Origin of the sequence: Dissulfuribacter thermophilus, from assembly GCF_001687335.1 — a bacterium.
GTDB lineage: Bacteria > Desulfobacterota > Dissulfuribacteria > Dissulfuribacterales > Dissulfuribacteraceae > Dissulfuribacter > Dissulfuribacter thermophilus.
On record NZ_MAGO01000005.1, the window covers coordinates 1 to 57671 of the forward strand.

Here is a 57671-nt window from a genome sequence, read left to right on the forward strand (position 1 = left end):
CCCGTTTGTTATAAAAAAGAAAAAATAAGGATGGAGCTGGGTTCCTCACAGTTCCCACCGTCATTCCTTTAACTAGATTTTGTGAGAAAAATAGATTTTCAGATAAGAATTAGGCTGAAAATTGTATTTTTTATACAGATAGGCCCAATAACTAGAATTTATATTTTGGTGTAAATGAATGACTAAATCTTTAAGCACTGTCTCAGAAAAGTCTGGTTTGCCTCCTGGCGCACTTATTCATGTAGGTGATGTTCTGGAAACTGTGACCAGAATATCAGTGATTGACTATAGCACAGAACACTTTGAAGAACAGACGATTCAATCTATAGATGAGATTCTAAAATACAAGGACAGTAATACCGTAACTTGGGTTATTATCGAGGGGTTAACAAATGTTGATGTTGTTGAACGAATTGGAACAATGTTCGACATACATCAGCTTGTACTCGAAGATATTATGAATACTCACCAGAGACCTAAATTCGAGGAATATGATGACTACCTTTACATTGTACTCAAATGTTTATCGACTGAAAATGATCAATTCGCGGTTACCTATGAACAAATAAGTCTCTTAGTTCTCAAGAATTTTGTTTTTGTGTTCAAAGAAAAAAAGGATGATCTTTTCCATCCTATTCAGAAACGAATTAGATCGAAAAGAGATCGATTAAGAAAATTTGGAACAGATTATCTAACATATACAATACTGGATATCATCGTTGATCAAAATTTTATTGTAATAGATTCTTTGGATGACGCCATCAATTCAGTTGAAGATACTTTATTAGCTTCTGAACCAACTAAAGATACGCTTAATACAATCCAAAGACTTAAAAGAGAAGTAGCTAACATCAGAAAACATGTCTCTCCGGTTAGAGAATTGATCGCTGGAATGCTTTGTAGCGAATCTGAGTTGATCGACGAAAAGATACATATATATCTAAAAGATGTATCTGATCATGCAATACGTATTATAGAATCAATCGAATCATACAGAGATATATTGATAGGTCTATTAGATATCTACATATCTATCGTAGGTAACAAAATGAATGAAATCATGAAGGTGTTGACTATTTTCGCTTCAATTTTTATTCCTTTGACTTTTCTTGCTGGGATATACGGAATGAACTTTGAATATATGCCTGAGTTAAAATGGAAATGGGCTTATCCAGCCCTTTGGAGTGTATTTATTACGATTTCCGTTGTGCTGCTAATCTATTTCAAAAGGAAAAAATGGCTATAAAAAAGGGAAGTACTCACAGGACTTAATTTACTGGTAGGGTCAGCAATGGGGACATTCCCTTTCCTTTAGACGCTTCCAAGGCAAAAAGTTGTTGTAATAGAATAAAAGTGGATTTAGTGGACGTGTCTTGATCAGATATATAATACCATCTTCCTCTGTATTTTACAGCTATGTTTGCCTCTGATGGTAGCTGCTCGTTCTGATGAATATTAAAGAGGTCTCCAAGAAGCCTTTGCCAGGAAAAATATCGACCATCTTGATCTCGAGTAATAATTGCTTTACCATTTTCCAGATCTTTTACTGGAATTTCAATACCATGTGACAAATAAAAGAGGACTCCAATAAGGGATCTGGTCTCGAGTTGTATAACCGATGGGCCCTTGGGAGCCTCTAGACCTACCAGGGGATAATAGGGTGCGTCTATTAGGCCCAACATTTCTCTGACCTCTTTCTCTAATGATCCTTGACCTGAAAGGATCAGGGCGGGAATGGCCTGGTTCTCTTTTTTAACGTAGGCAAAACGTAGTTTGCCGTTCTTACGCAGTGCCTCAAGCTTATAGACCAATTCCAAAAATTCCTCAAACTGAGGGGCTTCCTCTGGTGTGGGGCCAGAGGCCGTAGGGGCATTGGGAATGCCATTCAGGGATTGGACGCAGAGCCTCAGGACTCGATCCACTCTCCATCCTGAATTGAGAAGCAATATAAGATGGTCTATTGGGATTGGCGAAAGCAATCTTCGGGCAAACTTCTCTCCTTGTAGTGGTATAAGGGTGAATGTTGGTTTTTCAGCAAAAGTAAAACCCAAATTTACGCCATAAGAGTCCGGACTAACCTCCTTGATGTCAGCCTTCCCTGAAATAGTGCCTGAGTATGAATATTGACTGGAGATACTGGTGACTTCTAAAAAGACCGGGCTTTCTCCATAGCGCAAACGGACCAAATTGAGGAGCATCTGTTCCCCTAATGTATGTTGTAGGGCCTTGTTGAATCCAAGTGAGGTCTGCCTTAAGACGTGCTGACTACGAAAAGCGCATCCAGAAAGTAACACGACAAGCATTAGGCTAACTAATCTAAATTTCCATGCAAATCCCATTTTAAAACCCCGCTTTGATTCGCCTCTATCCCGCTTATTAGGTGCGCAAGTGGATTTAAAAACATAATCGTTCTTGTGAGATTTTCAATGTAATTTCAAAAGGCTGTTGATTCACTCATAAATAATATGGACTTGACATCTCATTTTTACCATTTAAGCTAAAATGTAACAAAATTTTAAATCGTGCCACCTCAGGTGCCCTGAATATATTCAGGGATAATCGGGAAGTCCGGTGAGAGTCCGGCGCTGACCCGCAACCGTGAGCGGGGACGAAAGCTGCACGATGCCACTGTTGGGCACAGCCCAATGGGAAGGCGCAGTGAGTAGGATGATCCGCAAGCCGGGAGACCGGCCTGGGGGAGGAGAACTCGAGGGGCTTCGTGGATTGAGCTCCGAGGTCTATGGGTGAAAAACGACCCGGTAGCCACCGCCATGCTGGGTAGTGTTTTGCCTGGTATAAGTCACGCTATGCCTATCTCCTTCTCTATGGCCGGCACCATATCTGAGGAGGGCGGACTAAACGAGGAGGAGATAGTCTATGAGAAACACAACAGGGCTCCATTCAACTGTTATCTACCTTTCCTTGATTTGGATTCTAATCTATCCATCCACGGTCAAGGGCCAACAACCCCAGCTGCATGAACTAGGGGAAGTGGTGGTCACTGCCACAAGAACTCCTGTAGCTGCCTCAGATGTTCCATCCGCCATTCAAGTAATATCCACAGTGGATATTGAGGATACAGTTGCCCAGGATCTCACCCAGATTTTAAAAAAGGATGCTTCCTCTATTGATGTCATTGAATATCCAGGAGCCCTTTCTGGAATAAGCATAAGGGGGTTCAGACCTGAGTTTTCAGGTATAACCAAGCATTCTTTGGTCCTTATTGATGGGCGCCCAGCTGGTGCCACAAATCTTTCAACCCTCCTTTTGGATAATGTTGAAAGGATAGAGGTACTCAAAGGTCCTGCCTCTTCTCTCTTTGGAGCAGAGGCTGTGGGAGGAGTTGTAAACATCATAACCAGGAGATCATCAGGGGAAATTTCAGGTGATCTTAGCGTAGAGGGAGGAAGCTTTGATACCATAAATGGCATGGCACGCGCAGGTGGCAATATTGTCGATTGGTTGGATTTTGATTTGACTTTCAAAACTAGAAATCAAAACGACAACATCGACCTAGGAAATGACCACGGCGAACGTCCTGGTACAACTTTTAACATTAACTATGAATCCTTACGCCTTGGAAGCGATCTTAACAAAGACTGGCGCCTAGACGTTAAAGGCGACTGGTATAAAGGAAACGACATAGAGACTCCTGGCGCACTATTTTATGGCGACATACAGCAGAGCGAAAAGGATCTGGAACGTTATGGAGGAGATGTCAGACTTTGTGGTAAGTGGGGGAAGAACCAGTCAAAATTTGTGTTCTTTGCCTCAAAAGAGACCAGTGATTATTTCAAAAAGTATGAATATAACTACTCAATCAGAGGCTATATACCCACAGACAAATACCACAGCTATTACAAAGAAACCAAGTGGTGGGGTACCCAGTTACAGAATCTGTATCGACTCTGGGGCAGGCATGATATCACATTGGGTTTTGATTACCAGTCTATTGATGAGGAGAGCAAAAGCTATAACAAAGATGGATCTAGAAAAGCCCCATGGACTCCAGATTCTAACCGGGAGAATTGGGCCTTTTTTTCAGACACACTATGGCGTTTTATAGATAGTAGATTCATCATCTCCGCTGGTATCAGATATGACTATTTTGATGTTGAGACAAAACGCACTCCATATAAGACAGACTTTCACCCAGGAAACGAGACCTTTGATACCGTCAGTCCCAGGCTAGGCCTGAGGCTGAAGTTCACCCCTCTATTCAGCCTACATTCAACCTTTGGAAAGGCCTTTGTGCCACCTACAGCCTATGAGATGGCTGGCTATTCAGAACGTCTGGTCAGCGGTACAACTATGATCACAATGGGCAATCCCGATCTTTCTCCGGAGACTAGTTGGACGTGGGATGCTGGAATCACCTTTAAGGATTCATCAAAGGGACTCAATATAGACCTCACCTACTTTACCACCAGTGTTAACCACAAGATCACCCGGGTCACAGTGGGAAATATAACTACATACGAAAATACCTCTGAGGCAGAGATGGCAGGGCTCGAAATGGAGGCCAAGTGCGATTTCGGCAGAATTTTCAATCTTCACAAAAAGATCGAAGTCTTCTTTAACGGCACAAGGCTATTTCACTCAAGAGAAAAGATAGAGGGCTCAGGATGGACAGACATTCACAACGTATCCCACTGGAAGTTGAACTACGGTCTTAACTATGACGACGGCGTGTTCCACGGCCGTATTCTAGCAAGATATATGGGAAAGAGAAAGGACAATGACTGGTACACCCCAGGCTATCCTGTAATCACCTATGATAGCTTTACAGTAGTAGATCTCACCTTTGGGGCGACCTTCATGGAACATCACAATCTCACCCTCAAGGTAAACAACCTCTTTGATGAATACTATTACGAAAAACCTGAATTCCCCTTAGCTGGTAGGGCCTTGTATCTCGAATATCGCTATGAGTTCTAAAAGAGGGTGTGATTATGGAGGCAAAGGGACTAATCATAGGTCTCGTATTTACCCTAGGGGTCTTTGCTATAAAGGGAGGTGCCGGATTTGGATATCTCCTTTCTGACAAAAGCTCCCTCAGACTGGGCATAGTTTCCTTAACTCTATACCTCCTATTCATCGGCCTTATATTTTGGGGGACACAAAAGGTAGCCAATAATGGACTTCTCGCCTCTTCACAAGAGAGCTTTTCCTTCCTTGCAGAGCAAGGCATGCGTATTCACTTCTTAATGTGGGCGGGACTCATGGCATGGGGGACATATCTACTGACCAGGCCTCCTGCCCGCTCCACCAGGGCCTGGCTTATATTGTCTGCTCCGTGTCCTGTGTGCCTCATGGTTATTGTGATTGACGTTTATCTGTTCACATCCCTATGGCCCAAGGACCCTATTAGGTCCCTCTGCCTCCCCTTTCTCTTCTTCAGTGGCATGGTGATTGTGACTTCCATCCTCACTGCACTTTTCTTCAAAAGAGCGGACACTACTCCTAAAAGGCGGCTAGGTTGGATCATGGTCTTCCTGTCGGCCTATTTTGCTACAAACGTTCTCACTGCCCCCCACTTTAAAGAGGCAAAGATGGTATACGAGATGGCAATACGGCAAAAGGCCCTCTATTCGACCCAGGATTTCAATATCCTTTTTCTATTCTTCTTCCTGTTTATTGCAGGGATACTCAGACAGAGGGCCGTCTCAAGGAGGGATTAATGGAGCTGGACTTTATCTCACTTTTAAAATCATTTATTTTTCTGGCCTCTTCATCACTTCTATACCCAGTACTCTTTGCCCTATCGTTTCTCATGTGCTGGGTAATCATTCACGCAGGTGGTGTCTTTTACGACTGGATCCACCGTAAGAGGAGCCGTCTTTCCTCTGGCCCTGAACTAGTTGAGAGCCTAAGAAAAGAAGAGGAAGTGACCAGCCTACCCGGTGTGGTACTCGATTTCTTAACTGCCATAAAGAAAGTGGCAGATGATGAACCTGATCCCAAGACCAGGGAACTAAAGGCCGCATCTCTTTTGGAGGAAGCCGTTTATGAAATGGACCGTCAACTCTCGTTACTCAAGGTCGTAATAAGGATTGGTCCCGGACTCGGATTGATCGGCACCCTCATACCCATGGGAACAGGGCTTGCGGCATTAGGACAGGGAGACATGAGCCGTCTGTCATCTGACCTGGTGGTTGCCTTTACCACCACGGTGGTAGGGCTCTTTGAGGGAATGATGGCCTATTTCTTTTTTGTCGTAAGAAAGAGGTGGACAGATCAACACATAACGCAAATGGAGGTCATCACCGATTTTTTCATTAATGGACACCATAAAAAGGAGGAAGCGGATGGCCCTTAGTTTTGTGGGACGCCATAGAAGGTATCGAAGCAGAGAACTCGCGGAAAACGATCCCCTCTCTGGGGTCGCAAACCTCTTCGATCTGGGACTTGTATTTATGGTGGGGCTCATGGTCATGCTCCTTTCCGCCTTCAGGCTAAAGGATCTACTTGACCCCAACGCCAAGGTCACCATCACAAAGGAGGGAGAAAAGGGAGAGGTGGAGCTCATAACCAAAGAAGGGAAAAAGATTAGGGCAATGAAGCTTACAGGCAAAAAGGGAAAGGGCCGTGGCACAAAGCTTGGTACGGCCTACAGGCTTGAAGATGGGACAATGGTCTATGTCCCAGAGGTGAATGACGATGAAGATAATTAAGGCATCTGTCTGTCTACTCATCTGTATCTTTGCATCCCTGGCGCTCCCTATAGTGGGAGAGTGTACTTACTATCCAATCAGCTTTAAAGACTCTTCTGGAAATACCATTGTCATTACTCGCCCTCCCAAAAGGGTGGTGAGTCTCGTACCATACGTAACTGAAATTCTTCTAATGATAGGTGCTGAAAAGAGTCTCATAGGTACTACATACCATACCCCGTCTGCATGGCTACCAAAGAAGACTGTGATATTAGGTGGATTCATTCTCCCTGACTTACCCCTCATAAAAAAGCTAGGGCCTGACGTTATCTTCTGTGCTAAAAGACAACTCCGCCCCTTGACCTCTATTAGCTGGGCATCCCAGGGAAAAACCTCTCCTATTCTAATAAATCTAGAACCTCGTACCATAGAAGATGCCTTCCAAATCATTGAACTCATAGGCAGGATCTTTAATCTCGAAAAACAGGCTATTTCCATAATAGAACTCCAGAAAAAAGACCTTGAGCTCATTGAAAGAAAGGTCTCTCGGATCTCAAAAGCCAGACGAAAGAGAGTTATGAGGATAATGGGGCGAAAGGACATCATGGCCCCAGGTGACGACTCATTCCAGAATCAGTTCATCAGGGCTGCTGGTGGAATCCCCCCGAGATTTGGGAAGAAAGGCTCTATAGTCCCTGTAACCCTTAATGACTGGAGGAGATTTAACCCAGAGGTAGTCTATGGTTGCGGCGGAGATAGGGAGGTTCTCGACACACTGTTAAAGAGGCCTGAATGGGCCCAGGTGGATGCAGTTAAAAATAACAGAATATATTTTTTCCCATGTGAGCTCACATGCAGGGCCTCCACTCACATGGGCTATTTTGTGAAGTGGCTCGCTGCCTCCATCTATATAGACGAATTTTCAGCACCTGAAAACATTGTCTTACCCCAAGGGCGTCTATCTGAAAGAGCAATAAAAATCGGTCTTTCCTACATTGAGGATGCCTCCATTGTGGAGACCAGGATCAAGGACTTCGTCAACAAGACCCTCTTGATAAGACTAAAACACCCAATGAAGGTTGTCTCCACACTTGAAGGAGAACGAGACGGCATAGAGGTTGTAGGGAATCACTATTATCCACCTCCCTTGTGGGGAATCAGTCACAAATCAGGGTTAAAACGACTGAGGGACGATACGCTTGAAGCCCTGGGACTCAGCCCTACTACTACTTCCGTACTCTTTACAGGTGCAGACATGGATAATCTTGCAATAGCAGAAGAGACATACAAAGAAATCCAAGTCTATGCACTGGTAACAGCAGGGATTAGGTCAAACGCACAGCGCATGTCAAAGGATTATGGCCCTTTTTACGAACCTGATGCCCGAAAACACAAGGGCCCAGGTACCATCAACATCCTCATCCTGACAAACCACAGACTTTCAAAAAGGGCCATGACAAGGGCCATAATCACTGCTACCGAGGCAAAGAGCGCAGCTCTCGCAGACCTTGACATCCGTTCTAGCTATACACCGCTTCGTCACGTGGCTACTGGCACAGGCACTGACAATATCATTGTAGTGGAGGGTGATGGAGAGGTCCTTGACAGTTCCGGGGGACACACAAGGTTAGGAGAACTCATGGCAAAGGCAGTTTATAAAGGGGTGATACAGGCCATAGCCAGACAAAACGGCATTGATGAAAGGCGCTCTATATTTCAGAGATTGAGAGAAAGACACATCGAAATCCTTCCCCTTGCAATGAAATGCGCCCCAAGGGACCAAGAAGAAGGGTTCTGGGAAAGGGTCCAAGTCCTACTACTCGATCCCTATCATGAATCATTTGTGGATGCCATGCTGGCTATAAGCGACAGGACTTTTGCCTTAAAAAACAAGTCAATAATCAAGAAAGTGACTGAGGATATAGCAGAGGCCGAGGCAACCAGGACAATCGGAAGGCATACGCGCTTATCTAAATGTGATGCCCTAAACCAATTGCCCTCTCCAATCAGGGAGGCACTGTCCGCCATCTTCACTGCGGCTTACGCCTCTCTAGAGGCAAAAAAACAGTAAGGAGGGCATATGAAAAGCGCATTTTCAAGTATCCTGGCTATCTGGCTCTTTTTTTTGAATGCCCCTTTGGCGGCACAAGATACGGTAGGGCCTCAAAAGAGGATCACCATCATGGTTATAGACTCAGATGCATATATTTTGTTAAAGGCCCTTAGTAGATTTTCTCCGTCCCCCAGGGTGATCATAGATTTTTTCTCAATTAGCGATTTAAAAGATAAACATGAGGAGGTAAGGCGCACTCTCCTAGACTCAAAAGTGATAATCGTAGATGTCATGGCTAGGGAGCTAGAGAAGTTCATCCTCAAAAACATACCAACCAAGAGGCGTATTATTTATGCACTAAGGGGGTCAAGTGACGATGATAGATTGAAAAAGGCAGGTTTTTTATTCGACCAAAAGGTTAGGAACTATTTTGACAACCTCTCCTTAGAAAATATACAAAACCTCGTAAAACTTATAATACACCGCCACTTTGATCCATCTGTATCTTATGAAAAAGTCCGTAAGAGCCCTAAAATTGGCATATACCATCCAGATGCCCCAGATCTTTTTACTGAAATCGATTCATATCTCAACTGGCTGAGGGAAAAAAAAGGCTTTAATTCCAAAAGGCCCTGGCTGGGCATCACTTTTTTTTCTTCGAGTCTCCTTCCAGGCCAAAGAGGGGCACTGGATTATTTAATACGAACCTTTGAAAGGGAAGGATTTAATGTCATCCCATGTTTTGGAAAGGACATTGAAGTCCTAAAAAGGTTCTTCATGAAAAAGGACGGTAAGGCCAGGATAGACTTATTGATTGCCTTCACTCTAAAATTTTACTCATCTATTAATGAAAGGCTTAAAAAGGCTCTCATTGACTTAGACATACCAGTAATAAATGCCGTCACCCTATATAAACCCACTCTTTCTGAATGGCGAAAGAGCCCAATTGGGGTGTCCCCAATGGAGGTCTCATGGTCAATGGCAACCCCTGAGATCTCAGGGCTCATTGAGCCAACAGTACTTACTGGCAGAAGATGTGTTGTAGATAGAGCCACTGGCAGACAATACTTTGTCTATGAGGTGATAGAAGAAAATCTTCAACTCCTTTTAGCTCGACTCAAGGCCCTATACAGGCTCAAACAGACTCCAAACAGACAAAAGAGGGTGGCCATCATGTTTTACAATCACCACCCTGGGAAACAGAACGTGGGAGCAAGCTACCTAAATGTCTTTGAGAGTCTGAAGAACATCCTCTCTACCCTTGGGGCAGAAGGCTATGTAATAGGGCCTATTCCAGATGAGGACAGGATCAGGGCAATGATCCTCTCTCAGGCTCGAAACATAGGGTCCTGGGCACCTGGGGAACTTAACAAGATGATATCTAAAGGAAATATCATAACAGTACCCATAGCCCAGTACAAGAAATGGTTCAGTAGACTACCAAAGAGTTTTCAAAGGAAGGTGTTAGAGCAGTGGGGAAAACCTGAAGACTCACTTATCATGAAGTACAAAGACTCATTTATTATCCCAGCAGTCCGATGTGGGAATATCCTGCTATTGCCTGAACCATCAAGGGGCTGGGGTGATGATCCGATAAAACTGTACCATAGCCCCACCCTATATCCTCATCATCAATATCTTGCAGTGTATTTGTGGCTTGTGCAAGTATTTGACGCCCATGCCATAGTGCACCTGGGTACACATGCAACCTATGAATGGACTCCAGGGAAACAGGCTGGACTGAGCCCGTCTTGCTCTCCAGAGGTCCTCATAAACCATCTACCCAATATATATCCCTATATTGTGGATGATATTGGTGAGGCAATACAGGCCAAACGTAGGGGCAGAGGGGTGATGGTATCTCACCTAACCCCAATGCTAAGACGTTCTGGTCTATACAGGGAGTATTTGGCCCTTGCTGATCTCATAAACAACGTAAGGCTCTTGAGGGCAAAGGGAGGGGTAACTGCCGAAAAAAAAATCACAACGATTCAAGAGATTGCAAGGAAGACAGGGATCTTAAAAGATATTGGCATTGATGGAGAGGAGAGACTGTCTTTTGAGCAAATGGAACGCCTCTTATCCTATCTCGAGGAGATAAGGGCGGACATAATGCCTGCTGGACTCCACGCATTCGGAAGGACACCTCCTATGGATGCAGCACTGGCAACGGCCACGCTTATTGCCAAAGAAAATGGCCTGGACCAAAAAGAGATTGAGTCCATAGTCCAAATGATCAGGGCCTCTGGGAAAAAAGAGCTTTTGTCCCTTGTCCGTGGCCTTTCCGGAAAATATGTAGAGCCAGGAGAGGGTAATGACCCAGTACGGAATATCTCATCCCTCCCCACAGGAAGGAACCTTTATGGTTTTAATCCTGACAGAATCCCTTCAAAAGAAGCCTGGTTAGTTGGCAAAAAGGCGGCTCAACAACTGATAAAAAATTATATGGAAAAACATGGCCGTTATCCAGAGAAGGTGGCCATAGTACTCTGGGCCACAGAGACCCAGAGAAATGAGGGAGTGAACGAATGTACCATCCTGTGGCTTATTGGAGTGAGACCGGTATGGACACCTTCTGGTAGGGTACGGGACCTTGAAGTGATTCCTGGCAGAGAACTTGAACGGCCAAGGATTGACGTCATTATCAATCCTTCTGGCCTGTACAGGGATCTTTTCCCTGATCGTCTCAAATTCCTTGACAAGGCCATTCAACTAGCTGCTCTTCAAAGAGACATTGACAATCTCATTGCCAAACACAGCCAGAAATTAAAATCAGAACTTATTGCTAAAGGGCTTGAGAAAAGAGAGGCAGAAAAGCTCTCAATGGTCCGCATCTTTTCTGAAAAACCGGGTTCCTATGGGACTGGAGTGTCTGAAATGACCTCTGTATCAGGACTATGGGAGACAGATCAAGAAGTCGCAGACGTTTTCGAGAATCGAGTTGGATTTGCCTATGGCCAGGGAATGTGGGGCAAGAGTGCAAAATCACTCCTAAAGGCACATTTAAAGGGCGTAGATGCAGTTGTCCACTCACGTTCCTCGAATCTATACGCAACCATGGACAATGATGACGTATTCCAATACCTTGGTGGTTTGGCCCTTGCGGTTTCCAAGGAAGCAGGACGATCTCCTGAGACCCTTATCACCGTTCAGACCAAGAAAAACAAGGCCGAAGTTGAAGATGTGGCCAAGACCATAGGTCGCGAATTGAGGGCTCGATATCTCAACCCCAGATGGATAAAGGCCATGCAAAAGGAAGGCTATGCCGGGGCACGAGAAATGTCGAATTTTGTGGATTACATGTGGGGCTGGCAGGTCACTACTCCAGAAAAGATCGATGCTTCAAAGTGGCATGAGACCTTCGAGGTATATGTGGAGGACAAATACGGACTGGACATTAAGGACTTCTTCTTAAAAAACAACCCATGGGCATTTCAGTCTATTACAGGGAGAATGTTGGAGGCCATAAGAAAGGGCTACTGGACCCCTAAAAAAGAAGTAGTGCAAAAAATTGCTGCAGAATACGTATGGAGCGTTGTGACCAAGGGCGTGGCATGTTGTGACCATACCTGCAATAATCCCTTTTTAAACCAGATGGTGGTCTCCATTATCTCTGTTCCAGGTGTCCTTTCACCTGAGATAGCAGAAAAATTCAAAATGATTTTGGAAAAGACTACCTTGAAGGGTATTAATGAACAGGCAGATCAGTTTAGAAAACTTCAGGCAAAACTCAAGAAAAATACTTCAGCAACCGAAAACATCCCTTCAAAATCTGATTCTTCCAGACAAAATGACAAAAACTCAGATAGTTACGCCGTAGTGAAACAAGAGAAAATTAGAGAGGTAGAGGGCTACAAAATGGAAAAGATAGAGGAGGACAAGGATAAAAAATTTTCTTCCTCTGGTGTGGAATGGTTGTCTTTTGTCGCTATCTTTCTTGTCCTTATTCTCTTTCTCACAGGGATTTTCAGTAAAAAACAAGGCAGACGGCAAAACAAGATTTGACAGTTTGTTGACTTTTTGTTTTTTGATGTTATCAAATTAAAAAACGTAACACTAATTTAAAGTCTGAATACCTTAAAAATGATGGTCCAATCTCTGTACACATTTATTATTAAAGGTGGCCCCCTAGTATGGCCAATTTTAGGATGCTCAGTATTGGGAGTTGCCATATTTTTTGAGAGGCTCTTTTATCTGTGGAGGATTAGAAGGTCAGAATCAGGCATTCTCAAAACCTTGGAATCCCACTTTAAAGCTGGCGACATCTTGGAATTTTTCAAGGATCTTCCTGAAGCCACAGGACCTGCCCTCAATATGATCAAGGAGGCCGCAGGTATTTGTTGTGATGACAGCGAAGCGCTTGAAACCGTCCTAGACTTTCATATTGATGCAGAGGTGGAGGCCGCCTCCAAATACATGGATACCTTGGCCACCCTAGGTGCCATAAGCCCTCTCCTTGGCCTATTGGGCACTGTAACAGGATTGATCAAGGCCTTCATGGTCATAGAGGCCTCAGGAGGTAAGGTCAATGCCTCTATGCTGGCAGGTGGCATCTGGGAGGCAATGTTGACTACAGCCTTTGGGTTGGCAGTGGCACTTTTACTGATCGTTGGCCACAGATTTCTCTTGTCCAGAGTAAAACATCTCGAAGATGAGCTTGAACATATTGCAATACTCCTTTTAAAGGGGGCCTATCACAATAGAAAGGCTAATGGATTGGGTGTGTCTTATGAAAAAACGTCGCTCAAATAGAGGGACCTCTGACCTTGGTATCCCACTCACCCCCATAATAGACATAGTCTTCCTATTACTCATCTATTTTATGCTAACAAGTAATTTTGTAGAGGAGCGCTATTTCAAAGTCGATCTTCCCAAAAGCGCTCACGGCACAAGAGTAGAAAGACAAAATATTGTGATTTCAATATCGGGCCAAGGAGATTTTTTCTTAAATAAAAGGCCAATAGAGGCAGACCGGCTGGAAATGGAATTGAACCAGATAAAAAAAGGCCAAAAGGCCCCTACAGTTGAAATCCGATCGGACCGTATGGCCCCTGTCCACCTGATTGTAAAGGCAATGGACGCAGCAAAAGGAGCGGGATTGAAAAGAGTACTTTTAACCACTAGGACCAAATAAACGTAATGGACTCTAGATTTCTGACATTTATCTTTGTGTCTTTTATACTCCATATTTTCCTACTTACGGTCCCGATAACGCCTACATACCCTAAAAAGACCCCATCTCCTATCGAAATAGTCATGGGAGGTATGGGGGCACCCTCTCCCAGTCCCTTGATCCCCAAGGCATCTGCCAGACCCACTAAAACGAGACAAAATGTGCGAACGAAAAAGAATAGGAAGTCCTCTAATATGGAAAAAAAGGTCCCAAAAGTCCCTAAAAGGAGGCCTAAACTGAAAAGAAAGTCCACTCTACCACCGCCACCCAAGCCCTCTCCCCAAAAGCCACTGCACAAGACCAAGACTGAAAAAATTCCCCTAAAAAGGCTAAAAATTGAGGAGCATCAAATAAAGAAAACGGAAAATCAGAAACTTATATCTAAGCCTAAACCACCCAACCACTCCCATTTACAAACAAAAAAAGGGGCCTCAATCAGTCAAAAGGGTGTAAAAGACTATTTTAGCAAGATAAGGATGATCATTGAAAAACATAAACATTATCCAAGACGTGCAAGAGTCCTTGGACGAGAGGGGATGGTTCAGGTCTCTTTCACTATAGAAAAAAATGGTACTGTAAGGGACTTAAAAATTAAGAAGAACAGCGGCTTTAAGGACCTGGACAAGGCAGCCTTAAAGACAATTGCTGCCTCCTCGCCATTTCCTCCGCCACCCGATGGCTTGGAGACGCCTTTAAACCTGTCTCTCGCAATAAACTTCAGGCTTGACAGATAGTCCATCTATATCGGTTCCAGACCGAATCCATACATAAATTTGATTTTTTTATCCTTCAACATCCCAGACAGTAACACATTTTTTAAATTATTGACACGAATGTCCTGAGATTGTATACAGTGTTATCCTTTTTAAAAAAATAACACTAAAGGAGGTTTTCATGGTTCATGTCTTACTGTCTTTAAGCTTTCTATTCTGCCTGTTTCAGGCTATTGAGTCACCTGTTGCCTTTGGACAAGATAAAATCAACGAATTGCCAGAACTCATTGTAACTGCTACAAAAACTCTTCACACTTTAGAAGACACCCCCATTGAAACCACTGTGATATCCCGGGAAGATATTGACAACTCCAATGCCCTCACTGTGAGCGATCTACTTCGCTACACTCCAGGACTTTTTATCAGGGCTGAAGATGTTCCAGGGATCTCAGGGTGGCGCTCAAAAATTAGGGGACTCGACTTCAATAATGGCTATGGCTTGATCCTGGTAGATGGCCAGAGGATAAAAGGCGGTGGAATGGGAGAATATGGCTATGGATTAAACCAAATTCCTTTGGACCTAATCGATCATATAGAGATAGTAAAGGGGCCTGGTTCTGTTCTCTATGGGAGCGATGCAGTGGCTGGGGTGATAAATATCATTACTAAACCCATTCCCAAGAAACCTCTATTGAGTGCATCGGCTCTTTACGGCACCCATGAGACCAAAATATTCAATCTTACTGGAGGCGCCTCTATTAACAGGGGGAAGGCTGGATTTCTTATGAGCCTCGATAGGGAAGAATCCGATCGATCAAAATATGGCGCTGGAGACGACGATTACGAAAGGAATCACTTCTTCACAAAATTAACGTATTTACCAACTCCGGACTTGACTCTTGGTCTGACATTCAAATGGGAGGATAGAGAGCGGATATATGCTGATGAAAAAAAGACCCGTCTTTCTCCATCCATCCAGTGGCATCTCCGAAACGGAGGTAGATTAGCCCTTAGCGGTTACGTATATGACTGGGATTTCCATCATTTCACTCCTGGTTATACCGAACGACGCGGAGATATGTACTACCGTCAAGGGGAAGTTCTATATTCCCAGCCACTATGGGACTCTCATCTAATCACTATAGGAGGAGAATATCTTGAAGAGGAGTTGGATTACAATCTGGCCCAAAAAACAATCGACACCAGAAGTGTATTGGTCCAGGACGAAATTGAAATAGAACTGGCAGACCGAATTCTGTCTCTCACCTTGGGAGGAAGATACGATGACCATTCCGTCTTTGGCAGTGAATTCAATCCACGTTTGGCTGCGATGCTGACAGTAAATCCCTCTACTAGAATAAGACTTTTGATTGGCAGATCGTTTAAAAGCCCCACCATCAGGCAACTCTATTATAAAGAACCCTTTAGACACAGTAGTTACTGGTACAAATCAAATCCGAATCTAAGCCCTGAAAACTCCTGGGGATACTCTTTTGGTATAGAAAAGACTTTTATGAAAAAACATGCCCTCTCTTTAACTGTTTTCAGAAATGATATCGATGACATGGTTGCACGAGTAGAGACAGATGAGACTATAGATGGCCTACCAGTCATCTCTTATGAAAATATCAATAAGGCCTACACCCAGGGTATTGAACTGGGCCTCCAAACCGTCCTCCCGTTTGGATTAGATCTTTCAATAAATTACACATTTCTCGATACTGAGGACAAAAATACTCACAAGGAACTCACCTACTCACCAAACAACACTTTGGCCTTAAGACTAGGATACCAAAACAAGGACTGTGGCCTAAGGCTCTCTATTGGAACTCAATTCGTAGATGACATGTATAAAGACAGAGACAACACCAAAAAGACTGATGACTATTGGCTAACCGAGGCCAAAATCATAAAGGATCTCAACTCTCACCTAAGCCTTTCCCTTGAGGTAGATAATCTGTTCGATACCAACTATGGCGAACCCGAAAGAGATTGGTTGGGACGTACGATATTCGTCAGCATAAAAACAAATCTTTAAAAGGAGGCATGTCATGAAAAGACAGAAGATTTTTTTAGGGTTTATCCTGGTTTGTTTTTTACTCTCCTTAACGAAAACGGCCAAGGCCCACTTCATGTGGATCAATCCCAAGACTTACCAATTGAATAGCGGTCAGACCCTCAACCTAACCTTGGGCTGGGGACACTCTTTCCCAGGGGCAGGTGGTGACTTTTTACCTAATAATCAGGTAGAACAGCTCTATTTCATTGATCCCTTGAATAATCAAGGGGACATAGGCCCCAGCCAATATCCAATAACCTTCAAGACCACAGACCTATTAAGGACCGAAGGAACCTATTTATTGGTAGCAGAGAGGAAAGGTGGTTTCTTTACCAAGACCGTAGAAGGCTTTAAGCGACAATCTAAAGAGGGCTTAACAGACGTCCTTTACTGTAAATATTCCAGGATGTTTGCCAAGTCCATAGTAAATGTGGGCAAACCGGGCGGCAAGGCATATCAAAGGCTGATCGGTAGTGAGCTTGAGGTGATACCATTGGCAAATCCAAGCCTTGTAAAGGCCGGCGAATATCTACCCATCAAGGTATTGTTGCGCGGAAAACCCTTTGCAAAACAATTTGTCTATGCTACCTACGTTGGTTTTTCCTCCAGTGATCATCTGGCCTTTTCCTATGTTACCAAAACAGATTCCAAGGGTAATGCCTTGATAAGATTAGACAAAAAAGGGATATGGCTAATCATGGCACGTTTTGAAGAACCTTACAAACAAAAGGATAAGTGCGACTATTCTTCCCTGATAAGCACTCTGACTTTTGAAATCCCATGAAAGCTGGGGCCCTCTACGGCCCCTTATATGCATTTGATTTTAGATAGTCTTTTTGGGAACTCTTTGAATGGATCCAAAGCTGTGGAACATGGTATTAAGTAAAGGGGAACCTGAGAAATATTGTTTTCTTATAACAATTCTACTTTTTTGGCCCTCTATTATGTATGCCCATGGGGTAATGGGTGAGACAGGCAAAGGTGGTATCGTATTACAAGCTCGATACGACACAGGAGAACCCATGAGTTACTGCAAGGTTAGGATCACCGCCCCTAATTCCAAATTGGCCTTCCAGGTTGGCAACACAGATAGAAACGGACGATTTTGCTTTTTCCCTGATACCCAAGGGGAATGGAATGTAGTGGTGAGTGATGAAATGGGCCACAGACTCGAAATGGTGATACCCGTCAAGGAAGAAATGAAATCAGGCGCTGGCCAACGGCTTGAAGGGCCGGTGGAGCGCCTGATTTCGCGATATGAAAGGGCCATAACAGGCCTCTCTCTCATCTTCGGGGTTACAGGTATCATACTCTGGTGGAGGACAAAAAGATCCAAAATTTATCTCAATGAATAATCGCTTGGCAAATAAAAAAGGGCGTAAACAGTGGCGCCAATGGCTTAATCACTGCTTACGCCCTCACTTCCAGGCCCCAAAGTGCCTGGCCGTAGGACCTACCTGGTAAGCGTTTTATTCTGCTGTTGCCAGTACCTGTACGAGCTTTTTTAGCAGATTTTCTAGCCTCTTAGACTTAAAGGCCTTACGGGTATCTTCAATCACTGTTATGGCCTCAAAAATGGCCTCCCTATAAAGTCTCGTTCTGCAAGTTGCACCTACCTTTGATTTGAACGGAAGAATTCATTGTTTCCTCCTTTTCTCTTAAAGAATTTCTACCTCTATTTTAGAGGCTTCTTCTTTTCGAAGACTCAGATGATAACCCATTACCTTAACCTCTATGGGATCACCTATTGGAGCTATTCTTTCTACCTCAATCACAGTTCCTGGGGTGACCCCCATCTCTTTAAATCTCTTTTTTAGAGAGCCCTTTGCCTTTATTCTTTTAATCATCCCCTTGTCTCCTATATTCAATTTTGAGAGAGGTATTTGCCTGGCTACATCATCAACCGATTCATCACTGCTATGCACCCTTTCCTTAACAAGATTTATACATTGCTCACACAGATCTTTCTTTGCCCCACTTTCTAAGTGCCTTTGAAAACCCTTTATGAGTTCTTGGCCTCCAAGGGGACAAATCTCAATAAATTCTATAAACTTGACAAGACGATTTACGATATCTGGTGGGATTCCATGCTCAAGCCTACATGCAGCCTCATCAGCTGCATCTGGTTCAACAGCAAGTACCTTTACGAAAAAATCCTTCAATACTTCATGTCGTCTTACTATTTCCTTTGCAAGCTTTTCTCCTTCAGCCGTAAGAGTTATGACATCATACGGTGCGTAATTAAGAAAATTCCTCTTGGCAAGGGTCCTTAGCGCACCTGTTACAGATGCACTGCTAACCTTCAATCTTTGGGCAATATCTTTGACTCGTACCGCCTTTTTTTCCTGAATTATGTTGTAAATGGCTTCAAGATAGTCTTCGAGGCTTGATGTAAGCGCCAAAGTATCAGTCATTTTTTCACCTTCTTTTTTTTGTCAGATTATAACAAAGCACCTATGAGAGTCAACAAAAATTTTAGGCTTACCTAAAAAATCTAACATTGCCTTGACATTTTTACCAAATCACGCTATTGATGACCAATATATTTAGGTATGCCTAATTTTTTATGCCATCTTAAATGACAATCTTTGTCTATTCCATAAGGAGGAAAACCGATATGAAAAAAAGGCTCTCTGAACTACCTGTAGGTGCCAAAGGAAAGATTACTGGCTTCTATCAGGATTCAATTCGTTGCAGGGAACGACTTGCCTCCATGGGACTTACCCCCAATACCGTATTAGAAATCCTAAGAATCGCACCGATGGGCGATCCTGTTGAGATAAAGGTTAGGGGCTACATGCTTAGCCTTAGGCTGGATGAGGCTAGGTCAGTCGTTGTAGAGGAGGTCTAAAACATGGACAGATTAAAAATCGGAATAGTTGGAAATCCAAATTGTGGCAAGACAACCCTCTTCAATCTCCTTACAGGGACAAAACAGCGGGTCGGCAATTGGCCCGGCGTCACAGTAGATAAAAAGGTAGGATTCTTCAAACATGGGCCCTATGAAATAGAACTAGTTGATACCCCTGGTATTTATTCCATTTCTGCATCTTCAGTAGACGAAAAAGTGGCGCGAGACTTTGTCCTTTCACATGAAGCTGATCTTATAGTGAATATTGTAGATGCCTCTAATTTGGAACGGAACCTCTACCTCACCATCCAGCTCATAGAGATGAGAATACCATTCATCATTGCCCTCAACATGATGGACGTTGCCAAAGCAAAAGGGATGGAAATAAATATTGAACGTCTTTCAAAGGAACTGGGATGTAGTATCGTACCCCTAGTTGCCTCAAAAGGCCATGGCGTAAATGAACTCAAAGACAAAATCCTAAAGTCTGCACTAGAAAAGACCCTACCTTTGTTCAATCTGGACATACCAAACGAGATAAAGGATGCAATTTTTGAGCTGAGACAGTACGTTGGAGATCTTGCCCTTTCAAAGGGTATTGAACCCATGTGGCTTGCCCTTAAAGTCCTTGAAGACGATCCTGATGTTCAGGCCATGGTGGGAGAAGCCACTAAAAAAAGGGCAGAGGAGCTCAAAAAGCGCATAGAGGAAAAGACCGGCGAAGATACAGACATCCTCATTGCTTCAGCACGATATAACTTCATTTCAAGGCTCACTAAAGAGGCTCTGACAAAAACTACACAGATAAAAGAGACGGTCTCAGATAGAATTGACAGGATAGTGCTAAACAGGGCACTGGGAATCCCCATCTTTCTATGCACCATGTATCTTATGTTCCTCTTCACAATAAATATTGGTGGTGCCTTTATAGACTTCTTTGACATCCTTGCCGGCGCAATTTTTGTAGATGGCCTAAAATATATGCTAAGCACAATAGATACTCCGCTATGGCTTACAACAATAATTGCAGATGGGATTGGAGGGGGTATTCAAACCATGGCCACCTTCATCCCCCCCTATTGGTTTTATGTTCCTTTTTTCTGTCCTTTCTTGAAGATTCTGGCTATATGGCCCGTGCCGCATTTGTCATGGACAGGTTCATGCGTTTTATCGGACTACCTGGGAATGCCTTTATCCCTATGCTCGTGGGATTTGGATGTAATGTACCTGCTATCATGGCAACCCGCACTCTTCAAACACAACGGGACAGAATCTTGACCATCATGATGAATCCGTTCATGTCCTGCGGTGCGCGGTTGCCAGTATATGCCCTGTTTGCCGCTGCCTTCTTCCCTCATGGCGGACAAAATCTTGTTTTATTACTATATGTTACCGGGATAGCCATTGCAGTCTTAACTGGCATAATCCTCAGAAATACCCTCTTAAAGGGCGAGATTACTCCCTTTGTAATGGAACTTCCTCCATATCACCTGCCTACACCAAGATCAGTCCTTTTAAGGACCTATGAACGCCTCAAAAGTTTCCTCTTCAGGGCAGGAAAGGTACTGGTCCCCATCATAGTTTTACTCTCATTTTTTAATTCCATTGGTACTGATGGGACTTTCGGGAACGAAAACACCCCCAATTCAGTACTTGCTTCAATGAGTAAAAAAATTGCCCCTGCATTCAGTACAATTGGCATAACTGAAGAAAACTGGCCTGCCACAGTCGGGCTATTCAGTGGTATTTTTGCCAAAGAGGCAGTTGTTGGGACTCTTGATTCTCTTTATAACAACATGGACAAAAAAATCTCTACTGGAGAAATGGACAGTGAAGGGGAAAATGGTTTCAATTTCCTTGCCTCCCTCAAAGAGGCATTTTTGACCATTCCTGAAAACTTAAAAGAGGTTACAAATAGCCTTTTAGATCCCATCGGAATCTCAATAGATTATGCCTCTAACATTGATGAAGCGTCTAAAGAAATGGAAGTCAACAAAAACACCTTTGGATCAATGGTCACCCTATTTGGTAGTAAGATTGCGGCCTTTGCCTATCTCCTTTTTGTGCTCCTGTACTTTCCCTGTAGTGCTGCTATTGCAGCCATTTATAGAGAAACCAATTTAAAGTGGACCCTATTTGGCGGTTTTTGGACCACCTTTATGGCATGGACTACTTCAACTATCTTCTATCAGTCCGCCACATTTAATCAGCATCCTCATTCATCCATGTTCTGGATAATAATTTGCGTGTCTTTGTTCCTGGGTATCGTAGGCCTGCTCTATTTAATAGGCTCCAAGAGAAGCGCTTGCCAGGAAGCTACGGCGATGCTTGAGAGCTAAATATAGTCTTCTTAATTACTTTTGAGAGGTATATAAAAATGGATCCAATTCAGTTAAAAAATTATCTCAAGAAGAGGAAGATAGCCCCACTTGAAGACATAGTGAATCACTTCAAGGCTGAAGCGTTAGTAGTTGAACTTATGTGTGATCTATGGATACGTAAAGGCAAACTAGTCAAATACACACAAAATTTGGGATGTGCAAAAGGATGCTGCAAGTGTGCCTCGTCAAAAATTACACTTTATGAATGGGTTGATTAGTAATTTTCCCTGTTGTGGCCCCACAAAATCAAGGGGCCACAACAGCTATATCTCACAGGATCTCTATCACGTGTCTTGCAACCCTGTTTGCCTTTTTACCATACATAGATTCCATTCCCATCCTCCACTGGAGCATACATCCAGAACAGGTGGTAACCAAAAGGTCTGCTCCTGAACTCTCAAATTCGCTCATAGCACGTTTAAAGATCTCCTGGCTCCATTGTGAAAATTTCATTGAAAACGTGCCTCCATGTCCGCAACAAACTGATATCCTGGCCATAACCTCATGACCATAATCTTTTAGAAGATGTTCGATCCCTTCAGACTTATTAGATCCCAAAAACCTTTCATGACACGGACTGTGAATGGCTACCTTAAGGCCTTTAGATACCTTATTTGTCATGCGATGAGAGCCTATCCCTACTAGGAATTCGCCCACATCAATCAGCATCTCAGCAGCGGCCTTTGCCCGCTCAAACTCAGAAGAGCCCTCTGAAAATGCCAAGGGCCATATTTTTTTTATAGTGTAGGCACAACTTGAACACAGGGTAATTATGGCTCCGGTATCCCTTTCAAGCAGGCAATCGAGATTCCTTTTTACAAGACTCCTAAAGGCATCCTTCCAGCCTGCACTCCACGCTGGAAGTCCACAACACACCTGGGCCTCTGGAACCCTGACCTTATTTCCCAAAAAACTAAGCCCCTGCTCTGGGATATGTGGCAACAGATAATTTTGGACGCATCCAACAAAAAAGCTTATCCTCTTGTCCCCAGACCTCAGTTTAGGAACTCTCTTCCTTTTTACGGTTTCAACAAATGACCGTTTGGGAAAACTGGGGGTTCCCCACGGTGTCATCTTGATGATTCTAGAGGCCAGCCCTGAACCAATTGGGAGTTTCGAGATACGTTTTATAAAAAAATCACTCAGTCCGGGCCGTGATACCACAAATTTTATTATTTCATCCCAATTACCATGTGATTCAGTAGTTGAACGGATCTCTCTAACGAGACGCCCAACCTCTGCCTCAGATGGACACAAGGACTCACATGCCCCGCACTGGAGACATGCACCGATAGTCTCAAGGGTCTCTTCTTCAGAGGACAAAGCCGAAGTGCAGGCTGAAATCAGGTGATATTTTCCCCTTGGAGAAAGCCGCTCGTTTAACGCAACCGAATAAACAGGGCAAAATGAATGACACTTTCCGCATCTCGAACACTTATTCATTGGCTAATCATCGTACTCCATCACTGGATGTCACAAAGGCCATCTACTGTAGGGGTCAATGTGTAAGCACATACTATTTTTGGGGCACCTCTTTAGGTGAAGTAGCTTTTTTTAGTAATTCTATAAATGGATTCGGAGTACTAGGCACAACACGCTGAGTGGAGTTTTCTCCCCTTTCCTTTAAATGCATGGATTTTCTCTTTTTGGCCTCCTCTAAGGCCTTTAAAAAGGGATTGGGACTACTGGATAATACCTGGTACTTTTTCTTTAAGGCCTCAATATCGGCTTGTACGCCTTTGTCCGCTGGAAAATGAGCATATAGATAATACAAGGTGTTATGTAGCCTTAGGATGGATCCATCTTTAGCAACAGCCACCTCTGCAAATCCAACCCCCTTCCCCTTTGGCAATGTAGAGAGCACATAGGTCCCACCCTCTTTAATGGGATTGGTTCGTGTTGGGCCTGTGCCACTAAGTATACCGATGTCCACACTTGGAATCCCTTTAAGCAATTGCATGAACCTAGTCTGATCAAGGTCTGTCAAAACCACTATCACATCTGAAATTTTTTCTACTTCCCCAACAACTTTGAGGAGTTCGTCTCTGGGATTCCTAATCTCATATCTGACAGTTTTCTGGTAGCTGTTACCAGAGTCATCAGTAATTCCTATGAATGCAATCCTGACATCATTGACCTTGACTATTTCATAGGGATCAAACAGCCTTTTTGTCCCTGAATAGATATTTGACGAAATCAGTTTGAGACCGTATCTCTTACCAAAGATCTTTAAAAAATCTATTGAAAGGCCGAGATCCTTGTTCCCTACGGCAACACACCTATAGTTCATCTCCTTATAATATCTCATAAGGAGCTTTGCCCTATCTCGTGCCTCAGCAATATGGCCAGCATCTCCGCCAAAGGAATTGCCTGCATCTACCAATATAAGACCTGAATTTTTCTTTAACTCATTACGGATCCAACTGACCCGTCTGGCTATACCGCCAATCTCGCCCTTTCAAGTGGAGCAGGGTTCAAGTTTCCCCCAAGTCCTACCAGTATAGACAATATTAATGATTTTGGCCTGACCCTTTGCAAACGCTGTATTGGCAAAAAATAATGCGATTGCCACCAGGGCTAAGACGACCACATCTGTCCAATTAGCCAATCTCTTCATATCGATCCTCCTCAGAGAAAGTTTCCATCCACCAGGATGCCCAGTGTTCATCCAATATGGCCTCAGCCATTTTTCTGGCACAACTGGTTTTTAAACGCCTTTTAACATGGGGAATCCACTTCTTGGCATCCTCACTGCCAAGATCCATCTTTTCCTTGAGAGATATGAGCATATCCAACTGATCGGCATCCCTTGCAAGCTTCGATTCAATCGTATCTGCCTCCTTCCACTCCTTAAGGATCTTGGCAATCTCCTCGCCTTGATCAAGACCTTCAAGCATGTCACAAATGGCCTTGTCTTCAAGGATCTGTACATATTTTTTATGTACTGCATTTGCGTCACCAGTCCGTGCCTCTGGTAAGTCGTGAAGAAGACACAACAAAAGGAGCCTTTCCACGTTTACTGGCTCATCAATAATCCTGGAAAGGACATATGCTATTATCAAGGTGCCATATGTATGGGCTGCAACGCTCTCCTTTCCCTTTCCAAGAAAGGCATATCCAGTACGAAGGGTGCGTTTTAGCATCATTGCCTCAAATAAAAATTTTGCAGTCCTTTGAGTAGCCATACATTCACTCATGAATCCAAAAACCTCTCCATAAATCTCTCAATGTGTATTCTCTCAAGGCCAGAACCAGATTTCAATGCGATATCGAGCCTTGGAAGATCTTTAATTGCCACAATAAGGGCCCTTTCGTTTTGAAGCATAGAGGCCTTCCAGAGATTGAAAAGGGCATAGGGCTTCATTTTTGCCAAAGGCCATGGAAGTGGCTCTCCAAGCTCATCCTTGATCTTTGGTAGGATCTTTGCCTGAAAAGTATTGTAAGACACCTTATCCGGATCACCAAGGCTATCCCGAAAGATGGTTTTTAACACCAAAATCCTGGCCAACCATGTACTCAACAGTTGCAGTATTGCCAGGGGATGGACCCCGTGATCAAGGAGATTCGCCAATACGATATATGCCTTGGCTCTATCCTTTTTTCCAAGGGCATGGGTAAATTCGTATATCTCTTCCTGCTTGGTCTCAACCGTTAGTTTGGCTACATCCTGAACAGTAATCCTTGTCCTATTACCAACGCCTGAAATCACCTTTTCCAGCTCAGTCTTTATATAGGCAGGGTCTTTGAGATCAATTGAGTTTAAAAACAGCTCCCTTGCGTCATTTGTAATGGTCTTTCCAGCCTCTTTGAGCCAACTGTCTATAAGGGTCCTTGCGCGTTCCACTCGATCCTTTTTTGAAAGGGCGTGGAAACTCAGATCAATAACCAATGAAAATTCATTGAGGATCCCCTTTATTTGTCTGTCTTGCGAAAGGACTTCGTCTTCTACAATGACTAGTGGAGCGGTCTTCTTTTCTTTATTTTTTTTAAACCAGTCAGATAAAAGCGATAGGCCATCTAGGCTGGACTTAGAAAAATTTCTCAAAACTACAATCCGCGCTCCCCCAAGGAGACTCTGACTCTTGAGACGATTTAAAATGGCTTGTGCATTCAGGCCTTCGCAATCAATAAGCTCAACATTTCTATGTGATACTTCTCCAAATACCGAATCAACTATCCGCTCTTCTACTGGGTAAATAAGGGTTCCTGGACCCAAAAGGGCAATATAGATTCCACCAGAGCCTTTACCTTCAAGGAGTTTAAGTACATCCTCAAGGTTAGTTTTCCTTTCCAAGTTCTTTTGACCTCTTTGTTGCCTGGCTTACGGCCTCCATTACCCCAGCCTTAAAGGCAAATTTTTCAAGGGCATGAAGCCCTCTTATGGTAGTGCCTCCGGGGCTGGTTACCATGGCCTCGAGTTTTGATGGATGTTCGTTAAGAATTTGAACAAGACGTGCTGAACCCAAGACTGTCTGCACAGCTAGCTTCTGGGCAACATCTCTTGGAAGGCCCTCCAGGATACCCCCTTCTATCAAGGCTTCTATAAATTTGAAGCAATAGGCTGGACCACTGCCGCTAAGGCCAGTGACGGTGTCCATTAACTCCTCTGGGACAGTGACAGCAATACCAACTGCCTCAAATATCTCACGTACGATTTCAAGGTCTTCTTCACTGGCACTACTTCCTGGGCTGATGGCTGCTGCACCCTCATGGACCAGGGCCGGGGTATTGGGCATCACTCGAACAACTCGAGTACCCGCCTCCAACCTGTCCTCAATAAATTTTGTTGAAATGCCTGCTGCAATGGATACTACTAGGTGTCTCGACTCTATACTTGGTCTTATATCCGCTAAGACCGGCCCCATCACCTGGGGCTTTACAGCAAGCAACACAATATCAACATTTTTTATGCACTCATCATTGGTTTCAAATGTCTTGATACCTGTATCCTTTTCAACGATTGAACGCCTTTCAAAAGATGGATCAGAGGCAAAAATTCCCATTTTATCCAATAGGCCCTTTTCTATAAGCCCTTTAATGAGGGCACTTCCCATCTGTCCTGCACCAATAAATCCTATCTTAAGACCCTTTAGCTTCATTTTTTGACCCCGTTATTTTCAATTTTTCCTAACCACGAAAGGCCTTGACCCTCACCTTATCTGCAAGGCCCTTTCCAATTGCAAGACGTGTCCCTCTGGTATTTATGATTATGGGACCATCACTAGTAATGACCTCAATTACGTCTCCCACCTTTAGTCCCATATCAGTCAGGCGTTTTTGAGCCACTTTTCCACCATCAAAGCCCACTACTTCGAGTCTCTCACCCCTTGCAGCAAGAGTAAGTGGCATTGATGGGGCTTGTCTGGGCACACCTTTAATACAGTCTGGGCACAATCCAAGAACAGTAACTTTATGGAGAATTGGCTGAAAACCATATTTTTCCGATACCCTAATGGTCCTTTCATCAAGGTCTGGATCATCAAATTCAACAATCTTGCCACAATTCGTACAGAGAAGGTGATCATGATCCATACCTACATGAAGATGTTCATAGAGGACTCCCTTGCCATTTAGAAGTATCCTCTGGGCCAGGCCATATCTACAAAGAAGGTCTAAAACCTCGTTAATTACTCCTATAGAAAGATCTCCACCACTTTCCCTGATGCACCGTTCGATGTACTCTGGAGACACGTGACCGTCTTTTTCAAGAAAACAGTCAAGTACTTTCTCTCCACCTTGAGGCAGGCATTCTCCTGTCTCATCAAGCAGCCTAAAAAATTCCTTTTTCTCTTTTTTGTGGAATTCGTCTGGATTCTTTCCTTTCAATTTTAACTCCTATGGGTTAGATCCTAAGTACCACATGCCATCACTTGAGAGTTCCCACAAATAGATTCCTATAATAGTAATGAGGGGAGGAAAATCAAGCATAAAACCCAGGGAATCCAATTCCGTAGCTGACCAGTAGCTAAAAGGGAGATATAAATGAAGGCTCTTTTGATTAACCCATGGATATACGACTTTGCAGCTTATAATTTTTGGATAAGGCCACTAGGTCTTTACAGCGTTGGAGAATGGCTTTGGGAAAGAGGGGTTAATGTCACACTCGTAGACGCACTTTCCCCTTTTAAGGCCCCTGGAAAGTTCAAGCGGACAAAAATCCCTACTCCAGACGTCTTACAAGGCATACCCAGACAATATTCTCGTTATGGAATAAGCGTGGACGAATTCGTTTATAGAATTAAATCCAATTCTCCTTTCGATGTAGTATTCGTGACCTCATCCATGTCTTATTGGTACCCTGGAGTCCAGAAGGCGATCTCCCTAGTAAAAGAGCTCTTTCCCCACATACCAGTGGTCTTAGGTGGGGTATACGCAACACTTTGGTATGATCATGCCAATACAAAAACCGGCGCAGATCTCGTGCTAAGGGGACCTATTGAGAAAAACGAACAACAACTCTCTCTTTTCCTCAATATCCCACTTAGAAGAGTTCGAAAAAAAAGACCTTGGTATCTACTTGGACTCCACGATGGCGTCCCCTATGCCGGAATAAGGACTGCCACGGGGTGTCCTTTTCGGTGTACCTATTGTGGTTCATTTGAGATCTCAGGCCCATACGCTCCAAAGAAGTGTGAAGAGGTCATAGACGAACTAACCTATCTTTATAAAGAAGGTGTAGGTGAAATCGCGTTTTACGATGATGCTCTCTTAGTGGATTTTGAATCGAGACTTGGCCCAATACTAGAGGGGATACTGGAAAGGAGCTTACATTTCAAATTCCATACCCCCAACGGTCTCCATGCTCGCTACTTGAATAAAAAGGTCGCTAGATATATGAAGAAGGCGGGTTTTCAGACCATTAGACTGAGCCTGGAGACTACCTCTATTGCCAGGCAAAAGGCCACCGGGGGAAAGGTTAGCAATGAGGCAGTAGTAGAGGCAGTTAAAAATCTTTTGGATGCAGGAATAGACAAAGATGCAATAGGGATATATCTTCTTGTGGGTCTTCCAGGCCAAGACTCCGATGAGGTCAGGGCCTCTATTGAATTTGTCAAATCTCTCGGGGTACGGCCGTATCTTGCTGAATTTTCGCCAATTCCTGGCACTATTGAATGGCAAAAATTGGTTGAGATGCGCGTGATTCCAAGGGATCTTGACCCATTGTTAACCAATAATACAGTATTTTTTAGACTCTATTCCCAAATAGGAGAAGAGGATTGGAAGGATTTTACAGCCAGGAGAATGAATCTATAAACATTGTTCTTGTAAATCCAGAAATACCTCCTAATACAGGCAATATTGCCCGTCTTTGCGGTGCAACAAAGAGCACGCTACACCTAGTCCATCCCCTTGGATTTAAAATAGATGACAAGCACCTGAGGCGTGCTGGCCTAGATTATTGGGACAAGGTCGAAATTATTCACCATGAATCACTAGATAGCTTTCTTGAAACCTATGACGATTCAAAATTTCTGTTGTTTTCTGCCAGGGGGTCAAGGCCATACACTGAGTCTCACTTTGAACCTGGATGTTTTCTCATATTTGGAAGCGAGACCAAGGGGCTTCCTGAGCACCTCTTAAAGAAATATCAAGATAAGACCTTTTATATTCCCATATGGGGGAGGGTGCGTAGTCTCAATCTTTCAACTGCAGTTGGAATCGTTGCCTATGAAGCCTATAGGAACATAGGCTTTGGAAGGCATTGGCGAATTCCAGTGGATCAGTCTTGACCAGATTGAGAGATCTCTTTTACAGTCCTATAAACTGACTTAAAGGTTTCATCAAAAGTAGCTGGGGTCACCTTTCCCATCTCGATAAATTTTACCACTATTTCCTTAGTAACCTCTAAAAGCACCTCATCTTTTCCATGTCTTATGGTATTTCCTGGCATCATTGCCTTTAATTTCTTATCCATATTACACCCCGAGCTAAATCCTGCCTGGCATATGCTAGAAAATAAATGATATTGAAGACCAATCCAAAAAAAAGCCGGACACTTGGTCCGGCCTGAATTTACTTTCTGGTGGAGCTGAGCGGGATCGAACCGCTGACCTCGTGAATGCCATTCACGCGCTCTCCCAACTGAGCTACAGCCCCGTATTCGCCCAGACAAATAACACATTGTTTCCATAAGGTCAAGGCAAGTTTTATAAACTTTTACGCCTTCCGATCAATTATCAATCCCTGGTGGGAGTCACCTGAAAGAATTTCGAGGACCTGTTCAGGTGGTATTTCCCGCAAAACACGTCCTGTGTTCTTATCTTTCACAAATACCACAAGCACCCCTGCATCCCTGTTAAACTTCCAGTCTACCTCAACATTGGGGACATCTTTTAGCTCTGCATTTAACATCTCAGTGGCATTCTTTGCATCCTTTTCAGTTAAAGAAAATAGCCCTTTTTGAGTCTCTCTATTGGTCTCTAAGAGGTTCTTCAACTCCCCTTCTTTGGTTTCAACTACAGGCCTTATGGAAGGGGCACTCTTTCTATCTGCCTTCAGTGATGTACCTTGAGTAGGTATAAGGCCAGGTATGTCAATGCCTTTGGGCTCCATTTCTCATCCCCAATTGTCGATACTTTCTCTTACATTAATTATCGACACAATTGGTCTCGGCATTAAAAAATCCTCAATACTGACAAAGGGTCCACCCGCATACCATATAAACTTATACCCCAATGCAGATGCGGCCCCGTCGCCCTTCCAGTCATCCCAGAAAGTCCAATCTTTTCTCCTTTTTGGACTATCTGTCCGGTATGCACAAACGTCTTATCGAGATGGGCGTAAATAGAATAGAGTCCCAGTCCATGATTGATGACAACGGTCTTTCCACTTAAATAACAGTCCCTAACAAGGACTATACGTCCTGAATTCGATGCAAGGACCGGTGTCCCGCGTTGGGCCGAAAGGTCAACTCCAGAATGGGGATTCCTGGGTTTTCTATTAAAATAACGTCTTAGGCCAAAAGGGCTTTTTATTTGGCCTGGAACTGGCTTTATGAAATGACCATCAAAAAATTTGTTGAAACTAACAGATGAAAGCGCGCTTCTAATTGCCCTTTGATCCTCCAAAACCCTCTTTAAAATGGGCTTTGGAAATTCCACCATCTTTTCAGGGACCTTTAAAAATTCCTTAGGATAGTCTTTCTTATAGACCATGATTGGTACAGTCCATATGCCCTTTTCTCCCCCCTTTTCCCACCTCAAGGTAAGGAGCCTTAGCCCTGTTTTTTCATTTAAACCAGCTCCCAGCAGGCACCAATATGACGTCTTATCTTTTACATAAGGGATTTCCTTTCCAAGAAAATTACAGGAAAGGAGTCTTATCTCTGGTGAGGTTGGCCTAATAAAGACCTTCACCATCTCTCCTTGATAAACCTTTTTCGGCAACAGTCTTATTGAAAAGACCTGTTCCCTTGACTCAGCAACTTCGTAAATTGCCAGAAAAATGGCGAAAAATAGGGTCAAACAAACACACAGTCTCCTCAAGAAGAGGTCTCTTCCACGATACATTTGATCCTACCCTTATATGGCCTTATAAAAAGCCTTTGCCCCTGGGTTACATCAGCGCCTTTTTTTACTACCGCGCCATCTTCATCTGTTACTATCGAATATCCCCTCGAAAGCACCTTGAGAGGACTAAGGGCCTCTAAACTGGCTGTAAGGCGTTCAAACCTCTGCCTTTTATCCTCTACAGACAATCCAATAGCCTTTTTCAGAGAGTTTTCAATATCCCTTACTATTCCCTGATAACGATTCAGCACACGTGCAAACGCCCTATCCTTCCGAAAGGTCAATTCGTCGATTAATATCCTTTTTTCATAGATCCTTGCCATCGGGTCCTTTAGCCTCTTTGAGACCCTCATGAGTTGATCTCTATGAACATAGATCTTATTACGAAGTTCCTTTGAAAGGCGTAAACTCAAGTGCGCAAGCCTCTCAGCATACTCATTTAGTTCAGGAAACAGTACCTGTGCAGCGGCCGTTGGAGTTTGTGCGCGTATGTCCGCAACAAAATCAGCTATGGTAAAGTCTACCTCATGCCCAACAGCAGAGATTATGGGAATAGAGCATTTAAATATCCTTCTGGCCAAGAGCTCGCTATTATAGGCCCACAGGTCTTCTCGGGAACCGCCTCCCCTGGTAATCACTATTACATCCCTAGAAGTAGCGATCTGTTCGATGGCATCGATCGCCTCTATTATCTCTTGGTCAGCTCCATCTCCCTGGACTCTCGTAGGGCATAGAATAATTTCGCCAGTCACCAGTCTTTGCCTGGCAGTCTTAATAAAGTCTCTAATGGCGGCACCTGTGGGAGAGGTTACGACAAATATCCTTTCTGGAAACTGGGGAATTGGCTTCTTTACATCAGGATCAAACAGTCCTTCTTTTTGAAGCTTCACCTTCAACTCCTCAAAGGCCCTTTCAAGCATCCCAAGGCCATAGGGGACCACACTGTCTACCAAGATCTGGAGATCACCCCTTGGTGTGTAGATAGTGGGCCTTCCATGGACTATGACCTCTTCTCCATCTTTAGGGGTATATCCCGAACGTAGCCTCTGGCCGTGGAACATCACTGCCCTTAGTTGGGCCTCATCATCTTTTAGAGTAAAATAGCAGTGACCTGAACGTGGAAGGGCCAGATTGGACACCTCCCCCCTTATGCTTACATAAGGGAACTCATCTTCAAGGAATCCTTTGGCCTGACCTAGAAATTCCTTTACAGAAATATGAGAGCCTTTGTGGTCGTCAACCCTTTCACGGATTTCTTTGATGGCCTCTTCTGGAAATAGTTCAAGAAATTGATTATCAGTCATTTTTTTAAAACTTTAAAACTATGGCAATCTGAATACTAAATGATTAGAATTTCCTTCGAATATCGTAAAAATCCTGCAATTTGCCAGTCCACCTTTGAGACATGGCAGTGGGGGGCAAAGACGAACTAACATACTTCACCCCCCAAAAACGCGCCAGATCGGTAAAATTACCAATCCCGAAGGTGCCGAATGCGAGGGGGAATTAATAAATGATAAATTCATCATGTCAATGAATTTATTGACTGCATTAGATGTAAAAATTTTTTCCTGACATTCGGCTTGCAGGATTTAGGTGTCGTTTTTTCGAATATGTATGTTACTTTCACATCTTGTCAATAGAATTTTAAAAGGAGGTAATTATGTCTGAAAAGGCAGTCCTTCCTGAAGTCACATTTACAACCTTTATCATGTCGCTCAACACATCTTGTTTGGTATGTCTTGGAGAACTTCCAGAGCCTAGCTCTGGTGAAACCAAAAAAGACCTGGCCTGCGCCAAGCACACCATTGACACCCTAGAGATGTTGAAGCAAAAAACAAAAGGCAATCTCGAGAAAGAAGAAGAAGATTTACTAAGCCATATTTTGTACGATCTTAAAATGAGATATGTAAAAGCCCTAAAGTAATGAATCAGGTAATAGCTACAAAAGCCCCAGCAAAAATCAATTGTTTCTTAAAAATTATGGGAAGGCTTCCCAACGGCTATCACACAATTTACACCCTTTTTAGGAAGATTAGCCTATGGGATCAATTGACCATTGGGGTAAATTATGCTGGAAGTTCGCCTAAGATAGAAGTCCGTTGCCATGGCTTAAGTGGTATACCCAATGGTAGAGATAACCTTGCTTTTAAGGCTGCTGATCTCTTCATGAAAAAGACAGGGATCATGTTAGATGTCAGAATCGATATTAAAAAGACCATTCCCCCAGGGGCTGGACTAGGTGGCGGCAGCAGCGATGCATCCTGTGTGCTCCGTTCGTTGAATACAATTACAGGAAATCCCCTATCGCAGACAGAACTCCTGAAACTTGCCTCGTCAATCGGAGCAGATTGTCCTTTCTTTTTATTAGAGGCCTCATCAGCAGTGGGACTTGGGATTGGAGATGACCTCTATCCAGTAAAAATTCCTAAACAGTATTTTGTTTTAATTTTTCCAAATTTTTTTGTAAATACCAGATGGGCTTATGCCCATTATGTATTGACAAAAAGTGAAGATGAAATTAGTTTTGTGCCAGAAAAATTAGCTGACTTCATGCACTGGGCAAATGACCTCGAGGGGGTTGTTTTAAAAAAATATCCAGTGCTAAAAACGTACAAAAAACAGTTAATTAATCATGGAGCAAAAATTGCTCTCATGACTGGTAGTGGCTCAACAATTTTTGGCCTTTTTTCAAACCTAGATGCGGCTCAGAGGGCCAAAGAGGCCATATCAAGAGACTTCGAAATTCACGAGCCACTAAATGTGGAGTTAGCAGAGAGCCTTTAAAAATTTATAGTAAGACGAATTAACGGTTGGGGTGTCGTCAAGTGGTAAGACACGGGTCTTTGGAACCCGCATTCGGAGGTTCGAATCCTCCCACCCCAGCCAATTTTTTTATTTTATTCATAGGGGTGAGGTGAAATGCCCATTAACAAGATCAAGATTTTTACTGGAAACGCCAATCCAAAGCTTGCACAAAAGATCTGCGATTATTTGGGCCTCCCCATGGGTAGGGCATCAGTCAAGACCTTCAGTGACGGTGAAGTTTTTGTAGAAATAGGGGAAAATGTTAGAGGAGCAGATGTATTCGTAATTCAGCCAACATGCCCCCCAGTTAACCATAATTTAATGGAACTCCTTATAATGATTGATGCCTTAAGACGGGCTTCATCACGCAGAATCACTGCGGTAATCCCATATTATGGTTATGCCAGACAAGATAGAAAGGCTGCCCCTAGGGTTCCCATCAGTGCAAAGCTCGTAGCAGACATAATTACCACTGCCGGAGCAAGGCGGGTACTTGCAGTTGATTTACATGCGGGCCAGATTCAGGGATTTTTTAGTATACCAGTGGATCATCTCTATGCAGCTCCAGTCCTCCTTGAACACCTAAAAAAATTTAAAGAAGGCGAAATTGTCATGGTCTCGCCGGACGCAGGCGGTGTGGAAAGGACAAGGGCCTTTGCAAAGCGCCTTGGGGCAGGGCTCGCCATTATTGACAAGCGTAGAGAAAGGCCCAACGAAAGCCAGGTCATGCACATTATCGGTGACGTCAAGGACAAAATCGCTATTATTTTAGATGATATGGTTGACACAGCAGGCACTTTGTGCCATGCTGCTCAGGCTTTAAAAGAACATGGGGCACGGGAGGTCCACGGATGCGCCACTCATCCAGTCCTTTCCGGGCCTGCTATACAACGCATTAGGGATTCTGTGTTGGAATCCCTTATAGTAACTGACACTATCCCTCTGACTGAGGAGGCAAAAGGACTGGACAAAATTAAGGTCCTTTCTGTTGCAGACCTTCTGGGAGAGGCTATAAGAAGAATACATAATGATGACTCTGTAAGTTCATTATTCGTTTAAAAACTTTGTGCTAAGAGAGGTCTTTAACAATGTTAAGGTTTGAATTGGATGCGTCGGTGAGAGAAAAAACAGGCAAAGGTGTCGCCAGGAAATTGAGAGCAGATGGCCAAATTCCAAGCATCATTTATGGTCCCGGGATTCAGCCTGTTCCTCTGGCCATCAATGCCCATGAATTTAAAAAATTGCTCATCAAGGCAAAGGGAGAAAGGATTCTCTTTACACTCAACCTCCAAAACAACGGTTCCAGTGAACAACGCCTTGCGCTCATTAAAGAGCTTCAACGTCACCCAGTGAACGACTCCATTAGGCACGTAGACTTCTATGAAGTTGCCATGGACAGAGAACTCCATATTGAGGTCCCTGTAAAGCTAGTTGGCAAGGCACGGGGAGTGGAAGTGGAAAAAGGAGTTCTTGAGATCAAGAGAAGGACCTTGGAAGTGGCATGTCTGCCCACCAATATCCCCGATGAAATTGAAGTTGACGTTACAGATCTTGGTCTTGGAGAGGCAATACACATTGGTGATGTAACGCCACCTGAGGGTGTAAGAATTGTCGATCCTCCAAGACTCACTATTGTCACCATCGTTGGTTCAGGCGTAAGCACAACAGAAGAGGAAGGCGAAGAGGAGGCTGATACTGAATAGGCCCAAAAATCTCATTATCGGACTAGGTAATCCAGGAAGGTGTTATGAGAAAACCCGCCACAATGCGGGTTTTCTTTTGTGTGAACACATAAGGGAATTTTACGGCCTTCCTCCCTTCGAAGATATTGAGCGTTTTAAAGGAGAGTACACCGAGGGGCTGATTAAAGGCAATCCCATCACACTCTTTAGGCCCTTAACATACATGAACAAAAGTGGGGAGGCCGTTGCCCCCCTTGTAAATTATTATAAAATTGATCTTCAAAATGTCTTGGTCTGCTACGACGATCTGGATCTTCCTCTGGGGAAAATAAGATTTGCACGATCTGGTGGCTCAGGAGGACACAGAGGTATCGAATCCATAATAGGACAATTGGGCACCAAAAGTTTTCCTCGCCTCAGAATTGGAATCGGCCGTCCACCTGAAGCTTTAGCAGTCAAAGAATACGTCCTTCAATCTTTTTGGGGTGATCAACTCACAATCATAGAAAAGGTCCTTGATCTTGCCAAGGACGGGGTTGTGTGCTTTCTTGAAAAAGGCATTACAGAGGCCATGAATTCCTATAATGGAAGGATCATAGAGCAATGAAACGTATTTTCTATACAATAGTATTTATTTTGATTCTTTCTGTCCTCGGAGTCATAGGCTATTTTGGCTCTATTGTCCTTGAAGGGGATAGTCCTCAAATCACAATCAACTCCCCAACAAAATACCTCAGCAAAAATAGCCCGATAATCATAACTGCAAAGGATTCAAAAGCAGGCCTAAGGAGTATCTCCATCTCCATTGTCCAAGGAGATAATCAAATCCAACTGGGCCAAAAAGTATTCCCCATTGATAGATGGTGGGAGGGATCCAGCGTAAAAGAGACAACTGTCTCGTGGAACGTGGATCCAAAGGCGCTGAATCTCAAAGAAGGGCCCTCCACTCTAGTCGTAGTTGCCAGAGATGCCAGCTTCAGGAGCGAATTCAAGGGCAATGCAATTACCGTCAAAAAAGAAATTATCATCGACACCACCCCCCCAAGGATCTCTGTCTTGAGTCGTGTCCACAATGTGAGAATTGGCGGTAGTGGGCTTGTTACATTTAAAGTGAATGAGCCGGTGAAAAAGGCCGGTGTCTTGGTTGGAAATCACTTTTTTAAGCCATTTAACAGGGAAAAGGACAACACCTATTCCTGTCTTTTCGCAGTCCCGGCCCTTGCCCCAAAATCCCAGCAAGGCATATTTCTCATTGCAATCGACATGGCCGGTAATGAACAAAAAAGGGGATTTTATTATGACCTTTTACCCTTTAGGCCCGTTAAAGATACCATACGGATATCAGAAAATTTTCTACGCAGAAAAATGCCGGAATTCTCTCAACTCATTGGACAGGATTCAAAAGACCTATTAAGCGTCTTTTTAAAGGTCAATAATGATCTGAGAAAGCAGAACAACGATCGCTTGCTGTCCTTTTGCCAAAAGGTCTCTGGTCCTCCAATGTGGAAAAATGGCTTTAAGGCCCTACCAAATGCGGCAAAGCGGGCCGGATTTGCTGATGAAAGACACTACTATTACAGGGGCAAGGAGATAGATCAGGCAAATCACATGGGAATAGATTTGGCCTCTATAAAAAATGCACCTGTACCTGCAGCCAACTCCGGAACCGTTGTATTTGCCGGAGACCTAGGGATCTATGGAAATACCGTGATAATCGACCACGGTGCAGGACTTTATACATCATATTCTCACCTTGGAGACATGACAGTGAGCCCTGGGGAGGTGGTAGACAAGGGTTATATCATTGGCAAAACCGATACAACTGGCCTTGCAGGGGGAGATCACCTTCATTTTGCCACTATAGTTCAGGGGGTATTTGTAAATCCCCTAGAATGGCTAGACGCAAGGTGGATTAAAGATCATATAGACAAAAACATGTAACCTAAATCCTGCACGGCAAAAGGGGCAAAAATGATTTTTGAACATTATATTAGCCTGTTGCTTGACAAAAGCCAGCGATTTAACCTTCATTGTTTTGGTGAAAACAGAACTCGTTTGTTTTTGCCCCCTTTTGCCGCTCTTCAAGAGTGGCGATTTTACCCAATCGTCTTTGTTGTTCGGGGCTCTAAGTATCTAAGTACGTCTTCGCCCCTCGCTCCTAAAATCTTGGGCAAACTCGCCAATTGCAGGATTTAGGTGTCAACAAAAATCTTATTATGCGTTTCCAAAGCAAAATAATTCATTTTCGACTTTCCAAGGCCTTTAGGATTTTGGTCTGTGCAGTCCTCTGTATCCTGACCCTTTCAGGCTTTAAGGCACCTAGTCCAGAAAAAATCAAACAGGATTTGAAAAAAGAGCTAGAGAAGATAAAAGAGCTCAGTCCAAGGGCGAAAATGAGGAAAGTGTGGCTCACTAACCTCAACCTCGCCAAAGAGGTTAGAAAAAAAGCCCTATATGAGAGTGCCGAAGGGTTTGCCCCTAAATTATTTAAAGAAGGGGAATACTTATTGAATCTATCCTATGAGTATGCAAAGAAAGGCGAATACAGAAAGGCAGAATACCTGGCGAGAAAGGCAAAAGATGCATTTGATAAGGCTCTAGAGGCTGCCAAGGAAAACAGGGCCCAGGAAATCAAAAAAAGGGAAGAAGCCTATAAAAAAATAAAAAAACGGATAGAGGAACTAGAAAAATCCAGAGACAAAAATAGAGTTAAGGAGCTCAGCCTTCAAGCAATACTCCTTAATCAGGCCCTTAAAGCAGAGGACCTCGAGGAGTTCGACAAACTCAAACGCTCTATAGAAAAAAGGCTTAGTGCATTTAAAAAGGCAGACTAAAATCCTAGAAACCTTCTTCCAGGAGCTTTCTTTCCAAAAATTCACATTCTAGTGGAGTGAGGTCAAAACGCCTCTGTGCCTCTTCAACCACTTCACGCCTGGTCTTATTCTTGTCTTCTTTAAAGGTCTCTAATATCCATCGAACTGCCTTCCGAATCCGTTCTCCTTCTGGAAGGACTCCTTCACTAGACATGCCTAATTCCTCCTTTTAGGATTTAGTGTTTTTCGCTGCGCTCAATTCAGCCTACCCATTCTTCCTTCAACTCAAAAGTCAAAACTCAAAACTTCTCCTTTAAGACGGCTTAATATCTACATATTTGAGATAGGGGGCGCGTTTTTTCAATATTGCCTCCATCTCGTCGATCTTTGCTCCAACCGTTCTCGTAACCCGATTTGCAAATGCCGCACAGAACTGTAAAAAGTCTCCAAAATCCTCTATGTCTTCAAAGTCGTCTCGGAGACTCTCTTCCATCTCTCTAACCAATAAATAACCATTTATTTCAACCTCTGCACGAAGCCTGTGCTCATCAGGTGTGAGCACTATCATCCTCACCTCTTTGATGTCCTCTACAAGGGGAAGTTCTTCGAGGTACTGCCTGACCTCCTCTTGGAGTTTTTCAGGGCTGGCCCTTTCAATCAAATAGCTCAAATTCTCTTTAATCAGTATAACGGCAATTATAGCGAGCATTATACCCACGATTATGGAACCATAAGAGTCCCAATATATATTGCCTGTTAATTTGGTAAGAATGATTGCTCCTGTGGCCAAAAAGACACCAAAAACCGCGGCAGTGTCCTCTAAAAGTACGGCTAGGTTAGCAGTATCTGCCTCTTTGCGTTCGAACCAGGCAATTAAAAGTGTAGTACTCTCGAGAATAAACGAGGCCATTAGAACCAGAGCAGTCCATTTATTGATTTCTGGTTGTTTTGGATGAATAAGCCCCTCGATACCGTGGTAGATGGTAACTCCTGCACCTACAAAAAAAATTCCACACGCAGAGATAAGCCCCCATACAAACCTCTCCTGACCTCTCCCCAAAGGGAATTCTTTTGATGGCCCTATGCGACTTCGTCGAATGCCTACCCATAGCAACGCCTGGTTCAAAGTGTCTGCGAGGGAGTGGATGGCCTCTGCAAACATCGAGGCGCTTCCTCCAGTAAAGGCTACAGCAAATTTCATGAAGCACACTACTGTATTTCCCAATATGGCAAACTTTACTGCTTTCATATCAAAAACTACCTCTTTTTTTAGAGAACCATGCCCGTGAAACATCATTTCATTGCCAAAGGGGCCTACTGTTATCGTCTTTTTTATGTCCCTCAAAAACCGTCTTGGACGTTTGATAGTTAGGGTACAAGTGTCCTTGGGGCCCTTAAAAAGGAGTGCTATCTTCAAATCCTCTATGGACCTAATGGGTTCACCATCAAAGCCCAGTAACTGATCTCCTTTCTTTAACCCAGCCTTAAAAGCGGCACTATGAGGCATGACCTTTTTAATAGTGATAGGTTTGCCAGGAGTGACATCTAGGATAACCCCAAGACGGGCGCTAAAGGGTTTGGGAACAAATGGAGGGAATATAAAATAGTCGGCCATAGTAGGATCAGAAATATCTCCTGTAGCCGCAAGGATAGCAGTCTTGACATCGGCCCTGCGTTTAACCCTGCTTGGGATACCATATCCAAATCCAATGTGACCAATGCCAGCGAGGACCACCATCTTTGTCCCAGGATGGGCCTTAAGATATTCTACCACGCTCTTGGCCATTGTTTCATCCCATAGTATCTGGGCCTGATAGAAATATTCGAAGTTTCCTAACTGATTGTCTTCATGGGCATCGAAAATGACCTTAAGGCTCTTTTTATAGGCCTCGTTACTAATATCCAGGCTCTTTGGAATGAGTTTTTTTTCTTCTTCTGACAATGACTCAATCCCACAACGTGCGACCTTTTTAGAGATTTCTTTTTTAAGATTGAGTGCAATTACAGGGATCTTTTTCTCTCTGCAAAATCTTAGAATTGGCCTATAGAGCACGTAATCATATCCCCACCTGGAAAAGTATTCACTTTGCCTCAAAAATTCCTTTTCAGTTATCGTTCCCCTTATGAACTTGTCCAGCACCTCTTGAAAAGGCCTCTGAAACATCTCCATTCCCACTGCTACCTTAAATCCCCGCTCTACAAGCCCACGAATAACCTCGAGCTGCGCAAGGTGATGGGCATACTGATCATGTTCTTCTCCTACAAACACAACATCAGCAGTCTTTATTCTGTCTATGATTGTGGAGAGATCAGAGAGATCGCTTGAGGCTATACCCAGGATCGGGGCCTTCAAATCTGCCTCAATACCTCGATCCCCTCTTGCCTTTTCCTTTTTCACAACCACTCCGTCTTTAACTTCTATGTAGTTATAACGACCATAGTGAGGAATCTTTCTGATGATTGCCTGAAGATCCTGTTTGTTCTCAAACCTCAAAATACCAATCACTTTTTCAGGGTTTAAGGGATTTTGAAAAATCTTGATAAAACTGCCCGATGGAAGGGCTGAAAAATCTGGGTTTAGGCCTAAAATATCTTCTGGCGGTTCTCCAACGAACAGTATTGAAGATTCAGTCAATATCTCCCTACTAACTCCGCCAGGACCAAGTTTATGAAAGCCATCTATATGTAAATTCTCATTTGAATACACATATTTTTTTTCATCTCCCAATAGCCTGGAAATAGTCGTAGGAAATTCAGAAGAGGACAGAGTCCTAAAAAGGTCAAAGCCCGGGTCTATAATAATTTTTGTGGGGATGTCTTCTGAATCAATCTCAATGGTTACATGTCTCCTTGAGGTTGAAGTCCTCACCGTTCTATCTAATACCACGGTTGGAGTCACGATGAGAATTGGAACATCCAACAGATAAGGATGTGCCTGAAACTGCACTATATCAAAACTTACCTTGTAGTTCCCAGTCTTTTCCCTGGTCAGTGTCTGTCTCTCGATCCCGAGGCTGGGTATGTCGTTTCTCGTGATCCACTGATGAAAAAACTGAGAAAGATCCTCTTTTGATACCTCTTCAAAGACCTTCTCAATATCCTTCCACCCAGCCTTTTTAAAAGAATATTCTTTTATAAATTTCTTTAGTCCACGATAAAATATCTGGTCTCCAAGTTTCACTCTAAGCATGTGAAACACCATGGCTCCCTTTCCATAGCCCACTGCCTTGGTGGCCCTGTCTGATCTAAACTTAAAATCTGAGAGGGAAATGGCGTTACCTTGATGAACATAGCTTTGGTAATCTATGAGAGTATCGTGTCTGTAATCCCTATCTTCACCTTTTTTTTCGCTGAAATAGTAGTCAGCTACGTACGTTGTGAGTCCCTCACACCAATTGCCCTCTCTGATGTCAACGTACAGGCTGTTTCCAAACCAAGAGTGAGCAATTTCATGGCCCAATGATTGTTCTACCATAAAGGGGTACTCTAGGAGTTGCTGACCCACTAAGGTCATAGTTGCCATACTGAAACCAGTGGGGAACTCGTTTTCTACAATCGAAAACCTCTTAAATGGAAAGGGACCAAATCTATTCTCAAAATCCCTGATATAATCAATAGTCTTATCTATATAAGAAACAGAAAGACCTTTGTGTTCTTCAAAGAAATAGGTGTTAATTTTTATTCCATCAAAGTCTTTTGAAAAGACAACGTACCTTCCAATGACAAGAGTTACATCTTGTCTTGGATGGGGGAACTTAAAGAAAAAGGTATTTCCCCCGCTTTGATTTTTTACTACCTCCACATCATCGGACTCTGATACCACCTCAAGGCCAGAGGGCACTGTGACCTGAAGTTCATAGAGGGCAAGTGTTGTGGGAGCAGCATACCAGCTACCAATGAGGGCAACATTTTTCCGGATGAAACCAATCTGTTTTTCTATTGTATGCTCATAGCCCTCATTACATTCTTTTTTATTTAAGTGCATGATATGGCCATTAATTTCAACATCAATGCCCTCATTACACCTAATTATCTCTCTACCTTTGAGGATACCTGTGGCCTCATCGTATTCAACAATTATTGAGACTTTAGGTAAAGAATTATTATAAGTGCCTTGATAGTTTTTAGCGGTCACTAATGGAGGATAAAAAAGCATAAGAAAAAATAGAAAATTGAGGAAAGACACACTATGAAAGGGTCTTGTTTTGCCTGGCATCATCTTATTTGTCTCCTTTCCTGTATCAACGCCATGCTACCTAAATCCTGCACGGTACGCCCCCTTTTGCAATAAAATTCGAATTTTTCTTAAAGCCAATATACATAACAAATGGCCACTACTATAACGCTTACCACCCTAAGAGTTTGCCCAGTTACCAGTAGTTTAATGCCCATGGCTGGCCTGTATATGCCAAGATATCTTGGGAGTTGATGGCGAATTGCCCTAAAAGGCGTTGCAATAACATTGCCGAGGACTAAGGCCAAAACCGTCTCTTTCACAGTCAAAATGCCTGAATGAAGCATAGCTCCGGCTGCAGCTGCGCCTGCAGTAAATTCGGCAATTATAGTAAAGGCCACTACTGAAACACTCTCTACTGGAAAACCCTGAAGCTGTATAAAGAACGCACTCTTTTCCTGCAACCAGTCAAACACTCCGACCTCTTGGGCCAGAACCACTCCTAGATAGATTGGAATGGTGAAGACAACGATCCTAGTCAATCTCGTCTTCAGATATCTTTTTATAAGGGTAATTGCCTTTCCAAGGCCGTCTTTTTCTTGTTCCTCTGCCCTGGGAACCGATGCCGGCCCATGGTTTCTCTGGGCCCTATTTCTCACTAAAATAAGTCTCCCGCACAGCGTGATCACGATCGTCCTCAGTAGAGCAGCAGAAAAGGTTATCAAGAGATATATGGCCCCTGCCCTTCCAACCAGTGGCACGATTATGGCGATAGTTGTTGGCAGATGTAAAAAATAGCTCGGCAGACCGGTATTCAAGAGGTTTGCTAGGAACAATTCCCTTTCGGTAATCTTGTTTTCCTCATAGGCATTTAAGAGCATAGTATTGGCTGCGACGCCAGATAGAAATGCCGTTGTAAATGCAATGCCAGCATGATCACTAAAACCACCCATCTTCATTAAAGGACGGACATACCTTGCTATGATTTTACTCCATCCCATTCCTTCAACGAATCCGCTTATACTGAGCGTCAGCGCGATTATCAGAAATAATCTACTGAGTGGCAAAATAATCCTTTTTGCAAGACTATTAGCATCCACACCAAGGTAAAACAGCAGAACTATAAATAGAGAGGTTACGATTAAAGATGTGATGAAATTCCGTTGGGTATTTTTAGGCTTATGCCGCCCTTTTTTCTTTTTCTTATGGAATGTTCCCATGTAAAATGGGATCATAATGTAAAACCTAAATCATGCAATCCCAAAGGAAGGCAACAACTTTTTTTTTTGGGGAAAATACATTCAATAAAAAAACGACTTTCCATTATTTCTTGACATTTGTCATGAAGGATTAAGATAAAATCTTCAAAATTAAAAGGCGGCCTTTTGGCCGCCTTTTAATAGACCTAACCCATAGAGGCCTTATTAAGGCTAATAGGCGTCTAAATTATTCTACCTTGACCTCTATCTGCTTGGGTTTTGCCTCTTCCTTCTTTGGAAGAGTAATCTTCAACACGCCTTTTTCATATTTTGCCTGTATCTTGTCAGAATCAACGCTTACAGGGACCCTTATAGCCCTCTGGAAAGCACCGTAACGGGTCTCAATCCTGTGGAAGTTTTCATCCTTCTCCTCTGCCTTCTGTTTCTTTTCACCCTTTATGGTAAGGACATCACCTGTAAGGTTGATTTCTATATCCTTTACATCCATTCCAGGAATCTCGGCCCGGACGATAATGGCGTCCTTGGTTTCCGAGATATCAATCGCAGGTACCCACACGCCATCTGTGGATACCAACTCCTGACCTCCGAAGAAGTCTTCCCAAAGTTTATCCATTTCACGCCTAAGAGTCCTTAATTCTCCAAATGGCCTCCAGGGAGTGAGTTCAAACATACTTTCACCTCCTTTTTTATTTTTGGTTTATTTTCAAATAGACGCAATTACCGGAATAAAGCTTCTTTTTTTTCTTGATATATATTTTTAACGCCTATTTGCATCACCTTTTTTCTAACAAAAAAATAAGTAGCCTTTTTCCATAGTCAAGGGGTATAAATAAAATCTTGTTCACACATATTTTCTCAGGCCCCCCTCCACTACTGACTAGGCAATTGCTGTATTTAGGTATAAATGAAAAGATAAAAACCTATTGATTATTGTAAAAAATTGTTATAAGCCCCTTTTGTTCATGAAATCTGGAGGAATACCTATGGAAAACAATAAAAACATGAAATTCCATGTACGCGACTGTGCCCTGGTAAGGATGAGCACAGGTTTTAGGGCCCAGACTCTACGAGAATTCAAGGAATGCATTGAACGCGTACCGGAAAGCAGCATATATCATCATTTCTGGGGTAGATTCCTGCAACCCCAGTTCGATGAACCAGAATACAACAACGACTTTGCTGCATGGGTCTATCATAGTCTCCACGAAAAGGCCCTTGCAGAGAAACTGAGTGTTATAGATCCAACAGAATTCGAAGACATAGAGTCCATAAGACAAGAACTTATTGAAAGGATAGAGGACTATCTCTTTGAATATGAATTCGTCCCAGGGGCCAGAGCAGACGAACAGTTCTATTTCGTACAGAGTCAACTTGTGGTGCTTGACACTGGCCTTAACCTTAACGAACCAAAAGACCTCAAAGAGGCCGTTCCCCAGATGTCTCCCGGAAGCATATTCTACCATTTTATCGACGCACGAAGACGTACTCCTGAAAAGACCAATGACTTTAGCGCATGGCTAGTAGGCTGGGGTAAAGAATATGAACCATTAGCCAATTCCTTCAAACAAATGGATCCCTACTTTGGTTCGTTAGAGGCACTCAGGGCCATGATTCACCAAGAATGTATAGCTTTTTTTAATGGAGGAAATAGTTAATGGAACTATTGGAACAGTATAATCAAGTAGCCGGAAAAGAGGTAGTTGAACACCTGAAACAGCTTGCAGAACCCCTTCGTGGCATGAAGGTCGTCCATGTGAATTCCACGAGACAAGGAGGGGGTGTTGCCGAACTACTGAGAAAGATAGTGCCAATGATGGAGGCCCTTGGATTGGATGCACGCTGGGAGGTGATTGAGGGAACTAATCGCTTTTTCCAGTGCACAAAGGGATTTCATAACAGCCTACAGGGCAAGACAGTGCTGATCTCTGAAAGTGCTCTTGAAGAATACGAAAGAGTAAATGCCCAAAATGCCGAGGAATTAAAGCCCGTCCTTCAAGATGCAGACTTCGTATTCATACATGACCCCCAACCGGCTGCCCTATTAAAATATATTCCAGACAGAAAGGGCAAATGGATATGGCGCTGCCATATAGACTGCTCAAGACCCTATAGGCCAGTTTGGAAATACATAAGAAATCTAATTGTCGATTATGATGCTAGTATATTTTCTCTTGCAGAATTTGCCCAACCCCTCCCACATCCTCAATACATTATTGCTCCTAGCATTGATCCACTGAGTGAGAAAAATATAGAACTACCAGCAAATGAAGTTGATGGGATCTTTGACCAATTTGGCCTAAAACGCGATCTTCCTCTGATACTACAAGTGTCCAGATTCGACAGATTTAAAGATCCCCTTGGAGTAATTGCTGCCTACAAAGAGGCAAAAAGAATGATTCCCCTTCAACTGGTGTTAGCTGGAGGTGGGGCAACAGACGATCCAGAGGGCGAGGTGGTACTCGAAGAGGTAAAAAGGGCAGCAAACGGAGATCCGGACATTCACATATTGGTACTTCCCCCAGATGCCCACCGGACCATCAATGCCCTCCAAAGGGCGGCGGACATCGTGCTCCAAAAATCCATCAAAGAGGGATTTGGACTCACAGTATCTGAGGCAATGTGGAAGGGTAAGCCAGTAATCGGAGGAGATACAGGTGGAATTAGACTACAGGTAGTAGATCATTACACGGGTTTTAAGGTGAGAACCCCAGAAGGCGCTGCTCTTAGGATTCGCTATCTGCTCCACTCTACAGAAAAACGTTTTGAAATGGGACAAAGGGCAAAGAGGTTCGTCAAAGACAACTTCCTCGTAACCCGTCATCTCAGGGAATACCTTGCCCTTATGATTGCAATCTTCCATGGGTTCGAAGACAGGATCGATTTATCACTGGCCCCATGAAGACAATCAAAAATCCTGAGAAAGTTAGGGCATTTTTCGACTGTCTAAGAGATTATCCCAGAATAAAGCGTCTCATCATGCTCGACTACGACGGAACACTGGCCCCCTTCGTAGTGGATAGGGACAGGGCCTATCCTTACGAAGGGGTCTTAGAGATCTTAGACCAGATCGTATCCTCTAAAACAAATAAAATCGTAATTATAACAGGGCGCAACGCAGCCAAGATCAAGGATTTTTTACCCCTAAAAAACCCCTACGAAGTATGGGGTGCCCATGGAATGGAAAGAGTCCTTCACGATGGTAGCGTGACCAGAACTCCCATCACAGAAGACGTACAAAAGGCCTTTTCCAAGGCCTCAAAATGGGCAAAAACCCACGGTATGTCGGACAGGATCGAACAAAAGTACGGTTCTTTGGCATTTCACATTAGGGGGCTTGAAAAAGACAAGATAGAGGCCCTGCTCACATATGCCAAGGATGCCTTTAAAAAAATATCTGAAGGCACAGGATTAGAAATAAAGGAATTTGACGGTGGAATAGAGCTCAGGACCCAGGGTGTTGACAAGGGAACTGCTGTAAGAACCATCCTATCAGAGACAGAAGGAGACACCATTTTTTCCTATTTCGGCGATGACCTGACTGATGAAGATGCATTTACAGCCCTCGGCGACTTGGGAGTTAGCTTTTTAGTGCGCCCTGAATACAGACCAACAAAAGCAGATGTGTGGGTAAAACCCCCTCATGAGTTGAAAGATGTATTAAAGCGTTTTATTGTAAAACCTAAATCCTGCACGGCAAAAAGGGACAGAAATGATTTTTAAATATTATATCGTACAGTTGCCATACAAAAACCATTTGCTTGAATTCACTTTTTTAGTGAATGCAAAACGTGTAGTTTTTTCGTCCCCTTTTGCCGCCCTACGGGATTGGCGATTTTACCCAGGTCTCTTTGTTGCAAGGGGCTTGAAGTACCTAAGTACGTCTGCAACCCCTGCGCCTCGCTATCAAAGGGCAAACTCGCCAATTGCAGGATTTAGGTAAAAAATGAATGAATGTACAAAAAACTCCTAAAAGACTTATTGCCGTATCAAACAGGCTCCCTATTAGGATTGTAAATGATGGAGGCGAAAAACGGGTAGTCCCAGGGGCAGGAGGGCTTGTTACCGCCCTAGCTCCAGTACTCAGAGACAGAGGCGGGATATGGATTGGATGGTCCGGAGCCCCTCATGACCCAGATCTTTCGGGTCTTATTCATCAGGCCTCAAAAAAAACGGGTTATCACCTTAAGGCCATTCCCCTTTCAGAAGAAGACATCAAATTGTATTACCACGGATTTTCTAATGAGATCATCTGGCCTCTTTTCCATGACCTTCAAACACGATGCAGATTCAAGCCCAGTTATTGGTATCAATACCTCAATGTCAACAAAAAATTTGCAGAGGCAATAAGGCAAAATGCCGGACCAAAGGATTACATCTGGGTGCACGATTATCACCTTATGCATGTAGCATTCCTCATGAGGGAAATGGGATGTACGCAAAAGATAGGGTTCTTTTTGCACATACCCTTTCCACCTATGGACATTTTTTTAAAGCTTCCTTGGAGGAAAAAGGTCTTAGAAGCCCTATTACAATACGATCTGATCGGCTTTCAGACCATGAGGGATAAAAGGCACTTTCTCAACAGTCTTTCCCAATTGATTAGGGAGGTCAAAATTCGTGGAAGGGGTTCGATTTCATCTGTAGATTTTAAAGGTCGAAGCATCAGGATTGGGGCATTTCCAATAAGTATTGACTATCAGTCATTTGCAAGAGACAGCAGTTCAAAAGAGGTAGCAGAGGCAGCCTGGTACCTCCATGAAGCACTACCTGAAAGACAGGTAATCCTTGGAGTGGACAGACTGGACTACACTAAGGGCATTCCAGAGAGGCTATGTGCTTTCAAAAACGCCCTTGAGCACTATGAAGAACTCAGAGGCAATGTAAGCCTTGTACAGGTCGTGGTTCCAAGCAGGGAAGAGGTCCCAGAATACCAGGAACTCAAGGCAGAGATAGAGCGGCTAGTGGGCGAAATAAATGGCCGATTTACCACGTCTGGATGGATCCCAATACATTATCTCTATAGGAGCTTGGATCGAACTGAACTCCTAGCATACTACCGCCTTGCGGAAATCGCACTCATTACCCCTTTAAAGGACGGCATGAACTTGGTTGCCAAGGAATACTGTGCCTGCAACCTCGATGAAAAGGGAGTACTTATCCTAAGTGAATTTGCAGGTGCCGCTGCTCAACTCCACAGAGGAGCAATTATGGTCAACCCCTACGACGTAGAGGGGGTATCCAAGGCCATATTAAAGGCTTACAGAATGCCCTACGAAGAAAGAGTCAAGAGAATGAAGCATCTCAGGCGGGTAGTAAAGCGAAAAGATATATTTTGGTGGGTCAACACATTTTTGAAAACTGCCTTTGCCAAGGACCTTACGGCATTTCCAGTGGGAGTGGCCGAAGACTACGTACCCTCATAGTCTCAAGGCCTATTGAGACCTTCTTTTTTCCAATACGCTTAGGGCAATACGTTTTATCTCCATGTTCGGGTCATTCACCAGTCGTTGTGCATCTTTTATGCCCAGGCTCCCCTTTTCGCAAAGGGCCTTTACACAGGCAAGCCTAACCTGAGGATCAGGATCTCCCAAATAATTCCTAAGGGTCTGTTCTACCAAGGACCCGTCTTCCACAGAATCCAGATCCATTTTTGACATGATGGTAAGGATGTCTGACTTGAGGCCGGGTTCTTCTTTTGAAAGGGCCTCACAATATACGTTCATGGCCTCTTCTTCCTTACCTTCAAATCGCCATAGGTTGTATAAAATCGCCCTCTTTTGCTGGGAAGATGCCCCCTTCAATCTGTCTGTCAAGATGCCAAAGAGCCTGGAGTCGCCAAGATTACTCATTGCTATGACCGCTACCTCTTGCACTTCTGGATCCTTGTCATGAAGAAGTTCTGCAAGAATAGGGACAGACTGGGTGTTTCCCTCCCACCCCATTGCAATAACTGCCCTTATTTTTGCCTCCTTATCAGGGCCTTTTACGAGGTCATTCAATCTTTTGGTGAGAAGCTGGGGGTTAGAGACAAAAGCACCTATTACACTGAGATAAATGGCAGCCTGATCCTTGAGGTCATCGTCTGCCTCTGGATCTTCTATTAACGCGACCAGAATCCAACATAGCTCATCCTGAGCCAGGGTGCTAAGGACCAGGAACATGCGCTTTCTCTCCTCGTCAGAGGCCACTTTAAAGGCCCTGACAATGGAACTAATGGCGATCTCTCCCTCCTTTGCAATGAGGGATGGATCTTCCAGATACTTGGCGACCTTTTTCTTTAAACCGCGTCTTTCCTCAAACTCTAAAATGGTGGCCAAATCTTATTCCCTTACGCCAAATTCCATCTTGAAGCTGAGTCCTTTTTCCTCAGAGACCATATAGATTTCAAGGGTGCCGATCTCCGTAACCTTAACCTTGAGCGTCACAGGGATAACTGTGCCAGGGGCAATGCCAGGTGCCTCAAGAGTGGACTCAAGCTGTGAAATGGGCTCAATAGACTCCCCAAGTTCTGGCACAAGATCTCCAGGGGCATCCCCTGACCTAGTTGAGGAGGCAAGGAACGGGAAACTGACCGGCCGTCCTACAACAAGCCCAAAGGTCCTTCCTTCAATGGCGAACTCAGAACCTTCTTCGGCACCCTCTGGAACCAGACATAGTGCCATGAGTTTTGGAGGCATACCAGGGATTGCTGGCCCTGCCTTTTCGATCCCTATGTAGTAGCTTCGCGTTATTCCACCCTTTATGCGCCAAAGCGCACCCTGGCGCGCTAGAGAAAACGCAGACGCCCCTATGCCTACACTGAGATCTAAATCTACTGGTTTCAAAAGGGAAATTTGTGACTTCCCCTTTGCTTCAAGCCATTTATTCAGGAGTTTTATGATCCGCGACTGTAGAGACGTTGCCTTAAACACCCCGCCATTGAATAGCAGATGAGTGGGAAGGGCATCACTATTTTGATTCAAAAAGGCGGCCAGATGCCTTGTGATTGCATAGTCCTTTTCATAGGGAAGGGAAAACTCCATCAGCCCAGATTGGAGTTCGTCCTTTGGAGCGTCTGTAAAGGCGCACTCTGGGAAAAACCCCTCCATCAGGACCTTTTCTACTACATCGCGTTTAAGGGATGCCCGAATCGTACCGCCAACAAGCCCTCTACCAGGTCCAGGTAAGGAAAAGGCGACCTCCGTCTTTGAAGGATCCTCTAAAAGGGCCTCTTTGGCAGCCCTGACATTCTGTACCACAAGGTTATACTGCCTGAGGCTAAAGGACCTTTGGGCCTCTGCCATTTCATTTAAGATCACCTCGGTAAGGGCGAGGTCCATATTGTCTCCTCCCAAAAGGAGGTGCCTTCCAACGGCGATTCTCTCAAGGCCGATGCCTCCCCCTTCACTCTTCACCTGGATGAGGCTAAAATCCGTAGTTCCGCCACCAATGTCTACGACGAGAATTACCTCCCCTACCCTAATGAGATCCTTCCAAGAATCTCTGTTTTGATATAGCCAGGCATAAAATGCGGCCTGGGGTTCCTCCAAGAGAGTTACGTTCTCTAGACCTGCGGAACGAGCCGCCTGAACAGAGAGATCTCTCGCAACAGCATCAAAGGAGGCCGGGATAGTAATAGTCACGTCGAGGTCTTTTAGCTCTCCAAGGCTCTTACCCAGATCATAATTCCATGAGGCCTTAAGGTGTCTTAAAAAGGTTGCCGCCGCTACAACTGGAGATATCTTTGGGCAGTCCTCTGCAGCATCTACGGGCAAGATTGCCTTTGTACGATCTACACCCGAAAAGCTGAGCCAACTCTTGGACGATGAAACCAAACGCCCAGATGTCTCAGCTCCTCTCTGTCTCGCATATTCACCAACTACCCTTTCGCCAAATGGATCCCATGGGAGCCTCAGGTCTCCAGAGTCCTTTTCAGCCTTTGTCGGAAAATAGATAAACGAAGGCAGAAGCCTCTTTTTTGCAATCTCTCCAGGGGCCACTAGTTGAGGCACATTAAATACCAAAATGTCCGATGAGGATGACTCGCAATACGAGAGTACCGAATTAGTAGTCCCGAGATCTATTCCAATAGATATTTTTTCTTTTGTTTCACTCATCAGTTAATCTCTACTTCTGCCTGTGAAATTATTTCACTTTTTGCCCTCTGACCAAAGCTTGGAAGATTTAATGCGTTTATCTTCCAGCCAGGATGCATAAGACTTCCCTTATAAGGAGGTTTGCCTGTAAGATTGCCAGTAAGCCTGATCTTTTTGGGGTCATAGTCCTCGTCCACCTCGATTTCAGTGCCTTCCTGGGCATCTATAATGGGTCCCAGGGTCAATACGTCTTTGAGGGCATTTCTCAGACCCTGATGGACCTGGCGTGCTGCTGCCCCTACCTGGGCATCATCAAAAGGCGTAATGTCCTCTTCTATAAAATCTATCAGACGCCCCTCCCTTTGAAATACCGAAAGGAGCCAAATGATTCCTTCTTTCCTGTATTCGTCTGCATGCTCTTCAATGTCTTCAAGAGTTGGCCCGGCAACTGTCTCTTCCTTAGGCTCTACTTTGAGTACCTCTTCAGGCTGGACCTCTTTGGGCCCTGCCTTCTTTTCCTCATGAACCTTTCCAACCTCAGGAGCCTTTTTCTGTTTACTTGCGATAGTTGCAATAATCCATGCAACTATGGGACCTCCCACAATGGCGGGGCCTATCCACGTATTCAGGAGATCTTGATCATAATAAATTGCCCCTGCACCTACCAAGGCCAATACCAAATACAGATAACGTTCCATAAACTCCCCTCCTTACATCTTCCCCCATTCGAATTTTAACTGATTTTCCCTAGGATTCACTTTCTTTATCCTTACATATACCTCCTGGTCAAGGTAATAGTCCATCTTATGTTGTCTAGGTATATCCACTGTAATGAGGTAGTCTTCAAGGACCAAAAGTAGTTTATTGTCTAGGATATCGAGGACCCACGCCTTCAGATCTTCGCCTTTCCGTTCATTCAGGTGTTTGAGGAGCCAATAGCGGAATCTTGCCTGTCTCACAGAGGCGGCACGGATAAGGCCTTCTTGGATGTTGATGGAGATGCCATCAAGCTCCTTTTGGCTAAACCTAGGCCCACTGGATGCCAGGTATTCCAATATCTGGATCTGCATTGCAAGGTCAAGGGCCCTTCTGATTGGCGATGTTATGGTGGTATAGCACTCGAGGCCAAGACCTGAGTGAAAATCCGGTTCTGGCCCGAGAATTCCCCTAGATATCAATCTCCTTTGACGGAAATTCGATCTAAGATCCTGTTCAGCCCCATTGATTATCCTCTCTCTGGGCTCTGGCTGGCTCCTATACAAGGCAGGAATCGAATTGTCCCTCAAGAATTTCGCAGCAATGGAATTGGCCAAAATCATAAGTTCTGAGACAAGGAACCTTGAAGGGCCAGGTTCATCAAGCCATACACGGATTTGTCCATCTTCCACCCTAATTGAGAGCTCTGGAATAGGAAGAGGAAGGGCATTTCCCTCCTTAATCCTCTTTTTCTGTAGTAGGAGTGCAAGGTCATACAGCCTTTTGATGGTCCCTTCTTTGGCTACGAGTTCATCCGCCTCTTCATAGCTCATCTTTCTCTTGGACTTGATCACACTCCTAACGATCCTAGTCTCCCTGACTCCGCCCTCCTCGTCAATGAGGGCAAAAAAGCTGAGTGCCGCCCGCTCTTTTTCCGGCAACAGGCTAAAGGTCTCATTACTTAGGGATTCAGGGAGCATTGGGACGATTTCGTCTGGAAGATAAATGCTCGTAGCCCTTTCCATGGCAATCTCAAAGAGCCTTGAGCCGGGCCTTATAAACGTCCCTACGTCTGTGATATGAATACCAACTTCAACTCCGCCATCGACCTCCCTAAAACTCAGTGCGTCGTCTAAGTCCTTACTCTGAAGGGCATCTATAGTAAAAACATCTAAATCACGTAGATCCTCACGGGTCTCGTCTGACAATGCCTTTTGTTGGTAGTCTTCTGAAATCTTTTTGGCCTCGCCAATGACTTCCTCGGAAAATGTGCGTTCAATCCCCGCCCTCAAAAGTTCTATATTCTCGTCCTCGCTCCAGATGCCAGCCCTTACAAGAGTTTCAAATGGGGCAATAGGACTTGAGAGCCCTGCCCTTTTAAAAAGGTCCTTTACTTCTCCTGAACGCTCTGAGTCTTCACCCTGGATGCAGTAGTCTTTGATGGCCTCAATCCATTCTGAGGTGTCTGAAATCTCCGATATAGATTTATCTTTTCCCCAAATGGCATTGAGTAATTTAGTCCCCTGTTCGAGTCTCTTGATCTTTTCTTCTTCTCGTCTCCTCTGTTCAATAAGTCTCTCTACAGCCTCCTTGGGTTGAGGCCGGATAAAACCATCTTTAAACTTAAAGTGGGTCCTCTCGGTGATTACAGCCCTAATACTTGCAGCCTCATGGTCTGGAGTGGACTTTTCCCCGAAGATGATCTCTGAAAATTCCCTAGGGTTCCAGACCTGGTCTTCGCCCTCGAGAAGTTCCCATATCTCTGCTATGTCAATGTCTTTTTGTATGAATGACCTGAGTTCGTTTATCTCTTTTAAGATAGTTATGGCCTCTTCTCTAGGTGAGGTCTTTATCCGCTGAGATGAGATATGAATCACCCGATTTTTAGACAAATTTGTCTCACGTCCTAGATGAGTCAAGAGGTGGAAGCGCGTACCCTTTTTACCAAGGCACACTGCATCCACAACTCCTTCCAGAAATTCTACTACCTGGCTCTCTTGAATATCCATTTCTTTCGTTATGGAAGTCTATTTAATAGGTCTTGAACAGCCCTCTTGAGTCCAATTTCACCGAGTTTTTCGGCTGTAACCCACTTCATTCCAGTCTCTTTAAAGAGACCAAACTTGAAAAGATTACTAGTTAAAGGCCTTTGCGTTTCATCAAAATTGTAGTGCCATAATACCTTTCCATCCTGTACCCTAATGAGATGAAGTGCAAAGGCCACAGAGGCCGGCTTGCTCGCTGCGTAATCTCCCCCCATTCTTTCATGATACCTATAGATTACTCCATATAAAACCGCATCTGCACCAAGATCACGGCCAAAGGCCTGAATGAGTCGGATCTGGGAGGCCTTCACATTCGATTCGATGAGAGAACTTAAAAAACCAACGCATTGGCCTTCTGGCACAGGAAAGAAATTGCTCTTATTCTTTAAAAGATCAAACAGTACCCGAGTCAATTCCAAAGATGCCTCTTCAGGCACCTCGCTCACGTCAAATACTGTATCGGTTAGGGCGCACGTCGCCTTTTCCTGACCAGGCTTTATTCTCGCTCTATCCAGAGGCAAAACCGCGATGCGTTTAACTTCCGGGATCTTTGTCACAGGTCCATTCTGAGATGATGAATAAAGGTGGCTACAGCCACTCAGTACTAAACTCATGCAAACAGCAAATAGAAGATGTATTCGAAACATGATCATCTCCCTTCTACAAACTCTCATGTCCTAAAGGCACTACGACCAAAGTATATGCAGCATTTTTGGATGAAATCTCTGCCTTCTACTCAAAACTTCTCAAGTTCTTTTCCTTCAACTCGACACTCAAAACTCAACACTCAAAACTTTTTTGTGCTATCTTCAGATAAAAGGCCCTTGGTACTGAGATGGCCCCTAACCCTTTCGTCAATCTGGGTAGCAATATCCAAAGCACGCCCAAGCGCCTTGAAAACGGCCTCTGCCATATGGTGAGCATTTTTGCCATACAGGCAGTTCACATGGATATTGGCCTTTAGGTGATTGGAAAAAGCCCTCAAAAACTCCTCAACCAGTTCCACATCAAAGCTGCCTATCTTTGGTGTATTAAATGAACAGCTAAAAACCAGATAGGGTCTTCCTCCAACATCAACGCATACGTGGCATAGGGCCTCGTCCATGGGGACCCATGCTGAGCCATAACGCCTTATTCTTTCCCTTGTACCCAAGGCGGAACTAAAACACTGGCCAAGTACAATACCAACATCTTCAACAGTGTGGTGATAATCTACGTGAAGATCTCCAGCAGCAGACAATTCAAGATCGAAAAAGCCATGACATGCAAAAAGGGTGAGCATGTGATCAAAGAAACCTACCCCGGTTTCTATAGAGTTTTTTCCTTGACCATCAAGGGAAAGCTCGGCCCTTATATGAGTCTCCTTTGTCTTTCTCTCTATGGTGGCAACCCTTTCCATTTAATCAATTAATCCTTTCACCTAAACTAATCACTAAATCCTGCAACAGTTATACCGTATCTACTTGTGGGGGATTTTAAGTATTCCTCCACATCTTTTGCAACCTAGCCTCAGAATTTAAACTTTAATAAAAACTAAAGGGCTCTCCCTAATCTTCCGATGAATACCATAAAGCTACTCTTTTGAGCAAGGATAGTAAAGGATTTTGAGCAAACGAAAAAAGCCCCTCCCAGACATACAAAAAATCCTAGCGCGCCTAGAAAAGGAACTAAACTGCCGCTACTTTACCATCTCGCAGATACCAGAGGCTGTCACATGGGCAGAAAGAGGTAATGTGTCAATTCATGAAAATTTTCACTCTAGGCGAAAACAGTCGTATCACGTCATTAGCGGCAGCAAAGAAGCTATAGAGGCCTTTTGCAATTTTGTTGGAATCCCTCTCGATGCCATCAAGGCATCAGAATTCTACAGATTTTGGCATGTAAACTGGACCCTTTAAGCCTAGCAGCTATTATCTCAGATTATGGCCGAACATATACCCATCCATCCTTTTGGTATTCATATAACGCCATAATTGCGGCAGGAACAGTACCCAGATAACCTGCTAGACTATTCTTTGAAATGCCAAAGGCATTAAGGGAGTTTTCACAGAGGAAGATCTTGCCACCGTCTAATACGAACTGTTTCATCTTGTCAAACAACTGGCGATCGCATTCCTTGACCCTTAACACTGAGTCCGCATTTGCAATTATTACTACTTCAAGTTCTTCCCCTTCCTTTGCCGCCTTTAGGAAATTTTCAGCATTTGTAATGCTTACTTCCCAGCGTTCTTTCTGCCCAACATGAATTAAGAGTTTTTTAACTTCTTTTTTCATGACGTCAGCCCTCTAATATCGCTCCTTTTGCCCCACTAGAGACCATTTTTGCGTATCTGGCGAGATATCCAGACTTGATCCTGGGTTCTGGAGGAGTCCAATTAGATTGTCTCTTTTTAATCTCGTCTTCGTCCACTAATAGATCAAGCCTTCTTGCAGGAATATCTATTGAAATTAGGTCTCCTTCCTGCACAAAGGCTATGGGACCACCCTCTGCCGCTTCAGGGGAACAGTGTCCTATGGCAGCTCCTTGGGTGCCTCCACTGAATCTTCCATCGGTTATAAGGGCAACGTCCTTTCCAAGGCCCATTCCGACGATAGCTGCCGTTGGTGAAAGCATCTCAGGCATCCCAGGACCACCCTTTGGTCCTTCATAGCGTATCACCACAACGTCTCCCTTATTTATCTTGCCTCCAAGTATTGCCTCATATGCCTCTTCTTCGGATTCAAACACCCTGGCAGGCCCTTTGTGAACCAGCATCTCTGGCGCAA

Annotated in this window: 56 protein-coding genes, 2 tRNA genes, 1 pseudogene and 1 riboswitch (1 of these 60 running past the window's edge); of the genes and pseudogenes, 32 read left to right on the plus strand and 27 right to left on the minus strand. The window is 43.9% G+C overall.

Going from position 1 to position 57671, the window contains the following annotated elements; translation table 11 throughout:
• Positions 1-178: 178 nt before the first annotated feature.
• On the plus strand, positions 179-1246 hold the full coding sequence (corA, locus tag DBT_RS05025; protein WP_067617239.1) for a magnesium/cobalt transporter CorA: 1068 nt from the start codon (positions 179-181) through the stop codon (positions 1244-1246).
• Between the two features lie 22 nt (positions 1247-1268).
• Here corA and DBT_RS05030 read toward each other — a convergent pair whose 3' ends face one another.
• Positions 1269-2303 carry a hypothetical protein gene (locus DBT_RS05030; protein WP_141674217.1) on the minus strand — a complete coding sequence of 345 codons (1035 nt, stop codon included), beginning with the start codon at positions 2301-2303 and terminating at the stop codon, positions 1269-1271.
• A 212-nt stretch (positions 2304-2515) separates the two neighbouring features.
• Positions 2516-2710, plus strand: a riboswitch (cobalamin riboswitch).
• A 167-nt stretch (positions 2711-2877) separates the two neighbouring features.
• On the opposite strand from DBT_RS05030, the gene DBT_RS05035 reads away from it, so the two are divergent.
• The 8 genes from DBT_RS05035 (at position 2878) to DBT_RS05070 (ending at position 13840) form a co-directional block, all read left to right on the plus strand.
• Positions 2878-4938, plus strand: coding sequence for a TonB-dependent receptor (locus DBT_RS05035; protein WP_067617245.1), 2061 nt, complete (start codon positions 2878-2880; stop codon positions 4936-4938).
• Positions 4939-4952: 14 nt separating this feature from the next.
• Positions 4953-5681 (plus strand): DUF2162 family putative transporter, encoded by a 729-nt coding sequence (locus DBT_RS05040; protein ID WP_067617250.1) that lies wholly within the window; start codon positions 4953-4955, stop codon positions 5679-5681.
• Positions 5681-6319, plus strand: coding sequence for a MotA/TolQ/ExbB proton channel family protein (locus tag DBT_RS05045; RefSeq protein WP_083186642.1), 639 nt, complete (start codon positions 5681-5683; stop codon positions 6317-6319). Before DBT_RS05040 ends, DBT_RS05045 begins: the two co-directional genes overlap by 1 nt.
• The gene (locus DBT_RS05050; protein WP_067617253.1) at positions 6309-6674 is read left to right on the plus strand and encodes a DUF2149 domain-containing protein; all 366 of its coding nucleotides are present in this window, start codon (positions 6309-6311) and stop codon (positions 6672-6674) included. Before DBT_RS05045 ends, DBT_RS05050 begins: the two co-directional genes overlap by 11 nt.
• Entirely contained in the window at positions 6661-8724 is a 2064-nt protein-coding gene (locus DBT_RS05055; RefSeq protein WP_161939914.1) for an adenosylcobinamide amidohydrolase, read from the plus strand. Before DBT_RS05050 ends, DBT_RS05055 begins: the two co-directional genes overlap by 14 nt.
• A 9-nt stretch (positions 8725-8733) precedes the next feature.
• Positions 8734-12711 carry a cobaltochelatase subunit CobN gene (locus DBT_RS05060; RefSeq protein ID WP_067617257.1) on the plus strand — a complete coding sequence of 1326 codons (3978 nt, stop codon included), beginning with the start codon at positions 8734-8736 and terminating at the stop codon, positions 12709-12711.
• Between the two features lie 78 nt (positions 12712-12789).
• Positions 12790-13458, plus strand: a complete 669-nt coding sequence (locus DBT_RS05065) for a MotA/TolQ/ExbB proton channel family protein (RefSeq protein WP_141674218.1) — start codon at positions 12790-12792, stop codon at positions 13456-13458.
• Complete coding sequence (locus DBT_RS05070) at positions 13436-13840, plus strand: ExbD/TolR family protein (protein WP_067617260.1); 405 nt, start codon at positions 13436-13438, stop codon at positions 13838-13840. Before DBT_RS05065 ends, DBT_RS05070 begins: the two co-directional genes overlap by 23 nt.
• Here DBT_RS05070 and DBT_RS12195 read toward each other — a convergent pair.
• Complete coding sequence (locus DBT_RS12195) at positions 13827-14132, minus strand: hypothetical protein (protein WP_161939915.1); 306 nt, start codon at positions 14130-14132, stop codon at positions 13827-13829. The two genes, DBT_RS05070 and DBT_RS12195, sit on opposite strands and share 14 nt — an antisense overlap.
• On the opposite strand from DBT_RS12195, the gene DBT_RS12700 reads away from it, so the two are divergent.
• From DBT_RS12700 to DBT_RS05095, 4 genes are all read left to right on the plus strand, one after another.
• Positions 14074-14613: an energy transducer TonB gene (locus DBT_RS12700; protein WP_067617264.1), complete on the plus strand. Its 540-nt coding sequence runs from the start codon at positions 14074-14076 to the stop codon at positions 14611-14613. The two genes, DBT_RS12195 and DBT_RS12700, sit on opposite strands and share 59 nt — an antisense overlap.
• Before the next feature lie 160 nt (positions 14614-14773).
• The gene (locus DBT_RS05085; protein WP_067617267.1) at positions 14774-16630 is read left to right on the plus strand and encodes a TonB-dependent receptor plug domain-containing protein; all 1857 of its coding nucleotides are present in this window, start codon (positions 14774-14776) and stop codon (positions 16628-16630) included.
• Between the two features lie 13 nt (positions 16631-16643).
• Positions 16644-17435: a DUF4198 domain-containing protein gene (locus DBT_RS05090; RefSeq protein ID WP_067617270.1), complete on the plus strand. Its 792-nt coding sequence runs from the start codon at positions 16644-16646 to the stop codon at positions 17433-17435.
• A 67-nt stretch (positions 17436-17502) separates the two neighbouring features.
• A complete protein-coding gene (locus DBT_RS05095) occupies positions 17503-18006 on the plus strand; it encodes a hypothetical protein (protein WP_067617273.1) in 504 nt (167 codons plus the stop codon).
• 303 nt (positions 18007-18309) lie between these two features.
• On the opposite strand, the gene DBT_RS05100 is transcribed toward DBT_RS05095, so the two are convergent.
• On the minus strand, positions 18310-19065 hold the full coding sequence (locus tag DBT_RS05100) for a metal-dependent transcriptional regulator (RefSeq protein WP_067617276.1): 756 nt from the start codon (positions 19063-19065) through the stop codon (positions 18310-18312).
• Positions 19066-19268: 203 nt separating this feature from the next.
• On the opposite strand from DBT_RS05100, the gene DBT_RS05105 reads away from it, so the two are divergent.
• The 4 genes and pseudogenes from DBT_RS05105 to DBT_RS05115 all read left to right on the plus strand — a co-directional run bounded on the left by DBT_RS05105 (position 19269) and on the right by DBT_RS05115 (position 22101).
• Positions 19269-19502, plus strand: coding sequence for a FeoA family protein (locus DBT_RS05105; protein WP_067617280.1), 234 nt, complete (start codon positions 19269-19271; stop codon positions 19500-19502).
• Between the two features lie 3 nt (positions 19503-19505).
• Positions 19506-20231 (plus strand): annotated as a pseudogene (locus DBT_RS12705) (FeoB small GTPase domain-containing protein); the annotation flags it as partial.
• 398 nt (positions 20232-20629) lie between these two features.
• Positions 20630-21841 (plus strand): nucleoside recognition domain-containing protein, encoded by a 1212-nt coding sequence (locus DBT_RS12710; RefSeq protein ID WP_279614799.1) that lies wholly within the window; start codon positions 20630-20632, stop codon positions 21839-21841.
• 38 nt (positions 21842-21879) lie between these two features.
• Positions 21880-22101: a FeoC-like transcriptional regulator gene (locus tag DBT_RS05115; protein WP_067617283.1), complete on the plus strand. Its 222-nt coding sequence runs from the start codon at positions 21880-21882 to the stop codon at positions 22099-22101.
• Between the two features lie 52 nt (positions 22102-22153).
• Here the strand turns inward: DBT_RS05115 and DBT_RS05120 are convergent, their stop codons facing one another.
• The 7 genes from DBT_RS05120 to DBT_RS05145 form a co-directional block, all read right to left on the minus strand.
• On the minus strand, positions 22154-23326 hold the full coding sequence (locus DBT_RS05120) for a (Fe-S)-binding protein (RefSeq protein WP_083186645.1): 1173 nt from the start codon (positions 23324-23326) through the stop codon (positions 22154-22156).
• A 73-nt stretch (positions 23327-23399) separates the two neighbouring features.
• A complete protein-coding gene (locus DBT_RS05125; RefSeq protein WP_067617290.1) occupies positions 23400-24266 on the minus strand; it encodes a bifunctional UDP-sugar hydrolase/5'-nucleotidase in 867 nt (288 codons plus the stop codon).
• Between the two features lie 75 nt (positions 24267-24341).
• Complete coding sequence (locus DBT_RS12060) at positions 24342-24500, minus strand: hypothetical protein (protein ID WP_153304047.1); 159 nt, start codon at positions 24498-24500, stop codon at positions 24342-24344.
• Positions 24484-25080 (minus strand): HD domain-containing protein, encoded by a 597-nt coding sequence (locus DBT_RS05130; RefSeq protein WP_083186646.1) that lies wholly within the window; start codon positions 25078-25080, stop codon positions 24484-24486. The genes DBT_RS12060 and DBT_RS05130 overlap by 17 nt, the downstream gene beginning before the upstream one ends.
• A complete protein-coding gene (gene holA, locus DBT_RS05135) occupies positions 25077-26177 on the minus strand; it encodes a DNA polymerase III subunit delta (RefSeq protein ID WP_067617293.1) in 1101 nt (366 codons plus the stop codon). The genes DBT_RS05130 and holA overlap by 4 nt, the downstream gene beginning before the upstream one ends.
• Positions 26161-26982 (minus strand): pyrroline-5-carboxylate reductase, encoded by an 822-nt coding sequence (proC, locus tag DBT_RS05140; protein WP_067617296.1) that lies wholly within the window; start codon positions 26980-26982, stop codon positions 26161-26163. The genes holA and proC overlap by 17 nt, the downstream gene beginning before the upstream one ends.
• A gap of 28 nt (positions 26983-27010) precedes the next feature.
• On the minus strand, positions 27011-27709 hold the full coding sequence (locus DBT_RS05145; RefSeq protein ID WP_067617299.1) for a transcriptional repressor: 699 nt from the start codon (positions 27707-27709) through the stop codon (positions 27011-27013).
• A gap of 156 nt (positions 27710-27865) precedes the next feature.
• Here DBT_RS05145 and DBT_RS05150 point away from each other — a divergent pair, with 156 nt between their 5' ends.
• Positions 27866-29137 carry a B12-binding domain-containing radical SAM protein gene (locus tag DBT_RS05150; protein WP_067617302.1) on the plus strand — a complete coding sequence of 424 codons (1272 nt, stop codon included), beginning with the start codon at positions 27866-27868 and terminating at the stop codon, positions 29135-29137.
• Complete coding sequence (locus DBT_RS05155; RefSeq protein WP_067617305.1) at positions 29101-29613, plus strand: tRNA (cytidine(34)-2'-O)-methyltransferase; 513 nt, start codon at positions 29101-29103, stop codon at positions 29611-29613. The genes DBT_RS05150 and DBT_RS05155 overlap by 37 nt, the downstream gene beginning before the upstream one ends.
• Here DBT_RS05155 and DBT_RS05160 read toward each other — a convergent pair.
• From DBT_RS05160 to xseA, 5 genes are all read right to left on the minus strand, one after another.
• Positions 29604-29798: a hypothetical protein gene (locus tag DBT_RS05160; RefSeq protein ID WP_067617308.1), complete on the minus strand. Its 195-nt coding sequence runs from the start codon at positions 29796-29798 to the stop codon at positions 29604-29606. The genes DBT_RS05155 and DBT_RS05160 overlap by 10 nt on opposite strands.
• Before the next feature lie 106 nt (positions 29799-29904).
• Positions 29905-29980: transfer RNA gene (locus DBT_RS05165), tRNA-Ala, on the minus strand.
• Positions 29981-30040: 60 nt separating this feature from the next.
• Entirely contained in the window at positions 30041-30436 is a 396-nt protein-coding gene (locus DBT_RS05170; protein ID WP_067617311.1) for a flagellar protein FlaG, read from the minus strand.
• A 62-nt stretch (positions 30437-30498) separates the two neighbouring features.
• Entirely contained in the window at positions 30499-31392 is an 894-nt protein-coding gene (locus DBT_RS05175; protein WP_083186647.1) for a M23 family metallopeptidase, read from the minus strand.
• The gene (xseA, locus tag DBT_RS05180; RefSeq protein ID WP_083186648.1) at positions 31365-32696 is read right to left on the minus strand and encodes an exodeoxyribonuclease VII large subunit; all 1332 of its coding nucleotides are present in this window, start codon (positions 32694-32696) and stop codon (positions 31365-31367) included. The genes DBT_RS05175 and xseA overlap by 28 nt, the downstream gene beginning before the upstream one ends.
• A 359-nt stretch (positions 32697-33055) precedes the next feature.
• On the opposite strand from xseA, the gene DBT_RS05185 reads away from it, so the two are divergent.
• The 8 genes from DBT_RS05185 to DBT_RS05220 all read left to right on the plus strand — a co-directional run bounded on the left by DBT_RS05185 (position 33056) and on the right by DBT_RS05220 (position 38716).
• The gene (locus DBT_RS05185; RefSeq protein WP_067617317.1) at positions 33056-33319 is read left to right on the plus strand and encodes a DUF1844 domain-containing protein; all 264 of its coding nucleotides are present in this window, start codon (positions 33056-33058) and stop codon (positions 33317-33319) included.
• Positions 33319-34179, plus strand: coding sequence for a 4-(cytidine 5'-diphospho)-2-C-methyl-D-erythritol kinase (gene ispE / locus DBT_RS05190; RefSeq protein ID WP_067617320.1), 861 nt, complete (start codon positions 33319-33321; stop codon positions 34177-34179). Before DBT_RS05185 ends, ispE begins: the two co-directional genes overlap by 1 nt.
• Before the next feature lie 27 nt (positions 34180-34206).
• Positions 34207-34281 (plus strand) — tRNA-Gln (locus DBT_RS05195).
• A gap of 33 nt (positions 34282-34314) precedes the next feature.
• Positions 34315-35259, plus strand: coding sequence for a ribose-phosphate pyrophosphokinase (locus tag DBT_RS05200; RefSeq protein ID WP_067617323.1), 945 nt, complete (start codon positions 34315-34317; stop codon positions 35257-35259).
• 29 nt (positions 35260-35288) lie between these two features.
• Positions 35289-35903, plus strand: a complete 615-nt coding sequence (locus tag DBT_RS05205) for a 50S ribosomal protein L25 (RefSeq protein WP_067617326.1) — start codon at positions 35289-35291, stop codon at positions 35901-35903.
• Positions 35904-35919: 16 nt separating this feature from the next.
• A complete protein-coding gene (pth, locus tag DBT_RS05210) occupies positions 35920-36489 on the plus strand; it encodes an aminoacyl-tRNA hydrolase (RefSeq protein ID WP_244155321.1) in 570 nt (189 codons plus the stop codon).
• On the plus strand, positions 36486-37823 hold the full coding sequence (locus DBT_RS05215) for a M23 family metallopeptidase (protein WP_067617332.1): 1338 nt from the start codon (positions 36486-36488) through the stop codon (positions 37821-37823). The genes pth and DBT_RS05215 overlap by 4 nt, the downstream gene beginning before the upstream one ends.
• 275 nt (positions 37824-38098) lie before the next feature.
• Positions 38099-38716 carry a hypothetical protein gene (locus tag DBT_RS05220; protein ID WP_067617335.1) on the plus strand — a complete coding sequence of 206 codons (618 nt, stop codon included), beginning with the start codon at positions 38099-38101 and terminating at the stop codon, positions 38714-38716.
• 4 nt (positions 38717-38720) lie between these two features.
• Here the strand turns inward: DBT_RS05220 and DBT_RS05225 are convergent, their stop codons facing one another.
• The 4 genes from DBT_RS05225 to DBT_RS05240 form a co-directional block, all read right to left on the minus strand.
• A complete protein-coding gene (locus DBT_RS05225) occupies positions 38721-38909 on the minus strand; it encodes a hypothetical protein (RefSeq protein WP_067617338.1) in 189 nt (62 codons plus the stop codon).
• A gap of 99 nt (positions 38910-39008) precedes the next feature.
• Positions 39009-42914: a ChaN family lipoprotein gene (locus DBT_RS05230; protein WP_067617341.1), complete on the minus strand. Its 3906-nt coding sequence runs from the start codon at positions 42912-42914 to the stop codon at positions 39009-39011.
• Positions 42915-43000: 86 nt separating this feature from the next.
• Entirely contained in the window at positions 43001-44104 is a 1104-nt protein-coding gene (locus tag DBT_RS05235; protein ID WP_141674219.1) for a nucleoside recognition protein, read from the minus strand.
• Between the two features lie 211 nt (positions 44105-44315).
• A complete protein-coding gene (locus DBT_RS05240) occupies positions 44316-44759 on the minus strand; it encodes an Hsp20/alpha crystallin family protein (RefSeq protein ID WP_067617344.1) in 444 nt (147 codons plus the stop codon).
• Between the two features lie 313 nt (positions 44760-45072).
• Between DBT_RS05240 and DBT_RS05245 the strand changes: the two genes are divergently transcribed.
• From DBT_RS05245 to DBT_RS05265, 4 genes are all read left to right on the plus strand, one after another.
• Entirely contained in the window at positions 45073-45744 is a 672-nt protein-coding gene (locus DBT_RS05245) for a DUF5752 family protein (RefSeq protein ID WP_067617346.1), read from the plus strand.
• Positions 45744-46988 carry a glycosyltransferase gene (locus DBT_RS05250; protein WP_067617349.1) on the plus strand — a complete coding sequence of 415 codons (1245 nt, stop codon included), beginning with the start codon at positions 45744-45746 and terminating at the stop codon, positions 46986-46988. Before DBT_RS05245 ends, DBT_RS05250 begins: the two co-directional genes overlap by 1 nt.
• Entirely contained in the window at positions 46985-47809 is an 825-nt protein-coding gene (gene otsB / locus DBT_RS05255; protein ID WP_067617352.1) for a trehalose-phosphatase, read from the plus strand. The genes DBT_RS05250 and otsB overlap by 4 nt, the downstream gene beginning before the upstream one ends.
• Before the next feature lie 227 nt (positions 47810-48036).
• Entirely contained in the window at positions 48037-49512 is a 1476-nt protein-coding gene (locus tag DBT_RS05265; protein ID WP_067617358.1) for an alpha,alpha-trehalose-phosphate synthase (UDP-forming), read from the plus strand.
• A 9-nt stretch (positions 49513-49521) separates the two neighbouring features.
• Here DBT_RS05265 and DBT_RS05270 read toward each other — a convergent pair whose 3' ends face one another.
• The 6 genes from DBT_RS05270 to hisB all read right to left on the minus strand — a co-directional run bounded on the left by DBT_RS05270 (position 49522) and on the right by hisB (position 56304).
• Positions 49522-50406, minus strand: coding sequence for a HEAT repeat domain-containing protein (locus DBT_RS05270; protein WP_067617361.1), 885 nt, complete (start codon positions 50404-50406; stop codon positions 49522-49524).
• Between the two features lie 3 nt (positions 50407-50409).
• A complete protein-coding gene (locus DBT_RS05275; protein ID WP_067617364.1) occupies positions 50410-52185 on the minus strand; it encodes an Hsp70 family protein in 1776 nt (591 codons plus the stop codon).
• Positions 52185-52862 carry a DUF2760 domain-containing protein gene (locus tag DBT_RS05280; protein ID WP_067617367.1) on the minus strand — a complete coding sequence of 226 codons (678 nt, stop codon included), beginning with the start codon at positions 52860-52862 and terminating at the stop codon, positions 52185-52187. Before DBT_RS05280 ends, DBT_RS05275 begins: the two co-directional genes overlap by 1 nt.
• Before the next feature lie 12 nt (positions 52863-52874).
• On the minus strand, positions 52875-54869 hold the full coding sequence (locus tag DBT_RS05285) for a ribonuclease catalytic domain-containing protein (protein WP_067617370.1): 1995 nt from the start codon (positions 54867-54869) through the stop codon (positions 52875-52877).
• Positions 54870-54877: 8 nt separating this feature from the next.
• Positions 54878-55552, minus strand: a complete 675-nt coding sequence (locus tag DBT_RS05290) for a hypothetical protein (RefSeq protein WP_067617373.1) — start codon at positions 55550-55552, stop codon at positions 54878-54880.
• 140 nt (positions 55553-55692) lie between these two features.
• Positions 55693-56304, minus strand: coding sequence for an imidazoleglycerol-phosphate dehydratase HisB (gene hisB / locus DBT_RS05295; protein WP_067617376.1), 612 nt, complete (start codon positions 56302-56304; stop codon positions 55693-55695).
• Between the two features lie 205 nt (positions 56305-56509).
• On the opposite strand from hisB, the gene DBT_RS05300 reads away from it, so the two are divergent.
• A complete protein-coding gene (locus DBT_RS05300; RefSeq protein ID WP_067617378.1) occupies positions 56510-56803 on the plus strand; it encodes a hypothetical protein in 294 nt (97 codons plus the stop codon).
• Positions 56804-56825: 22 nt separating this feature from the next.
• Here DBT_RS05300 and DBT_RS05305 read toward each other — a convergent pair whose 3' ends face one another.
• Both DBT_RS05305 and ilvD read right to left on the minus strand, forming a co-directional pair.
• Positions 56826-57179 carry a DsrE family protein gene (locus DBT_RS05305; protein WP_067617382.1) on the minus strand — a complete coding sequence of 118 codons (354 nt, stop codon included), beginning with the start codon at positions 57177-57179 and terminating at the stop codon, positions 56826-56828.
• 4 nt (positions 57180-57183) lie between these two features.
• Positions 57184-57671, minus strand: the final stretch of a protein-coding gene (ilvD, locus tag DBT_RS05310) for a dihydroxy-acid dehydratase (RefSeq protein ID WP_067617384.1). 1174 nt of this gene lie beyond the right edge of the window; 488 of the gene's 1662 nt are visible here — the last part of the coding sequence; its start codon lies beyond the right edge, outside the window; the stop codon is at positions 57184-57186.

Coding starts and splice junctions, on each gene's coding strand:
- corA (WP_067617239.1), top strand. CDS start 179: ATGACTAAATCTTTAAGCACTGTCTCAGAAAAGTCTGGTTTGCCTCCT.
- DBT_RS05030 (WP_141674217.1), bottom strand. CDS start 2,303: ATGCTTGTCGTGTTACTTTCTGGATGCGCTTTTCGTAGTCAGCACGTC.
- DBT_RS05035 (WP_067617245.1), top strand. CDS start 2,878: ATGAGAAACACAACAGGGCTCCATTCAACTGTTATCTACCTTTCCTTG.
- DBT_RS05040 (WP_067617250.1), top strand. CDS start 4,953: ATGGAGGCAAAGGGACTAATCATAGGTCTCGTATTTACCCTAGGGGTC.
- DBT_RS05045 (WP_083186642.1), top strand. CDS start 5,681: ATGGAGCTGGACTTTATCTCACTTTTAAAATCATTTATTTTTCTGGCC.
- DBT_RS05050 (WP_067617253.1), top strand. CDS start 6,309: ATGGCCCTTAGTTTTGTGGGACGCCATAGAAGGTATCGAAGCAGAGAA.
- DBT_RS05055 (WP_161939914.1), top strand. CDS start 6,661: ATGAAGATAATTAAGGCATCTGTCTGTCTACTCATCTGTATCTTTGCA.
- DBT_RS05060 (WP_067617257.1), top strand. CDS start 8,734: ATGAAAAGCGCATTTTCAAGTATCCTGGCTATCTGGCTCTTTTTTTTG.
- DBT_RS05065 (WP_141674218.1), top strand. CDS start 12,790: ATGATGGTCCAATCTCTGTACACATTTATTATTAAAGGTGGCCCCCTA.
- DBT_RS05070 (WP_067617260.1), top strand. CDS start 13,436: ATGAAAAAACGTCGCTCAAATAGAGGGACCTCTGACCTTGGTATCCCA.
- DBT_RS12700 (WP_067617264.1), top strand. CDS start 14,074: ATGGAAAAAAAGGTCCCAAAAGTCCCTAAAAGGAGGCCTAAACTGAAA.
- DBT_RS05085 (WP_067617267.1), top strand. CDS start 14,774: ATGGTTCATGTCTTACTGTCTTTAAGCTTTCTATTCTGCCTGTTTCAG.
- DBT_RS05090 (WP_067617270.1), top strand. CDS start 16,644: ATGAAAAGACAGAAGATTTTTTTAGGGTTTATCCTGGTTTGTTTTTTA.
- DBT_RS05095 (WP_067617273.1), top strand. CDS start 17,503: ATGGATCCAAAGCTGTGGAACATGGTATTAAGTAAAGGGGAACCTGAG.
- DBT_RS05100 (WP_067617276.1), bottom strand. CDS start 19,065: ATGACTGATACTTTGGCGCTTACATCAAGCCTCGAAGACTATCTTGAA.
- DBT_RS05105 (WP_067617280.1), top strand. CDS start 19,269: ATGAAAAAAAGGCTCTCTGAACTACCTGTAGGTGCCAAAGGAAAGATT.
- DBT_RS12710 (WP_279614799.1), top strand. CDS start 20,630: ATGGCCCGTGCCGCATTTGTCATGGACAGGTTCATGCGTTTTATCGGA.
- DBT_RS05115 (WP_067617283.1), top strand. CDS start 21,880: ATGGATCCAATTCAGTTAAAAAATTATCTCAAGAAGAGGAAGATAGCC.
- DBT_RS05120 (WP_083186645.1), bottom strand. CDS start 23,326: ATGAATAAGTGTTCGAGATGCGGAAAGTGTCATTCATTTTGCCCTGTT.
- DBT_RS12060 (WP_153304047.1), bottom strand. CDS start 24,500: ATGAAGAGATTGGCTAATTGGACAGATGTGGTCGTCTTAGCCCTGGTG.
- DBT_RS05130 (WP_083186646.1), bottom strand. CDS start 25,080: ATGAGTGAATGTATGGCTACTCAAAGGACTGCAAAATTTTTATTTGAG.
- proC (WP_067617296.1), bottom strand. CDS start 26,982: ATGAAGCTAAAGGGTCTTAAGATAGGATTTATTGGTGCAGGACAGATG.
- DBT_RS05150 (WP_067617302.1), top strand. CDS start 27,866: ATGAAGGCTCTTTTGATTAACCCATGGATATACGACTTTGCAGCTTAT.
- DBT_RS05160 (WP_067617308.1), bottom strand. CDS start 29,798: ATGGATAAGAAATTAAAGGCAATGATGCCAGGAAATACCATAAGACAT.
- DBT_RS05170 (WP_067617311.1), bottom strand. CDS start 30,436: ATGGAGCCCAAAGGCATTGACATACCTGGCCTTATACCTACTCAAGGT.
- DBT_RS05175 (WP_083186647.1), bottom strand. CDS start 31,392: ATGTATCGTGGAAGAGACCTCTTCTTGAGGAGACTGTGTGTTTGTTTG.
- xseA (WP_083186648.1), bottom strand. CDS start 32,696: ATGACTGATAATCAATTTCTTGAACTATTTCCAGAAGAGGCCATCAAA.
- DBT_RS05185 (WP_067617317.1), top strand. CDS start 33,056: ATGTCTGAAAAGGCAGTCCTTCCTGAAGTCACATTTACAACCTTTATC.
- ispE (WP_067617320.1), top strand. CDS start 33,319: ATGAATCAGGTAATAGCTACAAAAGCCCCAGCAAAAATCAATTGTTTC.
- DBT_RS05200 (WP_067617323.1), top strand. CDS start 34,315: ATGCCCATTAACAAGATCAAGATTTTTACTGGAAACGCCAATCCAAAG.
- DBT_RS05205 (WP_067617326.1), top strand. CDS start 35,289: ATGTTAAGGTTTGAATTGGATGCGTCGGTGAGAGAAAAAACAGGCAAA.
- DBT_RS05215 (WP_067617332.1), top strand. CDS start 36,486: ATGAAACGTATTTTCTATACAATAGTATTTATTTTGATTCTTTCTGTC.
- DBT_RS05220 (WP_067617335.1), top strand. CDS start 38,099: ATGCGTTTCCAAAGCAAAATAATTCATTTTCGACTTTCCAAGGCCTTT.
- DBT_RS05225 (WP_067617338.1), bottom strand. CDS start 38,909: ATGTCTAGTGAAGGAGTCCTTCCAGAAGGAGAACGGATTCGGAAGGCA.
- DBT_RS05230 (WP_067617341.1), bottom strand. CDS start 42,914: ATGATGCCAGGCAAAACAAGACCCTTTCATAGTGTGTCTTTCCTCAAT.
- DBT_RS05235 (WP_141674219.1), bottom strand. CDS start 44,104: ATGATCCCATTTTACATGGGAACATTCCATAAGAAAAAGAAAAAAGGG.
- DBT_RS05240 (WP_067617344.1), bottom strand. CDS start 44,759: ATGTTTGAACTCACTCCCTGGAGGCCATTTGGAGAATTAAGGACTCTT.
- DBT_RS05245 (WP_067617346.1), top strand. CDS start 45,073: ATGGAAAACAATAAAAACATGAAATTCCATGTACGCGACTGTGCCCTG.
- DBT_RS05250 (WP_067617349.1), top strand. CDS start 45,744: ATGGAACTATTGGAACAGTATAATCAAGTAGCCGGAAAAGAGGTAGTT.
- otsB (WP_067617352.1), top strand. CDS start 46,985: ATGAAGACAATCAAAAATCCTGAGAAAGTTAGGGCATTTTTCGACTGT.
- DBT_RS05265 (WP_067617358.1), top strand. CDS start 48,037: ATGAATGTACAAAAAACTCCTAAAAGACTTATTGCCGTATCAAACAGG.
- DBT_RS05275 (WP_067617364.1), bottom strand. CDS start 52,185: ATGAGTGAAACAAAAGAAAAAATATCTATTGGAATAGATCTCGGGACT.
- DBT_RS05280 (WP_067617367.1), bottom strand. CDS start 52,862: ATGGAACGTTATCTGTATTTGGTATTGGCCTTGGTAGGTGCAGGGGCA.
- DBT_RS05285 (WP_067617370.1), bottom strand. CDS start 54,869: ATGGATATTCAAGAGAGCCAGGTAGTAGAATTTCTGGAAGGAGTTGTG.
- DBT_RS05290 (WP_067617373.1), bottom strand. CDS start 55,552: ATGTTTCGAATACATCTTCTATTTGCTGTTTGCATGAGTTTAGTACTG.
- hisB (WP_067617376.1), bottom strand. CDS start 56,304: ATGGAAAGGGTTGCCACCATAGAGAGAAAGACAAAGGAGACTCATATA.
- DBT_RS05305 (WP_067617382.1), bottom strand. CDS start 57,179: ATGAAAAAAGAAGTTAAAAAACTCTTAATTCATGTTGGGCAGAAAGAA.